The sequence below is a fragment of the Pseudomonas sp. SR18 genome, assembly GCF_023701505.1.
GTDB classification, from domain to species: domain Bacteria; phylum Pseudomonadota; class Gammaproteobacteria; order Pseudomonadales; family Pseudomonadaceae; genus Aquipseudomonas; species Aquipseudomonas cyclaminis.
In genome coordinates, this window is sequence record NZ_JAMQAU010000007.1 from 1 (window position 1) to 51,159 (window position 51,159).

General features: G+C 57.8%; 73 protein-coding genes and 1 tRNA gene (1 of these 74 only partly in view). 51 read left to right on the plus strand and 23 right to left on the minus strand.

What is annotated here, in order from left to right; translation table 11 throughout:
• Positions 1-365 (plus strand): hypothetical protein (locus NDJ82_RS12135; RefSeq protein WP_250925543.1); only part of this gene is annotated, 365 nt, incomplete at its 5' end.
• Here NDJ82_RS12135 and NDJ82_RS12140 read toward each other — a convergent pair.
• The 6 genes from NDJ82_RS12140 to NDJ82_RS12165 all read right to left on the minus strand — a co-directional run bounded on the left by NDJ82_RS12140 (position 358) and on the right by NDJ82_RS12165 (position 3,865).
• Positions 358-690: a hypothetical protein gene (locus NDJ82_RS12140; RefSeq protein WP_250925544.1), complete on the minus strand. Its 333-nt coding sequence runs from the start codon at positions 688-690 to the stop codon at positions 358-360. The two genes, NDJ82_RS12135 and NDJ82_RS12140, sit on opposite strands and share 8 nt — an antisense overlap.
• A gap of 69 nt (positions 691-759) precedes the next feature.
• Positions 760-1,230, minus strand: coding sequence for a hypothetical protein (locus tag NDJ82_RS12145; RefSeq protein ID WP_250925545.1), 471 nt, complete (start codon positions 1,228-1,230; stop codon positions 760-762).
• Positions 1,227-1,469 (minus strand): hypothetical protein, encoded by a 243-nt coding sequence (locus NDJ82_RS12150; protein ID WP_250925546.1) that lies wholly within the window; start codon positions 1,467-1,469, stop codon positions 1,227-1,229. Before NDJ82_RS12150 ends, NDJ82_RS12145 begins: the two co-directional genes overlap by 4 nt.
• A gap of 7 nt (positions 1,470-1,476) precedes the next feature.
• Positions 1,477-2,040, minus strand: coding sequence for a siphovirus Gp157 family protein (locus NDJ82_RS12155; protein ID WP_191948089.1), 564 nt, complete (start codon positions 2,038-2,040; stop codon positions 1,477-1,479).
• Positions 2,037-2,774 (minus strand): hypothetical protein, encoded by a 738-nt coding sequence (locus NDJ82_RS12160; protein ID WP_250925547.1) that lies wholly within the window; start codon positions 2,772-2,774, stop codon positions 2,037-2,039. Before NDJ82_RS12160 ends, NDJ82_RS12155 begins: the two co-directional genes overlap by 4 nt.
• Positions 2,771-3,865: a hypothetical protein gene (locus NDJ82_RS12165; RefSeq protein WP_250925548.1), complete on the minus strand. Its 1,095-nt coding sequence runs from the start codon at positions 3,863-3,865 to the stop codon at positions 2,771-2,773. Before NDJ82_RS12165 ends, NDJ82_RS12160 begins: the two co-directional genes overlap by 4 nt.
• Positions 3,866-3,957: 92 nt before the next feature.
• Here NDJ82_RS12165 and NDJ82_RS12170 point away from each other — a divergent pair, with 92 nt between their 5' ends.
• Positions 3,958-4,308, plus strand: a complete 351-nt coding sequence (locus NDJ82_RS12170; RefSeq protein ID WP_250925549.1) for a hypothetical protein — start codon at positions 3,958-3,960, stop codon at positions 4,306-4,308.
• Here NDJ82_RS12170 and NDJ82_RS12175 read toward each other — a convergent pair.
• From NDJ82_RS12175 to NDJ82_RS12185, 3 genes are read right to left on the minus strand one after another with little or no spacing between them, the layout of a single operon-like run.
• The gene (locus NDJ82_RS12175; protein ID WP_250925550.1) at positions 4,302-4,490 is read right to left on the minus strand and encodes a hypothetical protein; all 189 of its coding nucleotides are present in this window, start codon (positions 4,488-4,490) and stop codon (positions 4,302-4,304) included. The two genes, NDJ82_RS12170 and NDJ82_RS12175, sit on opposite strands and share 7 nt — an antisense overlap.
• Positions 4,487-4,678: a hypothetical protein gene (locus NDJ82_RS12180; RefSeq protein WP_250925551.1), complete on the minus strand. Its 192-nt coding sequence runs from the start codon at positions 4,676-4,678 to the stop codon at positions 4,487-4,489. Before NDJ82_RS12180 ends, NDJ82_RS12175 begins: the two co-directional genes overlap by 4 nt.
• Positions 4,675-5,112, minus strand: coding sequence for a hypothetical protein (locus NDJ82_RS12185; protein WP_284738595.1), 438 nt, complete (start codon positions 5,110-5,112; stop codon positions 4,675-4,677). Before NDJ82_RS12185 ends, NDJ82_RS12180 begins: the two co-directional genes overlap by 4 nt.
• A 224-nt stretch (positions 5,113-5,336) precedes the next feature.
• Between NDJ82_RS12185 and NDJ82_RS12190 the strand changes: the two genes are divergently transcribed.
• Positions 5,337-5,600 (plus strand): hypothetical protein, encoded by a 264-nt coding sequence (locus tag NDJ82_RS12190; protein ID WP_250925553.1) that lies wholly within the window; start codon positions 5,337-5,339, stop codon positions 5,598-5,600.
• A 58-nt stretch (positions 5,601-5,658) separates the two neighbouring features.
• On the opposite strand, the gene NDJ82_RS12195 is transcribed toward NDJ82_RS12190, so the two are convergent.
• The 4 genes from NDJ82_RS12195 to NDJ82_RS12210 form a co-directional block, all read right to left on the minus strand.
• Positions 5,659-6,420 carry a DNA methyltransferase family protein gene (locus tag NDJ82_RS12195; protein ID WP_250925554.1) on the minus strand — a complete coding sequence of 254 codons (762 nt, stop codon included), beginning with the start codon at positions 6,418-6,420 and terminating at the stop codon, positions 5,659-5,661.
• Positions 6,421-6,879: 459 nt separating this feature from the next.
• A complete protein-coding gene (locus NDJ82_RS12200; protein WP_250925555.1) occupies positions 6,880-7,767 on the minus strand; it encodes a hypothetical protein in 888 nt (295 codons plus the stop codon).
• Between the two features lie 3 nt (positions 7,768-7,770).
• Complete coding sequence (locus NDJ82_RS12205) at positions 7,771-8,562, minus strand: HipA family kinase (protein ID WP_250925556.1); 792 nt, start codon at positions 8,560-8,562, stop codon at positions 7,771-7,773.
• Positions 8,534-9,124, minus strand: coding sequence for a helix-turn-helix domain-containing protein (locus tag NDJ82_RS12210; protein ID WP_250925557.1), 591 nt, complete (start codon positions 9,122-9,124; stop codon positions 8,534-8,536). Before NDJ82_RS12210 ends, NDJ82_RS12205 begins: the two co-directional genes overlap by 29 nt.
• Positions 9,125-9,230: 106 nt before the next feature.
• On the opposite strand from NDJ82_RS12210, the gene NDJ82_RS12215 reads away from it, so the two are divergent.
• The 11 genes from NDJ82_RS12215 (at position 9,231) to NDJ82_RS12265 (ending at position 15,453) form a co-directional block, all read left to right on the plus strand.
• Entirely contained in the window at positions 9,231-9,434 is a 204-nt protein-coding gene (locus NDJ82_RS12215) for a transcriptional regulator (RefSeq protein ID WP_082152922.1), read from the plus strand.
• Between the two features lie 118 nt (positions 9,435-9,552).
• Entirely contained in the window at positions 9,553-10,020 is a 468-nt protein-coding gene (locus NDJ82_RS12220) for a YmfL family putative regulatory protein (protein ID WP_048365773.1), read from the plus strand.
• 61 nt (positions 10,021-10,081) lie between these two features.
• Positions 10,082-10,903, plus strand: coding sequence for a Rha family transcriptional regulator (locus NDJ82_RS12225; RefSeq protein ID WP_250925558.1), 822 nt, complete (start codon positions 10,082-10,084; stop codon positions 10,901-10,903).
• Positions 10,903-11,853 carry a DnaT-like ssDNA-binding domain-containing protein gene (locus NDJ82_RS12230; protein WP_250925559.1) on the plus strand — a complete coding sequence of 317 codons (951 nt, stop codon included), beginning with the start codon at positions 10,903-10,905 and terminating at the stop codon, positions 11,851-11,853. Before NDJ82_RS12225 ends, NDJ82_RS12230 begins: the two co-directional genes overlap by 1 nt.
• Positions 11,834-12,616, plus strand: coding sequence for an ATP-binding protein (locus tag NDJ82_RS12235; RefSeq protein WP_250925560.1), 783 nt, complete (start codon positions 11,834-11,836; stop codon positions 12,614-12,616). The genes NDJ82_RS12230 and NDJ82_RS12235 overlap by 20 nt, the downstream gene beginning before the upstream one ends.
• A 1-nt stretch (position 12,617) precedes the next feature.
• The gene (locus NDJ82_RS12240) at positions 12,618-12,797 is read left to right on the plus strand and encodes a hypothetical protein (protein WP_250925561.1); all 180 of its coding nucleotides are present in this window, start codon (positions 12,618-12,620) and stop codon (positions 12,795-12,797) included.
• Positions 12,794-13,426, plus strand: coding sequence for a hypothetical protein (locus NDJ82_RS12245; protein ID WP_250925562.1), 633 nt, complete (start codon positions 12,794-12,796; stop codon positions 13,424-13,426). The genes NDJ82_RS12240 and NDJ82_RS12245 overlap by 4 nt, the downstream gene beginning before the upstream one ends.
• Positions 13,423-13,635, plus strand: coding sequence for a hypothetical protein (locus NDJ82_RS12250; RefSeq protein ID WP_250925563.1), 213 nt, complete (start codon positions 13,423-13,425; stop codon positions 13,633-13,635). The genes NDJ82_RS12245 and NDJ82_RS12250 overlap by 4 nt, the downstream gene beginning before the upstream one ends.
• Complete coding sequence (locus tag NDJ82_RS12255) at positions 13,632-14,147, plus strand: hypothetical protein (protein ID WP_250925564.1); 516 nt, start codon at positions 13,632-13,634, stop codon at positions 14,145-14,147. The genes NDJ82_RS12250 and NDJ82_RS12255 overlap by 4 nt, the downstream gene beginning before the upstream one ends.
• A complete protein-coding gene (locus NDJ82_RS12260) occupies positions 14,144-14,779 on the plus strand; it encodes a recombination protein NinG (protein WP_250925565.1) in 636 nt (211 codons plus the stop codon). The genes NDJ82_RS12255 and NDJ82_RS12260 overlap by 4 nt, the downstream gene beginning before the upstream one ends.
• Complete coding sequence (locus tag NDJ82_RS12265; protein WP_250925566.1) at positions 14,776-15,453, plus strand: bacteriophage antitermination protein Q; 678 nt, start codon at positions 14,776-14,778, stop codon at positions 15,451-15,453. Before NDJ82_RS12260 ends, NDJ82_RS12265 begins: the two co-directional genes overlap by 4 nt.
• A gap of 650 nt (positions 15,454-16,103) precedes the next feature.
• Here NDJ82_RS12265 and NDJ82_RS27665 read toward each other — a convergent pair.
• Both NDJ82_RS27665 and NDJ82_RS12275 read right to left on the minus strand, forming a co-directional pair.
• A complete protein-coding gene (locus NDJ82_RS27665) occupies positions 16,104-16,892 on the minus strand; it encodes a type II toxin-antitoxin system HicB family antitoxin (RefSeq protein ID WP_502941238.1) in 789 nt (262 codons plus the stop codon).
• 37 nt (positions 16,893-16,929) lie between these two features.
• Positions 16,930-17,097: a type II toxin-antitoxin system HicA family toxin gene (locus tag NDJ82_RS12275; protein ID WP_250925567.1), complete on the minus strand. Its 168-nt coding sequence runs from the start codon at positions 17,095-17,097 to the stop codon at positions 16,930-16,932.
• A gap of 126 nt (positions 17,098-17,223) precedes the next feature.
• Between NDJ82_RS12275 and NDJ82_RS12280 the strand changes: the two genes are divergently transcribed.
• The 13 genes from NDJ82_RS12280 (at position 17,224) to NDJ82_RS12340 (ending at position 24,810) form a co-directional block, all read left to right on the plus strand.
• A complete protein-coding gene (locus NDJ82_RS12280; RefSeq protein ID WP_003175039.1) occupies positions 17,224-17,562 on the plus strand; it encodes a hypothetical protein in 339 nt (112 codons plus the stop codon).
• Positions 17,559-17,918, plus strand: coding sequence for a hypothetical protein (locus NDJ82_RS12285; RefSeq protein ID WP_250925568.1), 360 nt, complete (start codon positions 17,559-17,561; stop codon positions 17,916-17,918). Before NDJ82_RS12280 ends, NDJ82_RS12285 begins: the two co-directional genes overlap by 4 nt.
• 20 nt (positions 17,919-17,938) lie before the next feature.
• Complete coding sequence (locus NDJ82_RS12290) at positions 17,939-18,247, plus strand: hypothetical protein (protein ID WP_250925569.1); 309 nt, start codon at positions 17,939-17,941, stop codon at positions 18,245-18,247.
• 102 nt (positions 18,248-18,349) lie between these two features.
• The gene (locus NDJ82_RS12295; protein ID WP_250925570.1) at positions 18,350-18,580 is read left to right on the plus strand and encodes an Acb2/Tad1 domain-containing protein; all 231 of its coding nucleotides are present in this window, start codon (positions 18,350-18,352) and stop codon (positions 18,578-18,580) included.
• Positions 18,580-18,771, plus strand: coding sequence for a hypothetical protein (locus tag NDJ82_RS12300; protein WP_250925571.1), 192 nt, complete (start codon positions 18,580-18,582; stop codon positions 18,769-18,771). The genes NDJ82_RS12295 and NDJ82_RS12300 overlap by 1 nt, the downstream gene beginning before the upstream one ends.
• Positions 18,768-19,022: a hypothetical protein gene (locus NDJ82_RS12305; RefSeq protein WP_068931899.1), complete on the plus strand. Its 255-nt coding sequence runs from the start codon at positions 18,768-18,770 to the stop codon at positions 19,020-19,022. Before NDJ82_RS12300 ends, NDJ82_RS12305 begins: the two co-directional genes overlap by 4 nt.
• Positions 19,023-19,131: 109 nt before the next feature.
• Positions 19,132-19,596 carry a hypothetical protein gene (locus NDJ82_RS12310; RefSeq protein WP_068931898.1) on the plus strand — a complete coding sequence of 155 codons (465 nt, stop codon included), beginning with the start codon at positions 19,132-19,134 and terminating at the stop codon, positions 19,594-19,596.
• A 54-nt stretch (positions 19,597-19,650) separates the two neighbouring features.
• Positions 19,651-20,274 carry a putative metallopeptidase gene (locus NDJ82_RS12315; RefSeq protein WP_250925572.1) on the plus strand — a complete coding sequence of 208 codons (624 nt, stop codon included), beginning with the start codon at positions 19,651-19,653 and terminating at the stop codon, positions 20,272-20,274.
• Between the two features lie 31 nt (positions 20,275-20,305).
• Positions 20,306-20,767 carry a DUF2280 domain-containing protein gene (locus tag NDJ82_RS12320; RefSeq protein WP_250925573.1) on the plus strand — a complete coding sequence of 154 codons (462 nt, stop codon included), beginning with the start codon at positions 20,306-20,308 and terminating at the stop codon, positions 20,765-20,767.
• Entirely contained in the window at positions 20,754-22,052 is a 1,299-nt protein-coding gene (locus NDJ82_RS12325; protein ID WP_250925675.1) for a terminase large subunit domain-containing protein, read from the plus strand. Before NDJ82_RS12320 ends, NDJ82_RS12325 begins: the two co-directional genes overlap by 14 nt.
• Positions 22,053-22,057: 5 nt before the next feature.
• The gene (locus NDJ82_RS12330) at positions 22,058-23,452 is read left to right on the plus strand and encodes a DUF4055 domain-containing protein (RefSeq protein WP_250925574.1); all 1,395 of its coding nucleotides are present in this window, start codon (positions 22,058-22,060) and stop codon (positions 23,450-23,452) included.
• Complete coding sequence (locus tag NDJ82_RS12335) at positions 23,453-24,565, plus strand: hypothetical protein (protein ID WP_250925575.1); 1,113 nt, start codon at positions 23,453-23,455, stop codon at positions 24,563-24,565.
• Positions 24,562-24,810 (plus strand): hypothetical protein, encoded by a 249-nt coding sequence (locus NDJ82_RS12340; protein ID WP_250925576.1) that lies wholly within the window; start codon positions 24,562-24,564, stop codon positions 24,808-24,810. Before NDJ82_RS12335 ends, NDJ82_RS12340 begins: the two co-directional genes overlap by 4 nt.
• A gap of 10 nt (positions 24,811-24,820) precedes the next feature.
• Here the strand turns inward: NDJ82_RS12340 and NDJ82_RS12345 are convergent, their stop codons facing one another.
• Complete coding sequence (locus NDJ82_RS12345; RefSeq protein WP_216091642.1) at positions 24,821-25,426, minus strand: hypothetical protein; 606 nt, start codon at positions 25,424-25,426, stop codon at positions 24,821-24,823.
• Between the two features lie 161 nt (positions 25,427-25,587).
• Between NDJ82_RS12345 and NDJ82_RS12350 the strand changes: the two genes are divergently transcribed.
• From NDJ82_RS12350 to NDJ82_RS12415, 14 genes are all read left to right on the plus strand, one after another.
• Positions 25,588-26,376, plus strand: a complete 789-nt coding sequence (locus NDJ82_RS12350) for a DUF6651 domain-containing protein (RefSeq protein WP_250925577.1) — start codon at positions 25,588-25,590, stop codon at positions 26,374-26,376.
• A 75-nt stretch (positions 26,377-26,451) separates the two neighbouring features.
• Positions 26,452-27,600 carry a major capsid protein gene (locus tag NDJ82_RS12355; protein ID WP_250925578.1) on the plus strand — a complete coding sequence of 383 codons (1,149 nt, stop codon included), beginning with the start codon at positions 26,452-26,454 and terminating at the stop codon, positions 27,598-27,600.
• Positions 27,601-27,657: 57 nt separating this feature from the next.
• Positions 27,658-27,993, plus strand: a complete 336-nt coding sequence (locus NDJ82_RS12360) for a hypothetical protein (protein WP_250925579.1) — start codon at positions 27,658-27,660, stop codon at positions 27,991-27,993.
• A gap of 1 nt (position 27,994) precedes the next feature.
• Positions 27,995-28,489 (plus strand): DnaT-like ssDNA-binding protein, encoded by a 495-nt coding sequence (locus NDJ82_RS12365; protein WP_250925580.1) that lies wholly within the window; start codon positions 27,995-27,997, stop codon positions 28,487-28,489.
• Positions 28,489-28,878 carry a hypothetical protein gene (locus NDJ82_RS12370; RefSeq protein ID WP_250925581.1) on the plus strand — a complete coding sequence of 130 codons (390 nt, stop codon included), beginning with the start codon at positions 28,489-28,491 and terminating at the stop codon, positions 28,876-28,878. Before NDJ82_RS12365 ends, NDJ82_RS12370 begins: the two co-directional genes overlap by 1 nt.
• A complete protein-coding gene (locus NDJ82_RS12375; protein ID WP_250925582.1) occupies positions 28,875-29,510 on the plus strand; it encodes a hypothetical protein in 636 nt (211 codons plus the stop codon). The genes NDJ82_RS12370 and NDJ82_RS12375 overlap by 4 nt, the downstream gene beginning before the upstream one ends.
• Positions 29,507-29,926, plus strand: a complete 420-nt coding sequence (locus NDJ82_RS12380) for a phage tail terminator-like protein (RefSeq protein WP_250925583.1) — start codon at positions 29,507-29,509, stop codon at positions 29,924-29,926. Before NDJ82_RS12375 ends, NDJ82_RS12380 begins: the two co-directional genes overlap by 4 nt.
• Positions 29,927-29,997: 71 nt before the next feature.
• Positions 29,998-30,654: a phage tail protein gene (locus NDJ82_RS12385; RefSeq protein ID WP_250925584.1), complete on the plus strand. Its 657-nt coding sequence runs from the start codon at positions 29,998-30,000 to the stop codon at positions 30,652-30,654.
• Between the two features lie 3 nt (positions 30,655-30,657).
• Positions 30,658-31,038 carry a phage tail assembly chaperone gene (locus NDJ82_RS12390; protein WP_250925585.1) on the plus strand — a complete coding sequence of 127 codons (381 nt, stop codon included), beginning with the start codon at positions 30,658-30,660 and terminating at the stop codon, positions 31,036-31,038.
• Between the two features lie 47 nt (positions 31,039-31,085).
• Positions 31,086-31,355 carry a DUF1799 domain-containing protein gene (locus NDJ82_RS12395; RefSeq protein ID WP_124524550.1) on the plus strand — a complete coding sequence of 90 codons (270 nt, stop codon included), beginning with the start codon at positions 31,086-31,088 and terminating at the stop codon, positions 31,353-31,355.
• Positions 31,352-34,702 carry a phage tail tape measure protein gene (locus tag NDJ82_RS12400; protein ID WP_250925586.1) on the plus strand — a complete coding sequence of 1,117 codons (3,351 nt, stop codon included), beginning with the start codon at positions 31,352-31,354 and terminating at the stop codon, positions 34,700-34,702. Before NDJ82_RS12395 ends, NDJ82_RS12400 begins: the two co-directional genes overlap by 4 nt.
• On the plus strand, positions 34,702-35,040 hold the full coding sequence (locus NDJ82_RS12405) for a phage tail protein (RefSeq protein WP_250925587.1): 339 nt from the start codon (positions 34,702-34,704) through the stop codon (positions 35,038-35,040). Before NDJ82_RS12400 ends, NDJ82_RS12405 begins: the two co-directional genes overlap by 1 nt.
• 11 nt (positions 35,041-35,051) lie before the next feature.
• The gene (locus NDJ82_RS12410) at positions 35,052-35,804 is read left to right on the plus strand and encodes a phage minor tail protein L (RefSeq protein WP_250925588.1); all 753 of its coding nucleotides are present in this window, start codon (positions 35,052-35,054) and stop codon (positions 35,802-35,804) included.
• Positions 35,805-35,806: 2 nt separating this feature from the next.
• Positions 35,807-36,580: a C40 family peptidase gene (locus NDJ82_RS12415; protein ID WP_250925589.1), complete on the plus strand. Its 774-nt coding sequence runs from the start codon at positions 35,807-35,809 to the stop codon at positions 36,578-36,580.
• Here NDJ82_RS12415 and NDJ82_RS12420 read toward each other — a convergent pair.
• Together NDJ82_RS12420 and NDJ82_RS12425 are read right to left on the minus strand one after the other, a co-directional pair.
• Complete coding sequence (locus NDJ82_RS12420) at positions 36,556-37,155, minus strand: hypothetical protein (RefSeq protein WP_250925590.1); 600 nt, start codon at positions 37,153-37,155, stop codon at positions 36,556-36,558. The genes NDJ82_RS12415 and NDJ82_RS12420 overlap by 25 nt on opposite strands.
• Before the next feature lie 83 nt (positions 37,156-37,238).
• Positions 37,239-37,799, minus strand: coding sequence for a fasciclin domain-containing protein (locus NDJ82_RS12425; RefSeq protein WP_250925591.1), 561 nt, complete (start codon positions 37,797-37,799; stop codon positions 37,239-37,241).
• A gap of 282 nt (positions 37,800-38,081) precedes the next feature.
• Here NDJ82_RS12425 and NDJ82_RS12430 point away from each other — a divergent pair, with 282 nt between their 5' ends.
• The 9 genes from NDJ82_RS12430 to NDJ82_RS12470 all read left to right on the plus strand — a co-directional run bounded on the left by NDJ82_RS12430 (position 38,082) and on the right by NDJ82_RS12470 (position 48,254).
• Positions 38,082-38,933 carry a hypothetical protein gene (locus NDJ82_RS12430; protein WP_250925592.1) on the plus strand — a complete coding sequence of 284 codons (852 nt, stop codon included), beginning with the start codon at positions 38,082-38,084 and terminating at the stop codon, positions 38,931-38,933.
• Positions 38,934-39,072: 139 nt separating this feature from the next.
• Entirely contained in the window at positions 39,073-39,561 is a 489-nt protein-coding gene (locus NDJ82_RS12435) for a hypothetical protein (protein ID WP_250925593.1), read from the plus strand.
• Between the two features lie 185 nt (positions 39,562-39,746).
• Entirely contained in the window at positions 39,747-40,169 is a 423-nt protein-coding gene (locus NDJ82_RS12440; protein ID WP_122560937.1) for a hypothetical protein, read from the plus strand.
• A gap of 55 nt (positions 40,170-40,224) precedes the next feature.
• Positions 40,225-40,818, plus strand: coding sequence for a tail assembly protein (locus tag NDJ82_RS12445; RefSeq protein ID WP_250925594.1), 594 nt, complete (start codon positions 40,225-40,227; stop codon positions 40,816-40,818).
• 59 nt (positions 40,819-40,877) lie between these two features.
• Positions 40,878-44,447: a TipJ family phage tail tip protein gene (locus tag NDJ82_RS12450; RefSeq protein WP_250925595.1), complete on the plus strand. Its 3,570-nt coding sequence runs from the start codon at positions 40,878-40,880 to the stop codon at positions 44,445-44,447.
• 1,055 nt (positions 44,448-45,502) lie between these two features.
• Complete coding sequence (locus tag NDJ82_RS12455) at positions 45,503-46,861, plus strand: pyocin knob domain-containing protein (RefSeq protein ID WP_250925596.1); 1,359 nt, start codon at positions 45,503-45,505, stop codon at positions 46,859-46,861.
• A 1-nt stretch (position 46,862) separates the two neighbouring features.
• On the plus strand, positions 46,863-47,258 hold the full coding sequence (locus tag NDJ82_RS12460; protein ID WP_191948136.1) for a hypothetical protein: 396 nt from the start codon (positions 46,863-46,865) through the stop codon (positions 47,256-47,258).
• A gap of 58 nt (positions 47,259-47,316) precedes the next feature.
• Positions 47,317-47,742 (plus strand): cell wall hydrolase, encoded by a 426-nt coding sequence (locus NDJ82_RS12465; RefSeq protein WP_191948137.1) that lies wholly within the window; start codon positions 47,317-47,319, stop codon positions 47,740-47,742.
• Entirely contained in the window at positions 47,742-48,254 is a 513-nt protein-coding gene (locus NDJ82_RS12470; RefSeq protein WP_250925597.1) for a lysis system i-spanin subunit Rz, read from the plus strand. Before NDJ82_RS12465 ends, NDJ82_RS12470 begins: the two co-directional genes overlap by 1 nt.
• Here NDJ82_RS12470 and NDJ82_RS12475 read toward each other — a convergent pair.
• The 4 genes from NDJ82_RS12475 to NDJ82_RS12490 form a co-directional block, all read right to left on the minus strand.
• Positions 48,244-48,927, minus strand: coding sequence for an SOS response-associated peptidase family protein (locus tag NDJ82_RS12475; RefSeq protein WP_250925598.1), 684 nt, complete (start codon positions 48,925-48,927; stop codon positions 48,244-48,246). The genes NDJ82_RS12470 and NDJ82_RS12475 overlap by 11 nt on opposite strands.
• A gap of 28 nt (positions 48,928-48,955) precedes the next feature.
• Positions 48,956-49,318, minus strand: a complete 363-nt coding sequence (locus tag NDJ82_RS12480) for a hypothetical protein (protein ID WP_250925599.1) — start codon at positions 49,316-49,318, stop codon at positions 48,956-48,958.
• An 81-nt stretch (positions 49,319-49,399) separates the two neighbouring features.
• Positions 49,400-49,609: a hypothetical protein gene (locus NDJ82_RS12485; RefSeq protein WP_250925600.1), complete on the minus strand. Its 210-nt coding sequence runs from the start codon at positions 49,607-49,609 to the stop codon at positions 49,400-49,402.
• Between the two features lie 166 nt (positions 49,610-49,775).
• Positions 49,776-49,862, minus strand: a tRNA-Leu gene (locus NDJ82_RS12490).
• A 325-nt stretch (positions 49,863-50,187) separates the two neighbouring features.
• Between NDJ82_RS12490 and NDJ82_RS12495 the strand changes: the two genes are divergently transcribed.
• A complete protein-coding gene (locus tag NDJ82_RS12495) occupies positions 50,188-50,646 on the plus strand; it encodes a GFA family protein (protein WP_250925601.1) in 459 nt (152 codons plus the stop codon).
• Positions 50,647-50,648: 2 nt separating this feature from the next.
• Here the strand turns inward: NDJ82_RS12495 and NDJ82_RS12500 are convergent, their stop codons facing one another.
• Positions 50,649-51,159: the 3' portion of a DinB family protein gene (locus tag NDJ82_RS12500; protein ID WP_250925602.1), read on the minus strand. It continues 17 nt past the right edge of the window; 511 of the gene's 528 nt are visible here — the last part of the coding sequence; the start codon falls outside the window, past its right edge; it ends in the stop codon at positions 50,649-50,651.

Below are 51,159 nucleotides of genomic sequence, written 5' to 3' on the forward strand. Positions count from 1 at the left end.
ATTACGAGCACAAAAGTGCGGAAGGAAAATCAAGCTCCCAAATCGCTACGATCCAACAGTTCGACAAATCATTAACAATATTTAAGATCGACGACGATCAAACCCTTTATTGGTTGAGCCGCCAGAGTGAGTACCGACTGGGTGCAGGAAGGCATAAGATTCAAGTTCGTAAGTTTATTACCGCGCAACAGCAAACTGCTCCGATTGAAATGACTGTTGATCTGGTGGGCGGCCGTACCTATGGACTTTACGGAATATCATCGTTGACATGGTGGAGGTATGAAATTCGTGACGTTGAGACTGGGCAGCCAGCTGATGTCGCAGACCCTGTTGTCAATGCAACACCTCCTGCACCGCTTAAATAGTTGGCCCGATAACCTCGTCGCCGGGGTCTTTCCTAATGGCGAGCAGGCTTTTATTTCGGAATTCCCGCGCCACACTTTCTGTAGGTTCGAAAACGTGGCGCGGCGGATTCAGCAGCGGCTGGCACTTTGCGGAACCCATCGCATGCAGGTGATGAATCATCAGCGTCATCGCCTCGCCCTGCTCAGTAATGCCTGACCACTCCATCAGGTCGGCCAGGGCCTGCCGGGTGCCTGGGCGGACACGAAGCCTAAGCTCTTCCTCCGCAACTGCCACTCGCTTCCTGGCAGACTTGGCCGAGCGTTCTTTCTGGGGTACTGCTGCCATGGCCTACCTCTTCTATTCCGCTGGCCGGCAGTGCGAGCCAGGTTTGACGTTTGCGTTGCTGTACGCGGGCTATGCGGCGCATGAGTCGACCTTCACCTGGTGCCAAGCGCCGACGGCTTCGAAGATCCGCGCGGCGTGCGCCTCGTCCAGCGACATCGCTTCAGGAATGGCGATCCAGCCCGAAGCCACCATCTGGCTTTGATTGGCCTCGTCGCGCAGCTTCTTGTAGCAATGCTCGATTACGTCCTCCAGGTGATCGGAGAGGTAAACGCCATCGGGCGCCACCTCCACCGACTTGCTGTAGCGGTCGCCGCGGGCGTCGATGCAAAGCGCGCTCAGGTAGATCGTCCAGCGGTGGGGGATACCGCAAACGGCTTGGCCGATCTTCCCGGGCGCGATGTTCTTCAGCGACTTGTAATTAATCATGCCCTGTCGGCCGCTGGGGTCGATATTTACGACGGCGACGTGGTTGGAGGCCAGCAGCGAGCGGCACGACCGGGCGATGCGTGCCTGCAGGCTATGCGGCTTGCGCTTGCTCATAATGCCTCCGCTAGTTTGCGCAGCGCCTCACGCTCGGCCCGAGTGATGGGCGGCTTGCGGCGCTTGAGGATGGTGTCGGGGTCGATCTTGGTGGAGCGCTTCGCCGGCGGCGGGTTGATCGCCGGGCTTTCGCCCAGGTAAATCGTTCCGCCGGCCGCTAGGAACTGCGCCGTGCGCACCGATATTGAGTCGGCGTGCAGACGCTGCTGTTCAACCAGGTTGAGGTGGTTGCTGATCATGATTACCTCACTTGATGCGGATTGAACTGTCGCCGCGCTCTAGGTGAGCCCATTTCGGCTCTTCGATCAGCTCATGCTCGGCATCTTCGCCGGCGGACATGCGCTTACGGACCGCCTCGTTATGCTCGCGGATCTCCTTGAGCTTGGAGGCAATGGCTTTTTTGTCCGGAGCAATGCTCGACTTCACAGTGGTCAACTCGTCCGGCACGGCGTCTTCGTTGTCGACGATCACCCGTTCGCTTCCCATCGCCAGGGTAATGGTGAAGAGCGGACGCTTGATCGACTTGATATTGGCGGCTTCCATGTTGCGGCGCAGGTAGTCGCTGATCTGTGCCACGCTGTTGGACTTGATCCGCTTGAGTTCGGCCAAGCGTTCGATTTCGTTTTCGATGGCGGTCACGTCGCTTTCGATATTGCGACGCAACATAACGATGTTGTCGGCCTTGATGTTGAAGTCGCCTTGAACCTCGTCCATGGCGTGCTGCAAGGCCTCTTTCAGGCCTTCATCGTCGGTGTCGGCCATGGCTTGGAGTTCGGCGAGTTTGCCGGTGAGTGCGTAGAGCTGGGTCATGCTGCTGCCTCCGTGCCTTTCTCAAGGCTGGCTTTGCGTTCTTCGAATGCGCGAGTGATACGTGCGATGAACGCGGGCTCATTGCGGCGAGTGGCTTCGCGGATGTATTTCACGTTCAAGGTTTTGAGTTCGTAAACAGTGACGGCCTTTCCGATGGTCTCAACCGCCGAGGCGAGCCAGTCCACTCGCTCCTGCTTTTGGCGCAGGATTTCGGCGTCCTTGTCATCAGCGCTCGCAATGGCCTCTTCACCTTTGAGCTGTTCAACGTAGCCGGCGTCGTCGAACATGCCCAAGAACACGTCAGCGCTGAAACCGAGCATCGACAGGGACTTCTTGATGGCGTCGGTCAGCGACTTTTTCGGCGCTTCTCCGTCGGTGGTTGTGCCATAGGTGGATTTGTAGAGGTAGCGGGTACACCCGTACTGCTCGATCTCGCCGCGCTTACCATCCAGCTCAAACCAGAAGCTGATCTTGATGGTGTGGTTGAGTTCTCGACCTAGCACGATGCGCTTGTCGCCTTCGCCACTGACCATTTCAGAGCCTTCGTCGAAGCGCTCTTCGGTAACTTTCCAACCGAACCCAATGCCGACAGGGCCGAAGATCTCGGTGGCCTTCATGATCATCGCCGTTCCGTTGAGGCTGGTGATGTTTTGCCCACCGACCTTTGCCGCTTTCGTATGGCTGGTGTCGGTCTTGCTGACCTGGTCCCAAATCCGCATATTCGTGGACATCATTTATTCCTCCAGCCGCTTGCGCGCTTGACCAACTCCTTGAAGGAAGCCGCCGGCAGCCTGCTCATGTATTTTTTGTTGTCGCGGTACCACTCTTCCAAAGCCGCCTTAGGCGTCTGAATGGCTACGACGTGGGCGACCTGCTGCTTGTACGAGGTCGAGTTGGCGATTTGCGAGTAGTACGCGCCGCGTACCACCACGGTATTGGTCATGCCTTGCTTGACCAGGTTGTTCAGCTCTTCCTGGGATTGCACGGCGATGGCGCCTGGGTGCTTCTTCTGGAAGAGCCTGTAGCAGGCTTCTTTCACCAACTCGGTGCTGCCGTACTCGACATATTCAACGTCGGGAATGCCCGCTTCGATCTTCTCTGCGACCTCGTCCAGGCGTCCGGTGTCGATCCAGGCGTTTTTGGATACCTGTTTCAAATCCCAGCCGCTAACCGTCTGGCGGTCACGCTCAAGCTGCAGGTATTCGGGGAGGATGTCGTAGCCGTAGGTCAGGTCGGTATCGCAAACGAAAAGGGTGCCGACGTAGAGCTTTCCAGGCCGGGAGGGCAGGATGTGGCCGTACTTGGTGCCGATTACATCGCTCATCGAGGGCTGCATGCGCAGGCACATGCTACGAATTTCGGCTTCGTCATCCTCGGTGAGGCCCGAGACGACGAATTCAACACCCTGATTCTGGCGGTGCGCCGGTGTTTCGTTGATGCACAGCACCTCCGCATCGAACTGGTCGCTGTGTCGAAACTCAGGTACCCACTGCTTGTTGCCGTTCCAGACCTTCACGTCGTAGCCGTGGCGGGTAAGTACCAGCAGGGCAATCTTGTAGCCCTCGCCAAAACTGCCGATGGCGTCTGACCGATCTGCCTTGGATGTGCTGCCCAGCACCAGGGTGCTGGCCTCCAGCCTTGCAAAGCGGCTGGTGATGAACAGTTGGCCGTCAGCGAAGGCGTATTCGAAAGGTGACTCACTATCCAGGGCGTTCTGGACCAGCTCCCGGATGGCCTCTTTCAGGCCCCAATGGCGAACGTAATCGCGGGACAGGGGAAGTTCGTAGGACTTGGAACGGATGCGATCTGCAATTGCTGCGAGCATGACTATCTCCCGCGCCATCCTTGCGGGGCGCTTTTCATGATTTAGGCGGGTGTGAGATATTCCCTCAATTACCGATGTAATGAGGTCAGGGAATGGCTAAGGCGAAGATCGTGAAAGCCCCGATACCACGGTGTGGTTTCTACGGAGCGACCATCAAAAACACGCGTCTTGATCAACGATCGACACTTGAAGAGACGATGATTAATCTTGCTACGGCTCTGGGCATGCCTCTGATATATAAGGCATTAACTGGACGGGATAGCTATATTTATGAGCCTCAAGGAAAAGGCTATTACTATTCCTACCAGAGCGCCTCGAATACGATTCTTGAGCTTTCAAGGGACGTCGCCCTAAAAGCGGCCGCTGATCGCAAAAAGGCTGCGTCAGATCGCAAGGCTGCCAGGGATGCTCAAAACGCGGCGAAAGCTGGTGACGATCACTGATCCTGCTTTCGGTATCGCAGCACCTGCAGGACGCGACCGCCGTAACCAGGTTCTGCGTACTGCTCAACCGGCGCGCCGAAGAAGCCGCGGCGTTCGGCCAGGCTGTAGGCTTCACGCAGGTTGTGAGCGCTGATGTCTTCGAGCTGCTCGTCGACCAGTGATTTAACCGGTGCTGTTGTCACGCTGCCTCCTTGCGCTGCTGGCAGATCTTGAGCAGGCGCTTGCAGTAGTGGTTGAATTCTTCGATGGAGATCACGCTGCCGGTGAGCATATTGGTGATCATCCGCTGGACTACGATCTGGGCGCTTGGCTCGATGCCAGGATGCTCCAGGGCTTCAAGCGCTTCGTCGATGAGGATGTGCGGGCTCATAGTTCGCTCTCCACGTCGTCTTCCGCCTCTTCCCGCTCTGCTGTAGCCGCGTCGGCTGCGTAGGGCTTCAGGAGGTCCATGGCGATCCGTTCAGCGGCTTCGATGGGGCGTTGTTCACCCATCAGCTCAGCGGCGTGGCCGCGTGAATCCGCCTGGCTACCCAGGATCGAAGACAGGAACAGCCGGGCAAGTGAGTCGCGCTCGTCCAGGCCGTCGATTTGGCGCTGGTTCAGGTGGCCTTGCAGGTAAGTGCAGAACCGGTCAAACGTCACTACCTGCGGCTGACCGTAGCGGCGCTTCCACTTGATGTCCATCCCGCACACCAGCTGCTCGGCCGAGTGTTCCAGCCACTCCTGCTCCGCGCTCGCCTCGCTGACCTCTGGAGGCAACTGAGCGTCGTAACGCTCCTGGCAAATCTTCAATGCTGCGTTCATCGTCGCCTCCAAGGTGGCGGGTTGTTCACCTGTATTCGTCAACACTCATGCCTCCCGCTGGTTGCCGATGGGCGCGGGGGAGGAGTGCTGACGGGTATAGGCGGGGAAGCGCTTATCGATTGTTGAATCGATAGAGGCTTGATTTTTTGGGGGGGGGTGAAGAAACTCACGCTAGACAGGTTGATAGCTAAGTGACATCTTCCATTTTTGAACAGGAGATGGTCATGGGTTTTAAAACTCAGAAGGGAAAATTTGTTGAACTGCCGGAAGGCTTCACAGCCTCGGTTCATAGCCAGAAAGGTAAGCGGATCGAGATTAAGGCTTCAGGCCTTTACATAAACTGGGATTACAATACCGTCTGGGTTAACTACGCCGGAGATGATTCGCAGAAGTCATACACGACTTTTGAGCTCCCATCTGACGGTACGTTTTTAAGGGATCTAGCTGCTCAATTGATTGAGTTGGCTGAAGAAGTAGATCCTGAGTAAAGACCCCATAAGTTCAGTAGTTTTGTCCGGCCCCTCCGAACGTTGAAGGGGCTGGTTGTCAGGCTGTAGCTGGGATCACCACCAATACGGTATTGACCATCGTTCCGGCTTGCTTGAATGAGGCTTCTGGCAGGGTTTCGATACTGCCGCCGCGCTGCTCCACAATCCCGCGAAAGTCTCGGGTCAGAGCGTCATCGCGGAAGGTCACACCGGAAGGCATGATCGCCACCAATCGGCCACCGGGCTTCAGGAACTTGAGGGCATGGACAACGTGATGAATGTCACTGCGTTTCTTGTCGAACGGCGGATTCATCAGCACCCGGTCGTAGATGGGCTTTGGCTCAACCTGTAGGAAGTCGCCAGGCTCAGAAACACCCGACAGCGGCAGCCTCAGTTCAATCAACGCTTTATGGTTGTCCGGCAGTAGTTCGTGCATGTCGACCATGACGCCTACCGCTGCTGAGTTGGCGGCCACCGCTAGGGCGCCGCGACCCGCACTTGGCTCCAGCACCATCATCCCGTCGCCAATCATTGCGAGATCCGCAGCCTGCTTTGCAACGTGCGGCGGTGTGGGGAAGAAGCCGAAATCCTGCGGAACAGTAACCTCGCCGGTCATCAGGATGTTTTCGATTGCGTCGGCAGCGTTACCGGCGAACAAGTGGGCTTTTGCCTTGGTGTTCCACTTGCCGCCGGCGGCCTTGAGCGTCTTGTCGAGGCGCTGGTACAGGGTCTTATCGAGCTGGCCGCCGGTGATGAACAGCTTGTTGTCTTCGGTGCGCGAGGCGCTGAGCAGCGCCATTACTTCGTTGTCGACTTTCATTTGTGACTCCCGGTTGTTTTCCCAATGCACCCGACCGAGCTGCAGTTGGGTGCATCAGTGAAAACTTCCGCCGTGACCCGCTACTGGCGTCGGTCACCGGGTTGAATCAAATGTCACTCCAGCCGCGGGCCTTTCGGCTTGTTCTCCCGCTGGATAACTGTTCTTGGCGCTTTACGCTGCACGCCCGGGTCAGTTGCCAACCCTCTGAACCGTTTAGGCCGGTTCATCGCTGCCTTTGAATCTGAGCCGGCGGTGATCCGGCAAGGGGTGTCGCTAAAGAGCGGCGGGCTGTGAGGCCCTGACGAGTCCCTGTTGGGTGACTCGATGGATTCAATCTACAACCCAAAATTGTAATCTGCAACTCTAAATTGTAATTATGGACGATGAAAATTGTAGCCCCTTAGGAATCAGGGGCTTATAGGTGCTCTTAGATGGGGGGAGCGTTACGGGGAGGCCTGACTAGGCAGCACGCTCGTAATCAATGATGGCAGCGGCTGCCTCTTCGGCGCCGTAAAAAATGTGTGGCTCAATGCCGTCTTCAAGACTCTGGCGCTGGAGATCCTCAAGACTTTGCTCGTATTCTGCTATAAGCGAGGGATCAAACCTGTCTAGCTCCTTTGGCGTCCAGATGAATAGGGTGCATTTATTCTGCGGGGCGTCGGCGACCTTATGCTTAACGAAATGCAGATCCCATAGTCGGCTCTTGGCGCCGTCTACGTGGCGGCTTATTTGCTTCGACGGTTTTATCTTGGCCAGGCTGGCTGCCATGCGATTACCAGCAAAGAACAGGCTGCCACGCGATCCCTGAATTGCTTGGGTATGCAAAGGCAAGTTAAAGCGATCCCTCAGGCGGGGGAGAATGCCCAGCACTCGATCCTGTATGTCAGATCGTAGCTGGCCAAGATTTGCCTCGTAGGCAACCGGATCGTCAGACTCTTCGTCCTCTTCCATCAGAGCCGAGGCATGAACGGTGGAAAGGCTTGAGGTAAGGCTGGATGCTTGTTGGAGGATATGGGTCATGTTGTTGCCCAACCCCCTGCGGGTCTTGCCGATGACTACTCCGTGAATGCCGCATGAGAACTGCCCTCCGAAGCCGCCTTCGGCAAACTCCAGGGCGCGGGACAACGCAAGCCCCATCATTCGTTGCATGCCTACCGCCGAGCTGCCATATAGGCATTTCAAGGCCTTCTCACTAATAGTGAGGCAGCCGTTGACCTCGTCGCCAGAAGCTGCGACCACTGCAATAGTTAGACGCTCGCCGGACTGAACGATGGGCTCCAGGTAAACAGGGGCCCAATCCGCCTCATACTCAGGAAAGCTGGGGAATTCAGAGAGATCTGGGAGCATCCTTTAGACCGCCATGGTTTTCTGTTTGAAGCCGAGAGCCCCATCCATTAGAGCACTCATATGTTTTACGCGTGACTCGAGGAAGTCCACCACTTTGTCGACATGGGCCTGGTCGACTTGGCAGTAATGCGGCTGACTCGCCGCAGCATGGCTCCTGAAGTTAGCAGTATATGCTGGCGCAGATCGATCTTTCAGCTTTTTGGACGCCTGGTGTCTTTCAAACTCAGACACCTCTCCGATGACCATCCCCAGAAGATGGTTCCGGATATTTTCGCTCGCTTGGAGGCTTGGTGCTGATAGCGCCTCCTCGTGGTCGATCAGCCAAATAGCTCCATCGCCACCTATAAGGAGGTTGCGCAAATTCCTGTCGGTGTTAGCGAGGAGTTCGTCGAAGACAATGGCGGCATGCAGGTGTGACCACTTATTGAGTAAGTGTGAGACCTTGTCGAAATTGATCACGCGGCTCATAGGCACCGCATTGGTGTCCACGCTAGCCAATACGATGCACTTACCCTGTCCTCGCCCAACGTCTTTTCCGCGGGCAACCGCAAGAGCAGTTAGGGGAATAGGTAGGCCAAAATATCTTCCGATGCTCGCGCTCATGGTTTCGGCGAACAATCGCTCGGCAGGCAATACCTTTATGTATGCATGAAGGTCTCTACGGTAGCCTTTCAGCCCGCTGATGGTGCCGTAGAAAAGTGGGTGCTGACCCTTTACGTCTGGGTCAATAACAGCCTCGCCCTGGAGATAAAGGGCGAGTGGAATGTCAATCGGTTCCGGTTTTGCGTTTTGCATGTGTAGGGCCGCTTTCCTTGGCTACTGACTTCTTAAGGCCATGACCGATCATCTTCACCATATCTCCCGAATCACCGCCAGCGTCTGCATTTTTAAACGCGGATTCTGCGAGTGCATCCAATTCATCAGGAAGATTTGGCACGTTTTCCCCCGAGGAAACGTTTCTTTCAATCATGACCTTTGCCATGGCTGTAAGAAGTGACACATCACTCTCTCCGAGCTCCCCTTTCTGAAGCGCTCGGGACACTACATCACGGAGGATTTTTTCCACTCCGCCGGACGAGCTGATCCTCAGGTTTTTGGCCGCAGCGCCTTTGATTTCGGAGCCCGTCAGAGGAGTGAAGTGTGGAGTGCTAAATGAGCCCGATTCGCCCATCAAGTGGGAGATTGAAACCTTCAGCGCGCCTGCAATTCCTTCAAGTTTCTTCGGGCGGGGAACATTTTTGTCTGCCTCCCAAGCCTGGACGGACTGAGGCTTAACTCCCAATAGACGAGCGAGTTCCGACTGGTTCAGCCCGACAGCCTCTCGCGCAGCAGCGATTCTTTTTCCGATTGTGCTCATAGAGACACTTTACAACTAGTCGTTGTAACCAGCATTGCAATTCTCAGTTGTAGTTTTCGGGCAAAGGTTGTAACTTTGCGTTGTAAGTCAAATTTTAGAGGTGCCTATGAACCAGAACGCAGCCGTGCGTGCAGCTGAAGCAGCAGGAAGCCAGTCCGCCCTTGCTCGCGTTCTTGGCTGTACGCCTCAAAACGTTCAGAAGTGGTGCGCAACAGGTCGCATCCCAGCTGAGCGCGTTATTCCAGTAGAGCAAGCCACCGGCATTCCACGCCATGAGCTTCGTCCAGATATTTACCCGATCGCCGCTTAACGCATTTCTTACGCCCTTAAAAAGTCCGGAATTTTGCTCATGCCAGATATGAGCGCCCCATGCCCATTCCAGCGACGAAGCAATCTTGACCGCAAACGACCCAAGGAAAAACTAGGACATGAAAACGCCCGTACTAGAGACCCGCCGCCAAGTAATGGCAGCCGTGTCCAACGCTTTCCCTGGTGGGATGGATTGCGCAGCTGCTCGCCTTGGCATCAAGGACAAGCGCCTGGAGAACCAGATCTATGAAACCGCCGGGTGCAAGCCGCTGAGCGATGCCGAGATCTTCGTGCTGGAAAGCGAAACGAAGACCGAGCACCTGCCGGACTACATCTGCGCGATGTACGGCGGCGTGTTCGTGAAGATCCCGGAAGCCGGGGAGTTGGACAACGTCGATCTGTATCAGCGCTCGCTGGCTGCATCCGCACAGCGTGGTGCGCTTGACCAGATGGTGGCTTCCGCCCTGGAAGACGGCGAAATCGATTCGAACGAAGCAAAGAAGATCCGGGCCCTGCACGCCAAGTACATGTCGGCGAGCCTTGAGGCTATCGGGGCGGTAATTGAGTTGCACAAAGCCCGCGCATAAATCGCAGGCACAAAAAAGCCAGGTTCGTGGCCTGGCTCATTGCTACATCAGCGAGGTGATCATGAATACACAATCCATCCCCGTCAATACCCCCAACAATCTCGCGCCACGTTTTTCGCAATCGCAAAACGTGGCGCGGACAATGTCGTCTCGGGAAATCGCCGAATTGACCGGCAAGCAACATCAGCACGTTAAGCGCGACGTGGAAAAGATGCTTGGCGAACTCGAAGAAGATGCGTCCAGTTTTGGACGGATCTATTTGGACACAATGAACCGCCAGCAGACGGAGTATTTGCTCGACCGGGAGCATACCGACTGCCTTCTCACCGGCTACAGCGCGGCAATGCGCATGGCCGTTATCAAGCGCTGGCGAGAACTGGAAGGTGGCCGTGTCATTGCAACCCTCCCTGACTTCTCAAATCCGGCAGCGGCTGCCCGCGCATGGGCGGACGAGGTAGAGCAGAAGCAGGCGACTGAACAGGCTCGCCTTCAGTTGAGCGTTGAGGTGCAGGCTCAGGCAACCAAGATCCATTCCTTGGAGAACTTATTCAAGGAAGGCATGACCCACACCCAGTTCTGCAAGGGCCTCAATGGGGTCAACGTCATGCAGGTGGGCAAGTATCTGGAAGCTCGCAGCTGGCTCTACAACGAGAGCAAGTCCGGCCTACGTCACCGTGTTGGCTCCTATGCGCGCGACAAGTACATGACCGAGCACCAGCACGAAGTCACCCCACACGGCAAAGACCCCTTCATCTCCTACACGCCTGTTCTGCTGAAGAAGGGCGCTGCACGCATGTACGACCTTTACCTGGCCGGCGAGCTGCCTATGAAGAAGACCTGGGACGGCCTATTCACCCACGACAAAGCACTGAGGGCTGCGTAATGGCCAGAGCACGTAACATCAAGCCCGGCCTGTTCAGCAACGAGCTGCTGGTCGAGCTTCCAGCATTTGACCGCCTGGCCTTCATTGGTCTGTGGTGCCTGGCAGATCGGGAGGGGCGCCTTGAGGATCGCGTGAAGCGAATCAAGATCGAACTGTTCCCGTGCGATGACTACAACGTGGAAGAAGGCCTGGCACGCCTTGCTGCTGCTGGGTTCATTTTTCGCTACCAGGTGGCAGGATTTTCGGTCATTGAAATCATCAATTTCCAAAAGCACCAGAGCCCGCACGGCTCGGAAAAGGACAGCACACTCCCAGACATTAACGGTTACCTCACTGTTTACGAACGGAAAAAGAACGTTGTAGTCGCAGGCTCTCAACGTAAGGTTCTTGTGGGTGAACAGTCTTTTAACGTTAAAGAACCGTTAGAGCCTGTTAACCCACCGTTCGATAACGCCCTGATTCCTGATTGTGGAATCCTGATTCCTGATTCCGGAATCATTGATTCTCTGAATCAAGATCAACACCACTCTCTCAACGCGGGTGAAGAAATTCCGGGCTCAAGCTTCGAAGGCTTCGATGATCTCGAAGACCTTCCCCCGGAAGAGGCCGAGCCACCTGTTGACCCAAAGACCCCTGTCGAGATGACGCTGGATTGGATGCCTGACGCCAATCTGCTGAAGACGTATTGCGTGCACTTCGGCGTCTCGACTGAGCTGTTCACCAAGGACGCTGTGGCCCCGTTCACCGCTCATCACGAAACAGCAGGCCTCCTGCAAACTCAATCCAAATGGGTGTCGCTACTGGTCAAATGGGTGAGGGACGACAAGAACCGAGCGAGCAATATCCGCCCATTCCCAAAACCCCAAGCCATTGCAAGGCACACCCTGACCGAGAGCCGCGATTACAAAGCAGGCACCAAGGAGAACGCCAATGGCACGTTCCGTCTCTGACCTCGGCCCGCACTTGGACCGTAAATTCGGCGTCATTGGCCGCCAGCCGGCGAGCTGTGGCACCCACGGTGAATACTCGGCGGTGATGCTCAGGGGCGGCGGCGTTTCTGGTTGCCCGATCTGCGCGAGTGACAAGCGCGACATGGAAGAACTTGAGCGCAAGCGCTTTCAGTTCCGGACGCTGCAGCACGACGCCGCCATGATTCCCAAGCGTTTCGCAAACAAGTCCTTCGCCAGCTTTGTGGCGTCGTCGCCGGCACAGCAAGTCGCTCTGGACGCCTGCATGGAGTACGTCGACAACTTCTCGAAACACAAGCAGGAAGGGCGCTGCATGTTACTCCTGGGCAAGGTCGGTACCGGCAAGACACACCTGGCCACATCCGCAGCGAGCGCACTGATTAACGAGTACCTGGTCAAGGCGATCTACCGCACTGTCGGCTCCGTCATCAGCGATATCAAGGCGACCTTCAGCGACAAGTCTGGCGAAACCGAAGCCCACATCATGCGTGAGCTGATCGGCGCTGACCTTCTGGTACTGGACGAAGTAGGTGCCACCAAGCAAAGCGAGTTCGAGCTGGCCACGCTGTTCAGCATCATCAACGGCCGGTATGAGCAGGGGCGCCCGATGATCATCGTCAGCAACCTCTCGCCCGCCGAGCTGAACGATGCCCTGGGCGTGCGCTGTGTCGACCGCATCCGCGAGAACGGCTGCATTGGTGTGGCGTTTGAGTGGGAATCGCAGCGCGGCAAGGAAGGGTTTTGACATGAGTGAACAAAAAAGTTTTGAGCCTGACTTCGCAGCCGAAAGCGAGAAATTCCAAAAGCACGCCATCGGTGCGGGATTCAGCCTTGAGAAGCTGGCAGGTGGTTTTTACGTGGATCAGAAAACCCAGCACGCATGGGCGGAGTGGATTCGCCTTGTAGCCAGGGAGCAACGGACATGACCGACTACATCGAATTGATGCGGCTGGCCGAGGCTGCTAAAGAAGATCCGAATTCGCCATACCTCCCTTGCCCGGTGGCATTCATGAATGCCGCCACTCCAAGTGTGGTTCTGGCCCTGATCGCCGAGAACGAGCGGCTGAAGAAGTTGCGGAGCACGACCGAACGTGATCTTGCGCAAGAGCTTGAGGTTTGGCGTAACGGGCCTTCTTGCTGGAGCTACGGCGACACCGGTGATGTGCATGACATCGTCGGCGAATGGCGCGGCCAATGCGACTGCAATGTAGCCAAGTTGATTGACGCTGCCAGCGAGCTCGACCAACTCAAGGTCAAGAACGAGACGCTGAAGTCCGATATTCAATCCTGGCGCCTCAGCATCGAGGCTGAGCGCAACGTGCATGAATTGTCGCTGAAGGGCGTTCAGGATGAGCTTGATCGCCTGAAGGGGCCGGGCTTCGCCGAAGAACTGGCGGCGCTGCGCAAGAATGCTGCGCGGTATCAGTGGCTGCGCGAGGCTCGTAGCGGCTACATCGAGGTCGTGGAGTGGATCGGCCCGCACGCGACAGGGATGATCGGCGAAGACTTGGACGCACTGCTCGACGGCGCCATGGGCAAGGGAGAGAAGTCATGACTCGCACCCAGGTCGCATTTTTTGTCTGTTCGCTTTATGCGGTGATCGGCGTCTTTGTCGGCGGCGGCATGCGCCCCATGCTGATGCTTGCGGTTATCACGTGCGGCCCGCTGGCACTGCACTATCTGACCAATCCTGGCGGTGCCCAAACAGCACCAGGATCATCCGAAACACGCGAAGCAGAAGGCTTGGATGGTGGTGCCCAATGACCAAGCCAGCCAAACCTCGCCCAATGCCTGTGTACCTGGTGCTGCGCCGCCTGGTCGATCCTGCTACCGGCAAGGAGGTAGCCGCGTTCGTGCCGTCCTCCGACGCTGACCGGTCGATCCTGCGCGAGCGGGAATTCAAGATGAACGCGAAGATCCGCGCCGACCTCAAGCAGCCGCGCAACCCACGGTTCAACGGTTTGGTCCACGGCCTGGGCCGGGTGCTGAGCCAGAACATCGAACGGTTCTCCGGCAAGCAGTCCCACGATGCCATCAAGGCCTTGCAGCTGGAGTCAGGCGTGTACTGCGACGAGGAAGCATTCGACATACCCGGCCTGGGCCAGCTCACCCGCAAGACGCCCCGCAGCCTTTCGTACGACTCAATGGGCGAAGAGGTCTTCCAAGATTTCTGGCGCCAGTGCTGCGCGTACCTGGTGCTGCACGACTGGCCGACGCTCACGGAAGAGCGCCTGACCGAAATGGCAGAGTTCGAAGCATTCAAGGAGGCCGCATGAAGCGCACTCCACTGCAACGGAAAACTCCGCTCCAATCCGGTCCACCACGGCGTAAACGCTGCCCCGAGTGCAGGGTGATGTTCACGAAATCGCGCGAATCGCTGGTGGTCTGCGGAGAGATCGAGTGCGCCATTGCTCACGGCAAGTCAGAGAAGGGCCGGGCGATCGCCGGAAAGGCCCTGGCCGAAGTAGGGCGCCGCGACATAAAGGTCCGGAAGGAGAAGCTGAAGAGCAGGGCGGAGCACCTACGGGAGGCCCAGGCCGCCGTGAACGAGTACGTGCGCCTGCGTGACGCTCAACTACCGTGCATCAGCTGCGACTCAACGCCGAACGACAACGACCTCATGACCGGTAGCCGCTGGGACGCCGGGCATTACCGCTCCGTCGGCGCCTGTCCGGAGCTGCGCTTCGAGCCGCTGAACATCCACCGCCAATGCGTGAAGTGCAACCGCAACCTATCCGGCAACGCGGTGGAGTACCGCATTCGCCTTGTGCAGCGCATCGGCGCCGAGAAGGTCGCCTGGCTGGAAGGTCTGCACGCTGCCTGCAAGTACACCGTGGAAGAGATCAAGGCCATCAAGGCCAAATACCGGGCAATGACCAGAGAACTAAAAAAAGGGGAAGCCGCATGAAGCTGATCAACGCAAGACAGGTATGGGCCGAAGCACAACACGAATCGAACGCGTCGATCAGCGCTGTGGCAATCGACAAGGCTCAATCGGCGCCGATCAAGAAGGGCCAGCGCATGCGCCGCGCCGAGGCCGTGTTCGCTGCTCTGGGGGATGACAAGGAAGAGCGCATCCAGGTTGTGCGCCAGAAGATCAGCATCAGCGAGACGCGCGGGACGCCCCTTGGCCGTTCCACTGCCCGCGCCGCACACCTGGCTACCATCGGCAAAGTACTGCGCGCCATCGACACGCTTCCGTTCCAGGTGCAGCAGTTCGGGCACTATCTCTATCATCCAGCGATGAACATGCGGCACCTGCTGAATGCTGTGCTGCTGATCACCGCAAAGGCCGCGCTGCCAGACCTGACATCCGCTAAGCGCGTGAAGGCGCAGTACCTGGTTACCCTGGCCCTGCAATCGTACAAGGGGGAGGTCGCCGGATCGGCAGAGTGGGGCCCGGCGCGGGTGGCCGCCGAGATGAACACGTTCTTCGGTGTCACCATCGACCCGAAGAACTGGACTCGTGACTGGCTCGACCTGTGGGAATCCCTGAAAGAAGTGATAAAGGAAGTGGATATCCAGGCTCAACAGCCACTTTGGCAGGTGATCCACGCGGAAAAAGATCAAGAGGCGGCATAATCATATTGACATGACGGGGTTTTGCGCGTACTTTTCCCATAATGCACAAGTAACGCGAAACGCACACGAAACCCTGAACCCGGCCAAACGCCGGGTTTTTATTGTGTATCATCAAAGGCTCCTGATATTTGTATGTGCATGGAGCTCAAAAATGATAATTGCTTTAAGTCAGGCGGTTCTTAAAGTTGTAACCGCCCTACCTAAATTTGACGTTACGACTACCACTACTACTGAAGGCGGTAAGAGTTTGCTTTGGCTAATCATCCAAGTGAAGCCGGGTCAGGTAAACAGTCGGGGAGAGGATCTTCCAGATCCCTCTTACTATTGCCGTACAGACGTGCCTCTATACACTAGCGGCGTCGAAGACTCTGATGTGGATAACGCAGTTGTGCATCTGAAGAGTCTCATTAGGAATAATGATCATTCTAACGGCTGGACGAATCTGATTTAACCCATAGACCTCAGCCGTCAAGCCCTGCTTTAGAGCGGGGTTCTTATACTGACAGCTTCAGCTCTATCTCAGGTGGTCCTCGGGAAGGTCTGGACGTCGATAGCTGGTTAGTGCACGGTTGGGGTCATCACCGGCAGTCCGTGAGGACATGCAGTACCTTGCATATGTAAGTGTGGTGTGACCCCGATGATCCATTGAGTCAGGCTTTTTTAGGTAGCCCTAACAAGTTTCGATAAGCAGCTTCGTCTAACTCGTAAAGCTCAGCAGCGGTAAGCTCCAGCCATCTATCGTCCGGTTTCATTCCGCTTGGCATCGCCGAGTAGTTGAAGAGAATTCCCGCGTCGGCTTTTCTTGCTCGGGAGGAGAAAGAGGGGAACGCCCAGTATCTGAAATGATCCTTTATTACCTGTACGAGAGAAGTGCGTAGCGCTTCAGGCGTTACCTCAGATGCAAGGGTATTCAGAACAATATCATTCGCTTCTTCGGTTGTGATTCGTGGATCGTAATGCGCCCACATGCGAAGTTTGTCGAAGTCACGACCATGCCTGTGAGGCGCGTAGAAGAATCGCATTGATTGATATGGTGCCGGTGCTGACAGTCCGAGATGCTTCAGAGCATCCTCCACCTGTTCGATTTTCGATGTGTGCAAGAAATCGACTAGTCGGTCACCTTGAACCTGGTGGACACCGAGTAGGCGGCGGAGATCAGCTTTGCGCATTCCGCGTTCCATCATTGCATTCCACAGTGTGATTTTTGCCACCGTTACTGCCGGCAATCGGACGACATACTCTCCTGGCTCTGGTAGGGACGCAGTAGGTATGGCTTTGCGCTCATCAACATAAATTGAAAGTGTTGTCTCTATAGCGTCCAACGCTTCCGAAAGAGCATGAGCCTGATTTTCGCCGAAGCTATTCAGCTGCGGGAGATCCCGACAGAAGACAGCAATTCCAGTTGTGTCTTGTTCAAATCTAATCGCGTAGTCGTGCATGGTCACTCCTCTCAGAGGTTATGAGTTCAATTCAGATTTAGTGAGGGGGCTCTTTGAGTCCCAGTTGTTTAATGATCGCCTTGCGGGTCGGTTCTGGCATTTCCTTGCCGCCGTGATCCGCGAAGGTGGTCTTGTTACTGTTTAGGGCGGTGACTTTAAAGTGGCTTCCTATGCCTAATTCGAAAGTCACCCCGTGGGCCTTCAACCATCATCTGAGCTCGCTGAACTTCATCACCCCCCTCGTTGTTTGGATGAGCCAATTCTACAACACATTTGTTTTAATACAACAAATATGTGTTACTTTTTTAAGCATGCCACCGGAGTCGAGCGCATGGAGTATTTACAGCGCCTGCTCGACAAGATCGACAGGTTCGAATTGCTAATTGCGGGCCTCATTGGGGCCGTTGTTGCCAGCTGGTGGCACAAGGATGACTTGTCCGACTGGCGCGCCTGGATGGTGTTCTTGGTCACCGGCGTTGCCTGCTCTCTGTACCTGACGAGCATGGTGAGCGCCTACCTGAATGTCACTGAGCCCAAGATCGTCGCCGGGATTGGTTTTCTCCTCGGCACGTTCGGCGGCTCGCTTCTGGCAGCAATCAATCGAGCCATCAAAGCCGCTGACCTCTGGGCGCTTATCCGCCAGCGGTTCGGGGGAGGCAATCCACCATGAATCTTGAACTGATCAACTCCATCGCCTGCGGCCTTGTCGCGCTGTGGGCAGCCTGGTGCGTATTGAGCGGGAAGGTTAGGGACGGCATCCTCGGGAAGCTGATCTACTCGACGATCGCCATTACCGGTTTTGTCGTGATGGTGCGTAGCCAGAACATCTTCTTCGGCCCGACCACTGCTGGGCTGACACTGCATGTTGCGCTGGCCATGGCCGGTGCCCGCCACATCTTCATGGTCACGTACTGGCAGCGGGTGAAGGTCTGGCTGTGCCGGACGCTGAACTGCGAGCACTGCCTGCGGGACCCGCGTTTCAGTGCACAGCCTGGACAGGTCGACTGCCACCGGAGGAAGCGCTGATCCGCATCACGTACTCAAATGTGTCCGTTTCATGGCGCGAAAAAGCCGCAAGGCGTTTTGTTTGGTTGATATGCTTGCAGGCCATCAATCGCGAGCTTGTAAAAATGGCAGTAACAATCAATTTTCTGGTAGGCGCAGACGTTCCGGCGCGCCTAAAAAAGCTTGGCCATAAGATCGTATGGGTCGTCGAGGTGAATGGTTTGATCAAGCATTTCACGAACGATGAGGAAGCATTTGCGCACATGAAGATCCTTCTTGATATTCAAGTTAGAAAAGCGCTGAATCCGCCAAACCCAAGAGCTACTGAATCTCTGGAGTTTAATTCGTGACCGTGTCAGTTCCCGCCATTCTGTAAGTGTTTTGCCTGAGTTTCAAGAAGCCCGCCAAGTTGCGGGCTTTTTCATTTCGATAACCGAGAAAGGCGCAATTCTATGGACAACCAGCACAAGAAAATCACCGGCTACCGTGACCTGAGTCAGGCCGAGATTGACGGCATGAACTCCATCAAGGCCCTTGAGGCTGACACCGGCGAGTTGTTCAAACAGATCGGCCAGATTGAAGGTGTTGACCAGCGGCTGTTGGCGCTGGCCAAGACTAACCTGCAGCAGGGCTTTATGTGGTTCGTGCGATCCATCGCAAAGCCAGCCGACCCATTCATCTGATGAACAACGTAACCCGCCTGCGGCACGTGCTGCCAATGAGCCCGGACATCAACGCTGCTGTGAACGCTATCGACAAGGCCATTGCAGATGCCGTGGATGCCGCTAAGGAAGCCGGGCTGCCCCAGGGTTTGATCGTTGGATTGCTGCACGGCCATGCTCACGCACAGACACATCAGATGGTGACGCAATGACCGTCAAGGTCCTTGAGTTTAAGCGGGAAGACTGGCGCGATGCAGCCAAGACCCTGCGCAAGATCGCCGACGACCTCGATGCCGGTGAGCATCCTGAGTGCACTGTGGGCGCCTTGACGCTGATCGGCGCGAAGGGAGAGGTGACCGTGTTCGGCCTCGGGCCCAAGTGCGATGACCTGCAATGTCTGGGCGCCATGCGCTTGGGAGAGCAGAAGCTGATTGATGTGCTGCTGGACATCGGGGAAGGGTAGGTGTGCCGCGGGCAAGTATCCGATCGCCTAAACATTTGCCTCTTTGGATGATAGTGAATTAATTGAATGTGGTGGCATACTGCCTGCTCAAATAGAACAGGAGGTTCACATGGATTTATTATCAGTCACCCCGGATCAAGTTGACGCCTTACACAATCTGAAGTTCGACGGCGAACGGATCAAAGAGCACGCCAAGAAATTTATCGCTAGGCTTTCGGCTGTTTGCCAAGAGGAGACAGTAAGGGAGCGCTGGGGAGTCAGTTTCATGGTCCAACCGGACGGAACCACGGTGGAGCTTGAGACGCCTTTTGGTGACGCGAAGGCTCAGCTTAGCCTTCTGGTCAACGGTGAGTCAGTAGAAGGCGTATGGGGCGTTCGCCGCAAAGGCTTCAACGAAGAGGGCGAGCCTGTATTTTTGCGAGTAGCTTCGTTCCGGGTGTCGAAGAGTGGAACGATCTATCTTGGTGAGACGGACGAGCGGCCAATCAGTTCTCGTACGCAATTTGTAGCCGGTGAAGATTTGTCGGCTTATCAAGTGATGGGCGCAATCATCTATCTTCTTGGCGCCCACTAAGAAGGTTGTGCCATATAGCCTCGCCTAGTGCGGGGCTTTTTATTGGGAGAGGAAATGGACAGGCCGTACCCTCCATCGTCACTGCTTGAGCTGTCCGACCTTTCCGATTTCGGAATCCGCCTGACGCCAGCACCCGAGGTATGGGAGTGGCTTCAAGCCGAGGTTCTCGCCGACACTGGCAGCATTCACAACGAAGACCATGCCCACTTACTGGATGCAGACATCCGGGTCATGTGGGCATCGTCGAGCTTCGAGAAGCAGGGCAGGACAGTGCTTGGCCAGGCCGAGCAGGTAGCGTTCCGAGCTGGTGGCTGGCAGAAAGCCCGGATGGAGCAACAGATGCGTGATTGGTTCGGCGATGTGCCGGACTTCATCATTACTCTGGCTGCTGACTACTGCGCCGAGTGCAGCGACACCGACTTCTGTGCCGTGGTGGAGCATGAGCTGTATCACCTGGCTCACGCGACCGACAAGTACGGTCAACCAGCATTCACCCAAGACGGTGCACCGAAGATCAAGCTGCAGGGCCACGACGTGGAAGAGTTTGTCGGTGTGGTCCGCCGCTATGGTGCAAGCCCTGACGTTCAAGCGTTGGTGGATGCTGCAAACAGTCCTGCTGAGGTGGGGAAATTGAACATTGCGAGGGCCTGCGGAACCTGTCTGCTCAGATCGGCCTGACCCCTGACAGACCTAAGACGGAATTTACCCTATGGCAGCCCTGAGCAATGAGGTGAAAGGCTTCATGGTTCAGGCCTTGGCGTGCTTCGATACTCCGTCGCAGGTTGCAGCAGCTGTCCGAGAAGAATTCGGAATTGAGGTGACCCGCCAGCAGTGCGAGGCCCAAGACCCTACCAAACGCGCCGGGCGAGACCTGGCAAAGAAGTGGGTGACCCTGTTTCACGACACTCGCAAGCGATTCCGAGAAGAGACCGCCGAGATCCCGATCGCCAACCGCGCTTTCCGCCTCCGTGCCATGAACCGTTTCGTGGAGAGGGCCGAGTCGATGAAGAACATCGGCCTGGCCATGCAGATCCTCGAACAGGCGGCGAAAGAAACGGGCGATATGTTCGTCAACCGCTCCAAGAAGGAAGAAGCAGGCGATGAGCCTGTTATCCCGACCCGCATCCAGGTCGATGTGGTGGATGCGAGGAAGCCGAATGCCGAGCCTTAACGTTCCGCAGGCTCAGTTCCTCACGCTGCCTCACAAATTCCGCGCGTTCGTTGCAGGCTTCGGCTCAGGCAAGACCTGGGTGGGCTGTTCGGCACTGAGCAAGCACTTCATGGAGTGGCCCGGCGTCAACGCTGGCTACTTTGCACCGACTTACCCGCAGATCCGGGATATCTTCTATCCGACGATGGATGAGGTGGCCTACGACTGGGGGCTGAAGACCAAGATCAACCAGGCGAACCACGAAGTTCATATCTACAGCGGCCGGCAGTATCGCGGCACTGTGATTTGCCGATCGATGGAGAAGCCGCAGACCATCGTCGGCTTCAAGATCGGCCAGGCCTTGGTCGATGAGCTGGACGTGATGAGCTTGCTGAAGGCTCAGCAGGCTTGGCGCAAGATCATTGCCCGGATGCGTTACAACTTGCCGGGGCTCAAGAACGGGGTGGACGTAACCACAACCCCTGAGGGCTTCAAGTTCGTCTACCAGCAGTTCGTGAAACAGCTGCGTGATAAGCCCGCGCTCAATGACATGTACGGCCTGGTGCAGGCCAGCACGTTCGACAACGAACTGAACCTGCCGGATGACTACATCTCATCCCTGATGGAGTCATACCCGCCGCAATTGATTCAGGCCTATCTCCGTGGGCAGTTCGTCAACCTGACGTCTGGAACGATCTACACGGCCTACGACCGCAAGCTGAACGGGTGCTTCGACACCGTGCAGTCCGGCGAGCCTCTGTTCATTGGCATGGACTTCAACGTCGGCAAGATGGCGGCGATCACCCACGTCAAGCGCGACCAAGGTTTGCCCAGGGCCGTGGATGAGTTGGTCGACGGCTACGACACGCCCGACATGATTCGCCGGATCAAAGAACGCTACTGGCAGCACGACGGCAACGACTTCAAGAAGACCTGCGAAATCAGGATCTACCCGGACGCCTCGGGCGATTCGCGCAAGTCCGTGAACGCCAGCATCACCGACTTGGCCATGCTCAAGCAGGCCGGGTTCGCGGTCATCGCCCCAGCGGCGAACCCGCCGGTGAAGGACCGAATCAACGCAATGAACGCCGTCTTCTGCAATGCGCATGGCGAGCGCCGCTACCTGATCAACCCGTTCACCTGCCCAACCTACGCCGACGGCCTGGAGCAGCAGGTGTGGGGCACGAACGGGGAGCCAGACAAAACCGCCGGTATCGATCACGCGAACGACGCAGGCGGCTACTTCATCCATCGCGAGTACCCGATCGTTAAGCGGACTGCTTTCACCAACTCCCTGAGAATGTGACCCCCATGAGCAATGACCCAAGCAAAACGCTACCGGCAGTAGACGCCATGCGCGAAGACTGGGCTCTTGTTGACGCGCTGATGGGCGGAACGAAGGCGATGCAACTCGCGGGCAAGCTCTACTTGCCGAAGTGGCCAAAGGAAGATGACGACGCCTACAAGGAGCGCCTGTCGCTCTCCACGCTGCTCCCTGCATTCAGCGAGACGGTCCAGAACATGAAGGGCAGGGTGTTCGCCGAGAACATTGTGCTTGGCGAGGATGTGCCCGACTCGATCAAGGCCTACGTGCAGAACTTCGACCGCCAGGGCAACAACCTCCAGGTCTGGGCTCAGCAGCTGTTCACGGTCGGGCTTTCCCACGGACTTTGCCATGTGCTGGTTGATTACCCGAAGACGAAGGACGAGCAAGGCAACTCTGTCGTACGCACTGCTGCGGACGAGAAGGCCGCCGGCGTTCGTCCGTATGCGGTGATGATTCACCCGCAACAGGTGATTGGCTGGCTCACCGAAGAAAAGGGCGGCGAATGCTCGCTGTCCCAGTTCTGGTATGCAGAGGTGGTTGAAGAGCGCGCTGGCGAGTTCGGCGTGACCATCATCCCGCAAATCAGGGTGTTGATCCCAGGCGGCTGGCGGCTGTACCGCAAGGCAGAAGACGAAAAAGGGAAGAAGGAGTGGACCAAGTTTGATGAGGGGGCGAGCACGTTCTCGGTCATTCCACTGGCTACGTACTACACCAAACGCACGGGCTTCATGACCGCGACGCCGCCGCTGCTGGAGTTGGCGCACCTCAACAAGAAGCACTGGCAGTCCCAAAGCGATCAGGACAACATCCTGCACGTCGCTCGGGTGCCGATGCTGATGATCTCCGGTATCGACGACGACGCTTTTGAACTCAAGGTCGGGACCAGTTCCGCTACCAAGCTGCCCACCGGCGGCGACATGAAGTGGGTGGAACACACCGGCACCGCCATTGAGGCTGGACGCAAGTCGCTGGAAGACCTTGAGGATCAGATGCGCATCGCGGGTGCCAAGCTGCTTCAGAAGGACAAACAGTCCACGAAGACGGCGACCCAGGCTGAGGAAGAGGCGGCTCAGGAGATGAGCCCCTTGCAAACCATGGCTGGCCAACTGGAAGACACGCTTGACCAGGTGCTTCAGTATTTCGCGCTCTGGAAGAGCGAGAAGGAAGGTGGCCACGTGAAGGTGAATGGCAACTTTGACGTGGACTTTGCGCCGGAAACAACCCTTCCACTGCTGCTCAATATGGCAACCCAAGGCCGGCTCTCCGACGAAACCCTGTTCAATGAGTACAAGCGCCGCGGCGTGGTCTCGGATGACATTGAGTGGGAGATCGAGAAGCAGAAGATCGCCGACCAGGGGCCAGCGCTCGGAGCTCTCTAAATGGCAACGGTCAACGAGATCCTTCAGGACGAGCATATCGCTCACGCGGTATCGCTGGAGAAGTACAAACTTGGCGTGGTGCGGCGCATCATTGCTCAGTTGAATCGGTCGGATGCCAGCCTATCCGCAGCGCTGACCGAGGCCCTTGAGCGCATGCCCGCCGAATCGTTCACCGTTGAGCGCCTTGAACTGCTATTGGACGAGGTGAGGGCAGTAAACGCCCAAGCCTACGACCAGGTGTTCACTGCGCTTGAGGCTGACCTGCAGGAGCTTGCGGGCTACGAGGTCAACTGGCAGCAAACACTGTTTCAGCAGGCGCTGCCGGAGCCCGTGCTCGTGCGCTTTCCGCTGGTGAGCATCAGTTCTGAGCAGGCCTATGCCGCCGCGATGTCTCGGCCGTTCCAGGGACGCCTGTTGCGCGACTGGGGCAAGCAGGTTGGCGCTGAACGTATGGTCAAGGTGCGCAATGCGATCCGATCCGGCTACCTGGAAGGCAAAACCACCGACCAAATCATCCGCAGCATTCGCGGCACCAGGGCGGCCGGCTATGCCGATGGCTTCCTTGAGCGGCCCCGTAAAGACTTGGCAGCAGTCGTGCAAACGGCCGTGAGCCACACAGCGGCCACGGCACGAGAACAGTTCAACGTGGCAAACAGCGAGATCCTGAAGGCCGAAGATTGGCTCAGCACTCTGGATACGAAGACCTCCACCGATTGCATCATCCGGGACAAGCTTTCGTATGAGGTCGGCACGCACAAGCCGATAGGGCACAAGGTGCCGTGGTTGCAAGGTCCGGGGAGGATTCACTTTTGCTGTCGCAGCACCTCAACGCCGCGAACCAAGTCATGGCGAGAGCTTGGTATTCCCATTGATGAGATGACACCAGGTCAGCGGGCAAGCATGGACGGCCAGGTGCCGGGGGATACGACTTACGGAACATGGCTCGACCGACAGTCGGACGCGCGCAAGGCGCAGGTGCTCGGGCCGATTCGGTACCAGCTTTACAAGGACGGCAGGAGCCTTGAGGATTTTTACTCGCCAACTGGTGAGTGGCTGACCCTGGAGCAGATCAAGCAGCATGACGCGCAGGCATTCGCTAAGATGGCTGCATGACCGACAAGCCCAAGCTTCATCTCATTCAAGGCACGCCAGCCCCGGATACTCCGGCGGAACAGGTGCGCAAGCGCGTACGTGCGATGCCCAAGCCGGCAACGATGGTCCAGTGCCATCGCTGCGGCGGTCGCGAGGTGATCGAAACGAAGATCGGTGTGCTGATGAAGAATGGCAAGCCGACTGGCGGGACGAGGACGCTGATTTGTGTGGGGTGCTTGCTGCGCGGCGATAGAGTCGTTCTTTAGTACGCCTGACTCAGCAATTGAATACCGGTGCGTAGCGCTCTTCACGTTTCTTGAAGTGGATAGGCGCCATCGGCACTTTTTCACCGTTCACGAAAATATCCGGAAAGGTGACGGTGAAGTCGTCCATATCACCTTTCCCTAAAGGCGTTCCCTTGAAGCCGGAGTGGAAGATTTTCCTCGGATCAAAACCAGTTTTCAGTTGTTCAACGCTGACCTGATAGGACTGGCCTGTAACCAGTTGCACGGTGACCATCGGCGATGCGGCGCTCACCCAAAGGTCGGGCGGGGTCTCTTTGAAGGCCGCTCTGCGTTGTTCCGGAGTGTGCAGGTCACGCAGGTAAGGCGGCTTGTAGAGGCGGCCAAACAAGCGAAGCTCAGTTTCGGTTGATCGGATATTTCCCGGCAGGCTGGATGTCCCCGGCGGCGCTGCATAAACCAAAACATGAACCCAGTCGAGTTCTTCAGAAAGCGGCGCATAGCTCATCGCAGTTTTCGGCCCAGGACATGTGCGTTCGAGAAGGGCGTTTTGGCCCACCGCTGATTCGGGATGGAGATAGGGGCCTGTACTGCACCCCGTCAGCAGTAATAACAGTGCCCACAATGTGTGTTTTCTCATAGGGTCAACTCCATTTGCTAAGCGATAAAACACGCATTTAAGCACTTCTAACCATAAGCCTTGGCATCCGCTAGGGCTTTTTTTTGGGCGCGATTCCGGATGGATAGCGCCGCATCGGGCCGGATGGCCCACCAGATGGGCGGATGCCCGGAGACGAACCGATGAAACTGAAACTCGACGAACAAGGCCATGTGGTTGTGCAGGATGGCAAGCCGGTCTACACGCATGACGATGGGAAGGACGTAGCGTTTGACGCGCCGTCGGCCGTATCCAAAATCACCGCGCTGAACGCCGAAGCCAAAGGGCATCGCGAAGCCAAAGAAACCGCCGAGGCTCGCGCCAAGGCATTCGAAGGCATCGAAGACCCGGAAAAAGCCCGCGCGGCACTGGCAACTGTCGCCAACCTCGACGCCGGGCAGTTGGTCCAGGCCGGAAAGGTGGATGAGATCAAGCAAGCTGCCATCGCGGCCACCGAGGAGAAGTTCAAGGCCCAGGTGTCCACGCTCACCGAGCAGATCAAGACCGTCACCACGGAGCGCGACACCACCACCGGCATTCTCTACCAGGAGAAGATCGGCGGCGCCTTCGGCCGTTCCAAGTTCGTCACCGACAAAATTGCTGTTCCGCCCGACATGCTGCAAAACACCTTCGGCAAGGCTTTCAAGGTCGAGGAAGGCAAGGTCGTGGCTTATGGCGACGATGGCAACAAGATCTACAGCCGCGCCCGCCCTGGTGAGCTGGCTGACTTCGACGAGGCGCTGGAAGCTCTGGTCGAGCGCTACCCGTACCGCGACAACATCCTCAAGGGTTCCGGTGCCAGCGGTGGCGGGGCTACGAACAACGGCGGCAAGGGTGGTGACAAGAAGACCCTTCCGCGAGCCGCATTTGATGCGCTTGATCCTGCCGCCAAGGCTGATCACGCACGCAATGGCGGCTTGGTAACTGACTGACCAAAGCCGCCGGGGTTTGCCCGGCAAGTAATCAATGCCCGCCACTGAGCGGGCTTTTTTGTGGAGAAAGCCAAAATGGCGAACACCCTTAACGGCCTGGTGCCGGCTCTGTACGAAGCGCTCGATGTGATCTCTCGCGAGATGACAGGCTTCATCCCGGCGGTTTCCCGTGACTCGTCCGTTGCCCGCGCGGCAATCGGCCAGGACGTGCTAGTGCCAATCACCAGTGAAGCGGCTGCGGCTGACAACACTCCTGGCGTGACCGCGCCGGACTCGGGCGATGCCATCGTCGATAACGTCGCGGTGGCCATCACCAAGAGCAAGCACGTTCCGGTACGCTGGAATGGTGAGCAGACCAAAGGCCTGCAAAACGCCGGCACCTTCTCGTCCATCCAAGCTGACCGCTTCTATCAGGCGATGCGCACGCTGGTGAATGAAGTAGAGAAGGATCTGTGGTTCGAAGCATACCGTAACGCTTCGCGCGCCTACGGCACCGCCGGCACCACGCCATTTGGCACCGCGGCTGACCTGTCCGACTTCGCTGGCGTGCTGGGCATCCTGGAGCAGAACGGCGCGCCCACCAACGACCTGCAGTTGGTTCTGGGTCACTCTGCCATCGGCAACATGCGCGGCAAGCAATCTGGCCTGTTCAAGGTCAACGAGGCGGGTTCCAGCGACATGCTGCGTAACGGCATGACCGACCGCATCATGAACATGGCGATCCGTCATTCCCACCAGGTGGGTCGACACGTCAAAGGTACCGGCGCCGCTTACGTCACCAACGGTTCCACGGCTATCGGTGCGACCAGCGTCGCTCTGGCGACCGGTGCCGGTACGGTTCTGGCTGGTGACATCGCGACCTTCGCGGCTGATGGCGACAACAAGTACGTCGTCGGCGCCGGTATTGCGGCCCCGGGCACCATCACGCTGAACAAGCCTGGCTCGCAGATCGTCATCCCGACCGGCAACGCGCTGACCCTGGGCAACTCGTACACCGCGAACGTGGCGTTTGCCCGTTCTGCGATCGTACTGGCAACTCGCGCCCCGGCAATGCCGGAGGGCGGCGACTCGGCCGACGACGTCATCACCATCACTGACCCGCTGACCGGTCTGTCGTTTGAGATCGCGGTCTACCGCCAGTTCCTGCAAACGGCCTACCACGTCCGTCTGGCCTGGGGCTGCCGCGCAATCAAGGATGAGCACATCAGCCTGTTGGTCGGCTAACTCAACCACAACGACAACCAGGGGCTTCGGCCCCTGCGTTGTTTCTGGAGAATGACAATGGCTGGACTGACGAAAGAACAGAAGGCAGCAAAGGCGCTGCTGGCCAAGGCTATCGAACTCAGTGGCTTGAGCGCGGAAGCGTTCGAGGCCCTGGGCGAGCAGGAGCGTGCCGACTGGAGCAAAAGCGCGCAGGACGCGATTGATCTGGCGGTGGCAGACGCGCAGCGCCTTGCGGATGAAGCTGCAGCGGCGAAGCCGAAAGGTAAGCCTGCGGTGGAAGAAGATGAGCCGGATTACACCGGCCTGGTAAAGGTTGAACAGGGCGGCGAGCAGTTGCATGTTCACCCGTCCTGTCTGGACGACCACAAGCGACTCGGCTGGAAAGAGGTCTGATATGGCTCTGGTGATCGAGAACGGCAAGGTGGTGCCAGGCGCCGATAGCTTCGCAACGGCCGCCGAACTGGTCATCTATGCCAAGAACTTCGGCAAGACAATCCCCGTTGATGAAGTGGCGCAGGAATCCCTGCTACGCCGTGCCGCCCTGCAAATGGATGCGATGCCATGGAAGGGCAAGGCTGTGAACCGTGATCAGGCGCTGGCCTGGCCTCGGGCCGAGGTCAAGCGTCAGGGCTGGGTGTTGCGTTTCGACGAGATCCCGCCGCAGATCAAGGCAGGCCAAATGGCCTTGGCCGCCGAGATCCATGCCGACGACCTGATCGCACCCGAAACCAAAACGGGAGCCGTTGTTTCCGAAACGGTTGGGCCGATCAGCACCACGTTTGCAGTCGCCAGCAAGTCGGTGAGCAAACCGGCGGCAACCCGGCAGTCGTATGCCCAGTTCGCGGGGCTGCTGGAGTCCTCAAGTCAGGTCAACCTGGTACGCAGCTGATGGCAGATATCTATGATCGGGCAAAAGCAAGTGCGGCAAGAATGCTCGCCCCGCGATCCAGGGGCGGCAAGGGGCTTGAGCTTTCGCTAATTCGGGTCACTACCGGCGAGTACGACCCCGAGGTCGGCGGGAGCCCGGTACTCACGGAGCAATTAGACGGTTCAGGGCTTCGCCAAAATTATCGCCAACAAGACATCGACGGCTCTCTGATCAAGCAGGGCGACGTCAAGATCCTGATTTCCCCGGTGTTGCTGGATGGCGTAGACACGCCCCAGCCGGTGACGCTGGACAAGATCGCGTTCGACGGCGACACCTACACGGTGCAGCACGTTGACCCATGGGATTACGCCGGCATCGCCGTCGGCTTCAGTGTGCAGGCCAGAAAATGAGCTTCAGCCTGGACATCAGGGAATTCGCCGAAAAGACCAAGGGGAACATCGAGGAAATCGTTAAAAAGGTCTCGATTGACCTGCTGAGCTCCGTCGTCGATCGCTCCCCGGTGGGCAACCCTGAGTTGTGGGCAGCGAACATTGAACACCGCGCAGCCAATACCCGCGCCGCAGATGACTATGACTTCAAGGTGGCGGCGCGCAATACGGTCATCAACCTCACCGACAGCAACTTCACCAAGTCCGGCAAGCTCAAGCGCAACGTGAAGTACGCCAAACCCCTGACAAAGACTGAACGCGACCAGAACTTCAATGTGAACGGTTTGGTAGCCGGCAAGGATTATGTCGGCGGGCGCTTCAGGGGGAATTGGCAGGTTTCGTTTGAGGTTGGCGCCACCGGCATTCTGGACCTTGTCGATCCAACGGGTTCTGCCGCCAAAGCCATTGGCAAAGGTGTTCTTGAGCATTACCAAATCGGCGTCGGCAAAATCTGGATCATGAACAACCTCCCATACGGCCCACGGCTTGAGTACGAAGGCTGGTCCAACCAGGCCCCGGCCGGAATGGTGCAGATCACCGTGACGGAGTTTCAGATGTACATCAACAAAGCTGTCTCGGAGCTTTCAACATGAGTGACCGGATTATCCGAAGTCTGTTCGAAGCGCGTTTGAAGGCCTGGGCTGATGCGCGCGCACCCAAACTGGTGATCGCATACGAGGGCTCGACATTCACGCCGCCGGCCGGTGGGGCTACCTATCTGAGGGCGTACCTGATGCCCGGGAATACCGACAGCGAGGACTTGGCCGGCAAACACGTCTCCTATCGGGGCGTATTTCAGGTCAGTGTGGTTACCGCATCGGGTTCGGGCACTGGTGCCGCTGGCGCGATTGCCGAAGAGGTCGCACAGCTATACCCGAACAACCTGCCGCTGACGAAAGCGGACTTCACGGTTTACGTCCGCTCGCCCATGGCCACGGCCGCATCCATCCAGGGCGAGACCACGAGTACCTTGCCTCTGTCGTTTCAGTATCGAGCCGACACGTTCTAATCCGCCCGTTGGGCAACCCCCGAAACCCGCCGCTGTGCGGGTTTTGTCATTTCTGAAAAGAGGAAACACCCATGGCCGGCATCCAAATGCCCAACGGCGCCACCCTTGAGATTGCATCGACTTACGGCGTTGAAATCCCGTTCACTGCGCTGACCAATGCCAATCCGGCAATCGCAACTGCTGCAGCACATGGCCTGGCCGAGGGCGATGTAATCGCCGTCAATTCCGGTTGGACTCGACTCGACGGTCGCGGTGTCCGTGTGGGGGTAATTGCCAGCGGCACGTTCGCCCTGGCAGGCGTGAACACCACCAACGCTCAGCAGTACCCAGCGGGCTCCGGTATCGGCTCTGTGCGCGAGGTGACTGCCTTCACCGAGATCTCGCAGGTCACCGAAATGAACTCGGCCGGTGGTGATCAGCAGTTCCTGACCTTTGGCTTCGTGGCCGACGACAATGACCGCCAGATGCCGACCACCAAGAACCCGATCACGCTGACTTACACCGTCGCTGACGATCCATCCAAGCCCTATGTGGCTGTCTGCGAGGCTGCGGACGACGACAAGCAGCCTCGCTTGCTCCGCCTGAACCTCCCGGGTGGTAGCAGCATTATCTACAACGGTTACGTGTCGATCACCGCGACGCCGACCATGTCGCGCAACAACCTGATGACCCGTGTTATCAGCGTTGCCCTGACTGGCCTACCAACTCGCTACGCGGCCACGGTGTAACCCATGGCCAAGTTCAAGCTGATCCAGAAACCTACGTTCAAGGCGACCGTACTGATCCAGCGGGCCGGCTACAACGCCGAAAAGGTCGAGTTCGAGTTCCAGTACCTGGACCGTACAGCACTTGCCGAGCTGTACACCGGTTGGAATGAGCGCCACAACGAGCTGAGTAAGCAGGTCGGTGACATGGACCTCAAGGCGTTCACTGCCGCTCAGATCGCCTTGCAAGCCGATCAGTTGATGGACGTGGTCGTCGGTTGGGACATCGAGGAAAAGTTCACGCCTGAAAACGTGCGCATCCTCGTCAACTCGATCAACTCGGCGCCCAAGGCGGTGCTGAGCGCGTACGCCGATGCCTTCAGCGAGGCCCGCCTGGGAAACTCCTAAGCGCCTCCCGCGCGCTGTATGAACCCGGGCCGTCAGATGCAGACCTGATGGCCTTCGGTTTGTCTCGCCAGGACATCCCCGACAAGGAAGTCGGCATCTGGCCCGACAACTGGGACGCCTTCAAGGTCTTCGAGGCCATGAGCACCCAGTGGCGCACAGGCGCGTGCGGCGCAACAGGCATGGACTACAGCGTTCTCTCCGGCGTGATTCGGATGTGCGGCGTGCCGATCAGCCAGCGACAAACCCTTTTCAGCGACTTCCGGCGGATGGAGGCTGAAGCCCTGCAGGTGATGGCGGAACAGAGAGAAACCAAATGAGCACGAACTTCGCCACCCTGGGCATTGCGGTTGAGTCCTCGCAGGCCGCAAAGGCTGCTGACGATCTGGATAAGCTGGTCGATTCGGCGAAAGGTGCCCAGAAGGCCATCGATGACCTTGGCAAAACCGGTGAGGGCCTGGCCAACACCGGCAAGAAGGTTTCCCAGGCCGAAACGGACGTTGCTCAAAGCATCGACAAGTCCACTGCTGCCAGGGATCGGCAGGCAGGGGCAAGCCGCAAGGCGGCCGACAGTGCAGTAGCGGAAATCAGCGTCATCAGCCAGCTCGACAAGGCGATGACGGGCAACATCGACAGCATTGAATCGCTGGTGCAAGCCGAGGGCTTGCTGGAGCGCGCTCGCAAGGGCGGCCTGGTCACGATCGAGGAACAAGCGAAGTACCAGGATCAACTGGGCAAGGCCTACGACAAGATCGAGAAGGCCGAAGCCAAGGAGCTGGCCCAGAAACAGAAACTGATCGAGGCGGAAAATCGTCAGATTGAGGCGCTGAAACGCACGGTCAATGGGATTGATCCCGTCACCGCCAAGCTGGCGAAGCTGGAAGCTCAGGAGAAGGCGCTCAACGACCTGCATAAAACCGGTCAGATCGACGCCGAGCGTTACAACGAGGCGCTGGCGAAGATCGGAAAGGACCGGGCTGGCCTGACTGAAGCCGCTGGGGCGTTCGACAAGCTCAAACTGGGCACGCGCCAGGCGCAAGAAAACGTGATGCAGCTCGTCAACGCCATCCAGGCGGGCGATCTGGGCAGCGGGGCGCGGGCCATTGCACAACTGGGTGCCGGCGCCGGTGAGTCGGCGAAGAGCCTTGCAGGGATGCTGATTCCGGCCGGACTCTTGGTCGCTGTGATTGGCTCGCTGGGCTACGCCTACTTCGACGCGATGAAGCAGGCACGCGAGTTCAACGCTGCAATCAATGGCGGCACGAACGGTGCGGGGCAGACCATTGCCAGCCTGAAGGACATGGCTGACGGTGCCGGCCGCGTTACCGGGAACTTGACCGGCGCGCGGGAGGCGGTTGTGTCGTTGGCGTCTGGCGCAGCCACCAGCGGAACGCAGATGCGCAATCTGGCCGAAGCTGCTGCGGCGGTCAGCGAGGTCACGGGGCAGGGCGCGGGCGAGTTGGCCAAGTCCTTTGCCTCCGCTGGCGAAACTGCAACGGAGGCTGCCGGAAAGATCAGCAGCCAGTATGGATTGCTCACTCTTGAGCAGTACCAGGTGATCAAGGGGCTCGATGACCAAGGCGAAAGCCAGCGTGCTTTGGATGTTCTCAGCGAGGACCTGAACCAGGCTGCGCTCACGCGCTTGAAGGCCTATCGCGAATCGCTGTCCGACGTCGAGCGTGACTGGGACAACATCAAGACTGCCATCAAGGGCGCGTATGCCGAGGTTCGGTCGGAGATCTTCCCCGACCTGGCCAAGCAGATCGAGATCACTCAGCGCGTGCTGGATACGCGGAAGGGTGGTGGTGTAGCCGGTGCGATTTCCAATGGCTTGAGCTCGCTCAACACTGCGCTCGGGCTGGGCACTGGCGAACACGACGACTCCACCGAGGCGCTGGAGAAGAAGCTGGCCGGCCTGAAGTCGAGACTTGCCGCAAGCACCGCCCAGACGGCTGCGACTGGTGAGGCTACAGACGCCAACCAGAAGGCGATTGAGGCACAGAAGGCGCTCGACGCGCAGCTCGACAACATCAACCCACTGAACAAGCGCAAGGCCGCGCAGGACAAGCTCAACCTTCAGTTCAAAACGCTGTACGAGAACGCGGAGAAAACAGGGCAGAAGTCGCCTCTGCTGGACGGCGTCAGCTATGACGGCAGCAACTTCTCTGGCGGCGCCTACGACACGCTGAAGAAGGGGCTTGATGCCAAGAACAAAGACCCAAAGGCTGCCGGCACCCAGGTTGATCTCACAAGCTTCAACGACGCCAAGAACAACCTTGCGGCCATCGCAGCCGATTACAAAAACTACCAGAAGGAGCTGGAAGCGGCGCAGAAGGCGGGCCTGATCTCCGAGGCCGACTACCTGGTGCGTCGCCAGGCGCTGATCGGCAACGAACGTGACCAGGTAACGGCCGCGTACGAGTCTGAGATTGCCGCGCTGGAAACCGCCAAGGGCAAGAAGACCACGTCGGCCGCGCAAAGCATCCAACTGGACCAGAAGATCGCCGACGCACGCGCAGGCATGGTCAAGGCGCAGAAGGATGCCGACAGCCAGCTTGAAGTACTGGCAACGAACGAAACGGGGCGCATCGCCAAGCAGGAGCGGGCAATCAGTTCCTATGTGCAGGCATTGGGGCAGCAACAGCGAGCCCTGGAGCTTGCCGGGCAGCGTGCCGTATTGGGCGTGGGCCAAGGTGACCGCCAGAGCGCATTGAGCGGTCAGCTGAACAGCCAGCAAGACCGGTTTGCTCAGCAGTCGCTTGAGCTGGAAAACCAGCGCTCCGACCCGTCGCGCAACATGTCGGAGGAAGAGTTTAAGCGGAAGTCGCAGGCTCTCGCAGACGCGAACAAGGCGGCGACGGACCAGATCCGGCAGAACTACGCGGATGTGGAGAATGCCCAGGGCGATTGGACGAAGGGCGCAACGGCGGCATGGGAAAACTACTTGGATTCGGCAAAGGATATCGCCGGCCAGACCAAGAGCCTGTTCGGCAATGCCTTTAGCTCCATGGAGGACTCCATCGTCAACTTCGCCATGACTGGTAAGGCGTCGTTTTCGGACTTCGCCAAATCGATCCTGGCCGACATGGCGCGCATTGCTACCCGCCAAGCCAGCTCAGCACTGCTGGGCAGTTTGGTGGGGGCGGCTGCAAGCTACTTGGGCGGCAGCGCAGCGGGCGGTGGGAATGGTATGGCGGCCGGTTCTGTCGGTGCGACCTCTTCGAACTTGGGCGCGTCCTCGGCCGGCTACTCCAGCACCTACTTTCCACAGGCTTTGGGCGGCGCATGGTCGAGCGGTGTGCAGATGTTTGCAGACGGCGGTGCGTTCACGAACTCCATCGTCAGCAAGCCCACGGCGTTTGGCATGGCCAACGGCAAGACCGGCGTTATGGGTGAAGCTGGTGAGGAGGCGATCATGCCCCTGACCCGGACGTCGAGCGGCAAGCTTGGGGTCATGTCCATGGGCGGCGGTGGGGCTGGCGGAACGCAGATCAATGTCGAGGTACACATCGACGGTGACGGAAATGCATCGTCAACGGCTGACGCACCAGGCTACAACCTCTTCGGCAAGGAGCTGGCGACGTTCGTAGAGCAGAAGTACCAGGAACTGCGGAGCAGGGACATGCGCCAGGGCGGCGTCATCAACAACGCAATTAAGGGGCGATGATGGCTATCGAAAGATTCACCTGGGCGACGGAGAAAGGCGCGGAGGGCGATATTGCCCAGCGCGTCCGCTCCAAGAAGTTCGGCGGCGGGTACGAACAGTCGGTCGAGGATGGCCCGAACAACCGGTCGCAATCCTGGCCGGTGACCTTTACCGGCCTGAAGCCGCACATCAAGGACATCATGACATTCCTTGATCGACACAAAGGGGCGAAGGGCTTCCTCTGGGATCCGCCCCTGGGTGAGCTTGGTCTCTACAAGTGCAACGGCTACAAGCCGGTTCACCGTGGCGGCCAGGTCTATGCCATCACCGCGACTTTCGAACAAACCTTTCACCCTTGAGATAACAGCCCATGGCACTGATCACGGACATCCAGAAACTGGAGCCCGGTGGCGAGATTCGCCTGTTCGAAATTGACGGTACCGAATACGGCGCCGATTACCTGCGCTTCCACGGTCACGCCATACCGCACACGCCAGAAGAGCTACTGCTATACGAGCACTCGGAAAATGAGCTGCCGGCCAAGTCAATTTGGTGGCAGGGCGAGGAGTACGCCGCCTGGCCGGTTCAGATTGAGGGGATCTCTTCGAGCAGCGATGGCACCGCTTCACGACCTACCTTCGCCGCCGGCAACGTCAACGGGCGCGTCACAGCCTTGTGCCTGGCCTTCGAGGACATGCTGAAGTTCAAGCTGACTGTTCGCGAAACCCTGGCGCAGTACCTGGATGCGGCCAACTTCCCTGACGGTAATCCAACTGCTGACCCGACTCAGGAGGCGCTGGAGATCTGGTACATCGACCAGAAGACCAGCGAGGATGGAGAAGCGGTGGTCTGGGAGCTTTCGTCCCCGGGCGAGATCGACAACCACGGGCTACCCGGTCGGCAGATGACGACTTTCTGCCACTGGGCCATGACCAATGGTTACCGGGGGCCGGACTGCGGCTACACCGGCGCGGCCATGTTCGACGACGAGGACAACCCCACGGATGACCCGGCACTTGACCAGTGCAAGGGCTGTCTGTCGTCCTGCAAGCTGCGCTTCGGCGAAAACGAAGAACTCAGTTTCGGTGGATTCCCTGCCGTCAGCTTGATCGCGAGGAGCTGACCATGCGTAAGCACATCATTGCGGCCATCCAGGCGCACGCGGCGGCCCAGTATCCGAAAGAGTGTTGCGGCCTGGTGCTTGCCATCGGTCGCAAGCAGAAGTATTTCCCATGCCGAAACATCGCGACCGAGCCGAACGAAGAGTTCCGGCTCCATCCCGAGGACTACGCTGCGGCGGAAGACATGGGCGAAGTGATCGGCATCGTGCACTCGCACCCGGACGCCACCAGCAGGCCGTCACCGCATGACTTGGCCATGTGCGAAGCCACGGCCTTGCCCTGGCACATTTTGTCGTGGCCGGAGGGGGATTTAAGGACGATCACACCTACGGGTAGCACGCCGCTGCTCAAGCGCCCGTTCGTACACGGCGCCTGGGACTGCTGGCAGGTCTGCGCCGACTGGTATCTGCGTGAGTGGGGTCTGGAATTCGAAGCCTTTCAGCGCACTGATGGCTGGTGGGAGAGCGCGGAGAACGCCAGCCTGTACGAGGCGAACTACGAGGCCGCCGGCTTTGTGCGCGTCGACCGACCGCAGCGTGGCGACATGATCGTTATGCAGGTTGGACGCACTATTCACCCGAACCATGCCGGGATCTACCTGGGCACTGATCCGGCATTACCTGGCGAAGAGTCGGGCGCGTTTGGCCCTGGCCCGTTCCTGCTGCACCACCTATACGGCAGGCCGTCCGAGATCATTGTCTTCGGCGGACCTTGGCATGACCGAACATGCCTGATTCTGAGGCATCGTGACGCTCAGGCCAAACCGCCAAGCGAGTAGATGGAGAACCCGGACCTAGTCAAGTGAACAACCTCTACTGACCCGCCAATGTAGACACGACCTTTGCTTTTCCGGTCCTCTTGCCGTGCCTGCGCGCGCATTATGTCTGCCGAACATGAGGGGAACGTGTGCCAGTCTATACCTGCTTTATCCATAAGCTCTGGCTTCACGCCAAGGCCATAATCTAGACGCTCGGATTTGAAGTCCGATCCTGAACGGTAAGCGAATCCATGGACTTTTCCAGAATCGTCGGAAATCCCGAAGTGATAGATTGTTGCAGACTGGTCGTGGAGGGCGGGGATATGGCGATTCAGCTCGCTCCAGAGGGCTTGAAGCTCTTGGGGCGCATGAGCATCGACCGCATCTACATCGAGGGCAAAACCCTGGTTATTCACAAGTCCGATCCATCGACTGAAAAAAAGGGCCGATCCAGTAGCGGCAATGATAAGTCGCATGTGAGGTATCGCGATGGCTTTGCTCGCGTAGCCTGGGGGCGTGTCGACGGAATAATGTAAAAGCGTATCTGTAACTACGATCGCTTCATTGGCATCTGTGTAAAACAGTAGCGATGACATACTTCTTCCTTGAATTGATGGCGATCGGCTATATACGTGCTTAAACACCCGGCGAACTGCACGCCTGCCGGGTTCAAAAGCGTCTAAGGCATCAAGACTGAGTCTATGACGTGGATCACGCCGTTGGACTGCATAACGTCTGCGATGCTGATACTGGCCTTACCGCCTTTAGCATCTACAACCCAAAGCTTGCCGTCGTGTAGCTTGATATTCAGCGACTCACCCTGAACTGTTTTCAACACAACGGTGCCGCCGTGCTTTTTGGCGTCGGCCATTAGCTGTGCTGATGTGTGATTGCCAGCAACCACATGGTAGGTAAGAATTTTAGTCAGGTCGGCTTTATGCTCAGGCTTGACCAGAGTATCTACGGTGCCTGTTGGCAGCTTAGCAAAGGCTTCGTTTGTCGGAGCGAATACGGTGAAAGGACCTTTGCTGTTGAGCGTATCGACCAATCCGGCAGCCTTGACTGCAGCTACCAGCGTCGTGTGGTCCTTCGAATTGACCGCGTTCTCGACAATGGTTTTGCTTGGGTACATCGCTGCACCTCCGACCATCACTGTATTGGCGGCAAAGCTGAGCGTTGCAGTGACGGAGAGGATCGCGAAGCAGGCTGCTGCAACAAGTTTTTTGTAAAAAGCGTGCATGATGTATCTCCTTGGCTCTTATGCCCTCCGAGTGAGGGTATTGAATCTACGAGCCGACGATCGAAGTGGATGCACCTTTTCGTAAAATAACTTTTAGGCGCAGTACCTTCCTGTTCAAACCTATCGGTTGCCTCCATTGGCATTCCATCCACGCTGGATGCCTGGACAGGTCGATTTCCTCCCAGATAGATTCGATGTGCTGATGCGTATCACCGCCTGGCTAATTTCGAGATTGCCCACTATTCTCGGTGAAAATGGCATATCGCCATCGCGGAGGCGGTCATGAGAGCTAGCTTGGTATTGACAGGTACGTTTTTGCTATCAGCTTGCACAACTGATCGAATGACCGACCCAGCGATCGTGACTTCGGTTAACGAAAAGTCAGCATTTACGGCTCTGACAACAACAGCCGATCGCCGGATATTTATAATAAATAACTCCACCAATCGGACGTGTGGTGAGCCGCCCGCGGGAGTAGCTGAGAACATAAGTGCTAGCTTGAGCAATTCACTTTCTGTTGCGTTAAAAACGCAGGCTGGTGATCCCTCGGCAAGAAATTCTTTTGCTGAAAGTGCGGCAAAAACAGTTGCCAACGTGTCACAGAAAACTCAGGGATTGATGCTGTACGAAGCAATGTCTTCTGGCTTATGCATGGCATATGCAAATGACGATAAAATGACGCCCCTTCAATATGCTGCGGAGCTTCAAGCAGCAGGAAAGCTGGCGGTAGAGTTAATCAAGCTTGAGCTTAAGGAAAGTTCCGGAAAGATTGGGCCTGATCAAAAAACCCTAGAGCCTAACCCTGTCCCTTCTGCTTCATTAACCTCTTCGGATGCGTCATCAGTAGCGGCAGCCGCTGCAGGAGCCAGCGCAGTCGCACTTGCTACGAACAGCGCTGAGGCCGGCAAGGAAACAGGGATTGCGATTGCCGACTCTATCCCTGTCGGAGCTACGACGGCACAGCAAGCTAGCATCGTAAAAAAACTGACCAACCAGGCAGTTACTCAAGTGATGAGAGATTCTGCAAAAGGCAAAGAAGCTGCAACTGAAGCAGTAACCAACTTCTCGCAATCCACGGCAGGCTCCAGTGCTTCAAGGAACCTCACGAACGCTTTGGATAACGTAAAAAAATGAGCGGCTGAGTTTGACGCCGCTCAGCATAAAATTTGTGCGTTCTTCGAGGTTTTGCTCGATTTAAGCCCAGCCCCGCGCTGGGCTTTTTGCATCTGCCTCGCTCGGTGCTAAAGTCCCGCCAAACCAAAGAGGGAACGACATGCGGATTTATGGACGGGACGTCCCAACCCCGGAGGATATTTGGCAGCTTTACAGCCAGATCATCCAGTCCCCAGATCTCTGGGCGGCCGGAGAATTCAAGGATGCGGCGGTCAATGTTGGCCTTCGTAAGATCGCTCCTCGGCAGGGTTACTTCAGCTTTTCCGGCAAGAATTATATGACTGGCCACGCCATTATCGTCGATGATTTCATTGAGGAGATTCGGCTGTTCATCGGGAGCGAACCGAAAGACCTCACCGAGATGCTCTACAAAGAGGATCGCGGTAAGATCCCTCAGCTCGCATCGGAATACTCCGTTCTTTTCAGGCAGAAACTCGGGGAGCCGAGAATTGCGCACGATAATGACATCTTTGAATACAACGACCATCGGGTTCGTGTGTTATCGAGCGGTTGCGTCTGGGTCGTAATCTCCAACCTGTCAGTCATCCGGCAATTGCCAAATGATTGGTGGCGACGCCCCGCAACATAATCACTTCCTAAGTGTCTACTAGGCGATCCGTCTAACGGGTTGGATGGGCTGTTATGCAAGAACCTGCGGTATCCGTCCAACCAATGAACCCTTCGCATAGCATGGCCTTGGAAGACCTGCCGGCGTTGGGCTTTGTGTGTCTTATTCCGGGTGCTACAGTCTTGCCAAACCAACGAGGGAACTACATGCGGATTTTGATAGCGGCGGTAGCGGTGGCGATGCTGGCGGGATGCGCCTCATCGGCGATCTCGGTGCGGGATGCGAAGCCGGTTCCGTCGGACGAGGTTTATGCCTTCCAGACTAAACCAGCTGGCGAGAGCGGAAAAATCACCGTGGTGCGCGACTCCGGCGCGGTCGGTTCTGGCTGCGACATCGTTGTTTATGTCGACGGGCGCAGGGCTGCAAAAATCGGAACTGGTCAGCGGGCCACATTCTACCTTCCGCCGGGGTCGCCCAATCTCGGCGCAGGCCTGGCTGGCTCTGGCTTGTGCGCGGGCGCTGCAATTCGCACCATCGCAGCAACGGTGCAGCCAGGCAAGGAAAGCCTGTACCGTATCAGCGGCGACATGGCCGGGTTCTACATAGGGCCTTATGTCGATTACAACTGAATCAAGAAAACCTTGAAGCCGCCTCCGGGCGGTTTTTTATTGCCCGGAGAAAATGATGCAGGCATCAGCGATCAACTACCAACCCATGACGACGATTCGCCTGCACGGACAACTCCGACAGTTCGGCAAGTCGTTCCGGCTTTCCGTAAAGTCTCCCGCAGAGGCGATCAAAGCTCTATGCGTTCAGATTCCTGGCTTTGAACGCTTCCTTTCGAATGCGAAATCACGCGGGCTTGAGTTCGCTGTCTTTCGTGATAAGCGGAACATCGGTGAGAAAGAGCTGAATTACAACGGAGCGGGGGATATACGCATTGCACCGGTGGTTGTGGGTAGCAAGCGCGGCGGAATCCTCCAAACCATTGTCGGCGCCATCCTTATCGTGGTCGGGGTGATCTTCTCCGCTACACCTTTCGGCACCCCCCTCATAGGCGCCGGTATCGGTCTCGTCGCTGGCGGCGTTATCCAGATGCTCAGCCCTCAAGCCAGCGGACTCAAGACCAGCGCTGCGCCCGAAAACACCCCCGGTTACGCCTTCGGTAGCGCCAAAAACACCACGGCATCCGGAAACCCGGTCCCGCTCTGCTACGGAAAGCGCCGGGTTGGCGGCGCGATCATCAGTGCCGCGATCTATGCCGAAGATCAGATGTAGCGAATACCTGAAACACCGCTGCCGCCCATGAGGCGGTTTTTTATTGCCTGGAGGAAAGCATGGGCGCAGTTCGCAAAATCGACATCCATGGTGCCAAGGGCGGCGAAGAGAAACCAAAAACGCCAACGGAAGCTCCTGACAGCCTGCGCTCGGTCGCTATCGCTAAGATGCTGATCGCCATCGGGGAGGGCGAGTTCGAGGGCACCCCCACCGCGCGCGACATCTTCCTCGACAACACTCCGCTGCAAGATCCTCAAGGCAATATGAACTTCCCGAACGTGAAGTGGGAGTGGCGCACCGGGGCGGTGGATCAGGCCTATATCCAGGGCATCCCCTCGATCGAGAACGAAACCACCATCAGTACCGAACTGCGCAGCGGCACACCGTGGGTTCGGGCGATCACCAATACCCAGCTTTCGGCCGTGCGCGTGCGTTTCGCCTGGCCGGCGCTCCAGTCTGTGGATGCCAGCGGCAACATCAACGGTTATCGGATCGAGTACAAAGTTGAGCTGGCCACCGACGGCGGCGCCTACCAGCAGGTACTTAGCGAAGCGGTCGACGGCAAAACCACCAGCCTTTACGAGCGCACCCGCCGTATCGATTTGCCCAGGGCCACCACCGGCTGGCTGATGCGTATTACCCGGGTGACCATCAACCAGAACAACAACAAAATCTCCGACACGATGCAGATCGCCGGCTTCACCGAGGTGATCGACGCGAAGATCCGCTACCCAAATACTGCGCTGCTATACATCGAGTTTTCAGCCGAACAGTTCCGCAGCATCCCGGCGGTAACGGTCGAGACAAAGCTGAAGAAGATGCAGGTGCCGAGCAATTATGACCCTGTGTCTCGTACCTACTCGGGCGTTTGGGACGGAACATTCAAGCAGGCCTGGACCGATAACGCGGTTTGGATGACCTACGACATCACCACCGCAGACCGCTTCGGCCTTGGCCGTCGCATCAAGCCGTGGATGGTGGACAAGTGGGAGCTCTACCGCATCTCGCAGTACTGCGACCAACTGGTGCCGGACGGGAAGGGTGGCCAGGAACCGCGCTTCATCTGCAACCTGAACCTGCAAAGCAAGGCTGACGCCTGGTCGCTGCTGCGCGACATCTCTACGATTTACCGGGGCATGACTTATTGGGCCCAGGGCCAGGTGTTCACGCTTGCGGATATGCCGCGTGCTACCGACTTCGACTTCGCCTATACCCGGGCGAACGTCATTGACGGCAAGTTCACTTACTCGAGCGCATCGGAGCGCACCCGCTACACCAGGGCGCTGATCAGCTACGACAACCCACTGAACAACTTCGACACCGACGTCACAGCTGTAACCGATGCCAAGCTGCAGCGGCGCTACGGCGACAACCCGCTGGAGATCAGTGCCATCGGCTGCACCCGCGAATCCGAGGCCCAGCGCCGCGGTAAGTGGGCGCTTCTGACCAACTCAAAAGATCGGGCCGTCACCTTCAAGGTCGGCTTGGACGGGCGTATTCCGCTGCCTGGCTACGTGATCCCGATCGCTGACGAACTGCTTGCAGGCCGGCCGGTGGGCGGGCGCATCTCGGCAGTGAATGGCAAAGTCATCACCCTGGACCGCGACACCCAGGCCAAGCCCGGCGACCGACTGATCCTCAACCTGCCTGACGGCAAGTGCGAGGGCCGCACCGTGCAGCTTGTCAGCGGCCGGCAGGTCACTGTGACCCTGGCCTACTCCGTCTCGCCTGAGCGCGAGTTGGTGTGGGCGCTGGATGCTGACGACCTGGCCATCCCGCTTTATCGCGTGGTCAGCGTGGCGCGGCCAGAGCCTGGCGTGTTTGAAATCTCGGCCGTTCAGTACGACTCGAGCAAGTTCGATTACATCGACACCGGCGCCCGGCTTGAAGAGCGGCCAATCAGCGTTGTGCCGATCACCGTGGTTCCGGCGCCGGCCAGCGTCACGCTGACGTCGAGCTATGCCGTGAACCAGGGTATCGCGATCAGCACCATGAACATCTCCTGGCCCGCCGTGAGTGGCGCGGTCGCCTATGACGTGGAGTGGCGCAAGGACAGCGGCAACTGGATCAAGGTGCAGCGCACAGGCTCGACCAGTGTTGACGTCACGGGTATCTACTCAGGCGCTTATGTGGCCCGGGTACGCTCGGTGAGCGCCTTCGAGATCTCTTCGATCTGGAAGAGCTCCAATCTGACCAACCTGGAAGGGAAGGTTGGCTTGCCTCCGGCGGTGGCGTTCCTGACCACCACTAGTGAGCTGTTCGGCATCAGCATCAAGTGGGGTTTCCCGCCAGGTGCAGAGGACACCCAGCGCACCGAGCTGTGGTATGGACCGGCCAATGACCTGTCGGTGGCCACCAAGCTTGCCGACCTGGCGCATCCCCAGGCCGATTACCGCATGCAGTCGCTGTTGGCCGGCGCAACCCTGTTCTTCTGGGCGCGCCTGGTGGACCGCACCGGCAACGTAGGCCCGTTCTATCCGGTGGGCAACGGCGTCATTGGCCAGGCCAGCTCGGATGCTGCGCCGGTGCTGGAGTTGATCGCGGGCCAGGTTGGCCGCACGGAGCTTGGCCAGGACATCAACGACGAGATCGACAAGATCCCAGGCCTTCAGGCACAGCTCGATGCTCTTGATGGCCTGAAGGCCTACGACCCTCAGGCCGTGTATCTGGAGGGTGACTTGGTGGTCGTCGGCAAGCGCATCTATCAGGCCCTTGGCCCGGTGCCTGTCGATACCCCACCACCTAATGTGGCCTTCTGGTCTGACGTTGGCCAAGCTGTAGTCACGGCCAACGGCCTGGCACGCCAGGTTGAGATCAACACGACCAGCATCACCGAGTTGGACGGTGTGGTAACGGCGAACGCGTCGAGCCTTCAGGCATTGCAGTCTGCCTATCGGGATGACACGGGGGAGGGCGATCTCAATGATGCGCTCCAGGGCTACAACGCCTCTGCGAGTTTCGCGCAGGAAGTGAAGACTCGCGCCTCGCAGAACGAGGCCATGGTTCAGCGCCAGACCGAACTCACCGCATCGGTGGGCGATGTCGCTGGCACTGTGACCGATCTGGAAAGCGTCGTGGTCACGGACCGCGAGGCGACAGCCCAGGCGATCCAGCAGCTGCACACCGATGTCGAGGGGAACACGTCCGACATTCAGACGCAGTCCCAGATCGTTAGTGACATCAGCGGCAAGGTGAACCTGTCTTGGTCGGTGAAGATGCAATATAACTCCGCGACCGGGCAGTACATCACCGCCGGGGTGGCGCTAGGCATTGAGAACGGCCCTGCGGGTTTGCAAAGCCAGTTTCTGGTCAGCGCGGACCGGTTCGCCATCGTCAACACTATTGCCGGCGGCGCGATCTCGGTTCCGTTTGCGGTGCAGGGCGGGCAGGTATTCATGAACTCGGCCTTCATCCAAGACGGCTCGATCACGAACGCCAAAATCGGCAACTACATTGCATCCAACAACTATGTTGCAGGCGTTTCCGGTTGGAAGTTGTTCTTCGACGGTACCTTCGAAATCAACAGCGCTTTCGGTGGCCAGGCTCGGCAGGTAATCAATAGCGCGGGCGGTAAGGTGTTCGACGAGAACGGAATCAAGCGCTACCAGTGGGGAGACCTTTCTGCATGAGCTACGGAGTAAGAGCGTGGGGGCCGACCGGCCTCCTTGAGCTTGATGAAAACTCGTTTACTGTGCGGATCGCTTACTCGGAAATTGTGCAGGCCGGTGTTCCGGCACCAGGGCGAACCCGCTATATATCAATTCCAGGTGTTAACCCCGCCACACACTCCGCCGTATGCGTTCCGGTTGCTGCTTACGACACATCCGCACAGAGCCACTATGCGATTCAATACACCCCGGTCGTTGTAGTGGATGGAGTGGTCATATACTTTGGCAACCCCTCAACTTCCACAGGGCCCCTCGGTCTTTCACCTCAAAGACTATTAGTAATGAGGTATCGCTAATGACATTTGGTGTAACTTTCACAAACGACAATAATGTCGTCACACTTGATTCCGAATTTGCGAGGCTTGTGATTCTTGAAAAAGGAACCTGGAGCTCGTCCAGTTCAGGCGCATATGTACCGTTTTCGAAAGCAATTACAACCGATGAGCCGCCATTGGTCTTTGTAAGGCCGGCCTTATCCGTAATGCTATGTTTTTGTGTGGTTAGAGGTTCGGCGGGGGCATGGACAGGATTCTCTTTTTCGGGGATTACGGGTCAGCCCAGCTCTGGAAATTGGTTTGCCGCCGCGTTTAAATCAGAACCAACTGCAAAGTTTGGATTTCGGATATGGGATGGGTCTTCGAAACTTCTATTTGACAGTGGGACTCCATGCGCGCAATTCACCAGAACGATTACTGGCTGGTCATATCTCGGCTCATCCACAACTGACCAGGGAACTTCCCGTCTTAGTTGGACGGCTCCTTCAAGTCTTACAAGTGGCGATTTTATGTTGCTCAATAACATCGCTATGGACGTTGCGGGGAGCACGTCCCGGCAGGGAAACTTATACGCGGTATGGGAGTACCATAACGACAGGCTTGTGATTCAGGCTGTTGGGGTTGACCTGCAAACCTCTCTGTTTATCCCTGTAGTTTTTGCGAAACCCATTTCCTGATTACCTGTTTTATCAATATTTATAAGGCCGCCATGTGCGGTTTTTTTGTTGCCTGGAGAAAAGTATGGGCTGGTACAAGACGGGCACGGTTTCTGTAACAGCTGGAAGTAATGCTGTTCTAGGTGCCGCTACATCCTTCATCGCGAATGCGCGGGTGGGTGATGGCTTCCGTGGTCCTGACGGAAAATGGTACGAAGTGACGAACATCGCCAGCGACACGGCGTTGTCGATCTCTCCGAATTACCAGGGAGTAACGGCCTCGGGTGGCACGTACTCTTTGGCGCCGCTTCAGGGATACCTCAAGGATTCGGCTGATCAGTTGCGCGCCGCGACCAAAGTCATCGGAGCCACCGCGACGGATATGACTGCGCAAGTCGCCTTGGCTCAAACGGCGGCTGCCTCTGCGAGCGCCTCCAAGGATGCGGTAACAACGCTGGAGGCATCGGCGACCCAGAGCAAGAATGCTGCTGCGTCGTCGGCGACTACAGCGTCTAGCGCCAAAGATCAGGCAGTGCAGAGTGCGAGCGAGGCCTTGGCCAGCAAGAACGCATCTAAAACGAGTGAAACAAATGCGGGTAACTCTGCAACAAGGGCGGAGGCGGCAGCCGCCTCGGCTGCGAACAAGGCATCGGCTGGCGCTAATAGTGATATCACCTCCCTCAGCGGGTTGACGACTGCGCTTTCCGTGGCGTACGGCGGCACAGGCGGTAAAACGCCGGCTGCCGCACAAACAGCTCTTGGCTTAGTAAAGGCTGCCGCAACCAGTTCAACGGCCGGGGAGGTTCTACAAGTTGGGCACGCTGGGTGGAACGGAGGTGTCGCGATCCTCATGGGCGCCGGCACCGACTGCAATACCATTCAGCGGTCTGGCTTATATGCCCTTAATGCAACGTATACAAACGGGCCGCCTAACTTTTCAGCAGGGCCGATCTACATACGGGTATCCGTGCATGGTGCGGCGGCATACTTGACCCAGGAGGCCTTCGGCATCACCAGCAACCTCAGGGCGATTCGGTGCATGGTTGGCAGTGCATGGGGCGCCTGGAGTCCAGAGGGTTCCTTCTCAAGTTTGGTCGGGTCTCCAACTGATAATGCCAATCTGGCTACTGCCCTGAATTCAAAAATCAGCCTTGTATCTAGTGGCGGAACTGCTACCAACGGCTGGGCCAAATATTCAGACAATGTCACCGAGCAATGGGGGACTGTGAGCGTGAGTAACGATCAAGCTGGAGTCGTGTTTTCGTTCAACACACCTTTCACGACCTCGATTCGATGCTTCTTAACAACAACCGCATTGAGCGGGCGCGGCAGTGCGGCCGAAGCAAACAACACGGCGATCCCGATAAGCTTGACTCAGTTCAGGATTGCTTCGGGGCACGCTAATACGCCGATCAATGTGACTTGGTACGCGAAAGGAATTTGATATGTACTTCGATCCCGAGACGATGACTTTTCAATCTGAAGATCAAGAAGGCTTTGTTCTTCTGACGGATGAAGAGTATTGCCGCTTACTTGATGGTCGCGGGGAGGGCAACAGCATTGTGCTGGATGATTCTGGCGTGCCGACTCTGGAGCCGATCCCTCTGCCAACAGAAGATGATTTGCGGGCCGTTGCTGAGAGCGCCTGGCGCATCACCGAACTTCCTGTTGTTGCTCGCCAGTTGGAGGCCATCGAAGAGGCTGATGCGGATGTGCCGCCGGCGGATCTTTTGCCTGGCACCCGAAAGCAGTGGTTGAAGTACCGAGGTCAGGTCAGCAACTGGACCGACACCAACGCTGAATTCCCCGACATTACCAAGCGCCCAATTCGACCTGCCTGATAAGTCACCGAACACCGTCACCCGCCTTGAGCGGGTTTTATTTTGCCTGGAGAAAAGTATGACCACTTCCGAAAGAGACCGCGACATCCTGGCGCGCACGCTGTGGGGCGAGGCCCGCGGGGAAGGCTTGGAGGGGCAGATTGCCGTGGCCTGGACGATCCGTAACCGCGTGATCGACGGCAAGGCCACGTCTTGGTGGGGGGAGGGCTACGCCGGCGTGTGCCTGAAGCCGTGGCAGTTCAGCTGCTGGAACCAGAACGACCCGAACTACGCCTACCTCAGCGGCGTGAAGCCGATCCCGGCGGCGCAGTTCACCCAGGCACAGCGCGCTGCGGACCAAGTGATGTCTGGCTCGGTACCGGACCCAACCGGCGGTGCCACGCACTACTACGCAACCACGATGCCCAAGGCACCGGCCTGGGCGGCGAAGGCCAAGCAGACGCTGCGACTCGGTCACCACGTCTTCTTCAAGGATGTGCCGTGATGACGCCTTTGCAGAAGCTGCTCGGGCTGGCGCTGCTGATCCTGGGGCTGATGGCCAGCGCCGCCGGCGTCACCTGGCAGGTTCAAGAGTGGCGGATGGGCAAGAAGCTCGCCGAGCAGGCCGGCTTATATAAGGATGACCTGTCGTTGATAGGTGCCGCCGCCGCCAAGCAGGCCCGAGACGAAACCGAGAAACGCCTGACCCTGGAGCAAACGCTCGCCGGTCAAGACCAACAACACACCAAGGAATTATCCGATGCCCAGCGTAACCAGGCTCTGCTACGTGATCAGCTTGCTACTGCTGATGTCCGGCTGTCAGTCCTCATCGAGGACTCAGCCAGTGGCTGCAACGTGCCTACCACCCCCGGCACCGTCGGCGTGGTTCATGCAGCCCGTCGAGCCCAACTTGACCCAGCGCATTCTCAAAGAATTATCCGCGTCACCGATGATGGGGATAACGCCATAATCGCGCTGCGTGCTTGTCAGGCGTACGTCAGGGCTCTTACTCGCTGATCGGTTGAATCAGCTCGGGCCCCTTATTGCGCACGTTGCCCACAGCCGTATCGACCCTGAACCACTCGAACACCTCAGACGGTTCACCCTGGTGAAGCACCATCTGCTCGGCTCGCTCCTTGGGCGTGGCTGGGTCCAACCATTCCCGCGCCAAGTCCGGGGTCAGCACCACAGGGCGCCGGTCGTGAATGTCCACCATTCCCCCGGCGCTGTCGGCGGTGATGATCACGAAGCCATCATGCTCGCCCGGGCCTTCATCAGCATCCGGTAGCTGGCCGATGGCGGCACAGAATATGGGTGCACGATCCCGCCGGCGGATGAGGTAGGGCTGCTTCTTGGTCCCGCCTTCATCTACCCACTCAAACCAGTTGTCGATGGGAGTAATGGCACGATGTGGCCATATCGACCGGAAGAACGGTCCGTGGGCCACTTTCTCCACGCGGGCATTGATCGGCGCGGCGCGGTCTTTTGCCCAGTGCGGGCGCCAGCCCCAGCGAACTGGATCGGCGTGGAGCAAGTCGCCCTGCAGGTGCAGAAGTGCAACCGCAGTTGAGGGCGCCACGTTGTAACGCTCAATCGGCTGATCACCCACGGAGTTCGCCAGCGCATTGGGCATGCTCAGCGCTGCAACGAAGTCGTGGATTCCTCGGTACTGCGTCAATCTTCCGCACATAGTTTGTACCTCCCCGCACCAACCCAGCCTAGCTCCCGCTCGTAGTTTTAGCCTCGCGAATCTGACTAAGAAGTTCCTGGTTCTCCCTGAATAGGTGATCGCGCTGCTCGGCCACGGTCAGAAGGCCGTTTATCTTCCTGTCCATTTCCGAGTTTTCGCGGTTGAGCCTGGAAACCTCCGAGCGCGCTTTATTGAGCGCGTCCTCGGCGGATGTCTTGCCAGTGGCTAGGTCATCGCTTAACTGAATCAGGCCTGCGATATTGCGCCGCGCCTTGTTCAGCGCCGATTGGGTCTGGTTGAGCTCGTCTTCCAGCAGCGCGCACTGATGCTTGTACATTTCCAGGGGTGTAGGGCAGCCAAGCCACGCCGAGGTGTCTTCGTCGATGTTCATGGGGGGTCGATCCAAATGCTGTATGTACGTACAGTAATCGAGGATCCATGGTTACGCGATTCAAGGCGACGAGCTGTAGTGTTACTCCGGTGACATCAGCACGGCCAGCGTGAGTTTTATGAACTCTTCGTTCTCGTCGATGGTGTGCAGCGCGCCCCGGATGTTCTCGGCGACATCTGCTGACCCACGCTGCTCCACCCAGTTCGATAGCTCCATGATGGAGGCTTCCAGGGCAAGCTGGTTTTCGTAGAGCTTGGAAAGCAGGGAAGGGAGCAGATCTGAGTTGGGCATTGGCGTTCCTCTGGTTGAGTGAACAGCGTAGCAGTCGGTGTTCTTCGGGGAGTTTGTGTTCGGTCGGCAGGACGCCGGGGATGGGAATTGCGGAGCAGGTTCTGAAATTGCGGAGCAGAAAAGATAAGGGCCTGCCCAGGTTTCCCCGGCAAGCCCTTGATATCCTTGGTGCCCGAACCCGGAATCGAACCGGGACGCCCTTACGAGCGGGGGATTTTAAGTCCCATGCGTCTACCAGTTTCGCCATTCGGGCGGTAGCGCGATGCAGCAGGGTTGGGAATATATAGATCCAGGCGCGTATGCGCAAGGCCGCAAAGCAGCTTTGTTGTGCGCGGGCCAGGGTGAAAAAGCTCGAAAGATCAGTGATCTACGGAGGCTTTAAGAGAAAATCCAGAGGATTCCCACGGCTTGGGAACAAGACTCATACCAAACAGCCGTAGCGATATGCCACCTTGGCAGCCCGTCAATGCATCGGTTGACGCGCCGTATCCGCAAACGTTCGTTTATGGCGCCAACCTGTTCAAGGCCAAACCTGGACGCTACCCTGCCACTCCCCTAATCATAAAAAGGAATGAGTGATGAGTGTCCAGACTCTGCCCCAGGAAGGCAGTTGCCGCTGTAGTCGTGTGCGTTTCAGTGTGAGTGAGGCGCCTGTGATCACCATGGCCTGCCATTGCACGGGGTGTCAGAAAATGACCTCCAGCGCGTTCTCCCTCAGTGCGTTGTTCCCGGCCAGCGCCTTCACCGTGACCCAGGGCTGCCCGGTGACCGGTGGCCTGCACGGGGCGGACCGTCATTATATGTGCCCACATTGCATGAGCTGGCTGTTTACTCGCCCCCATGGCATTGATGAGTTCGTCAATGTGCGTGCGACCTTGCTGGATAACGCCAGCGGGTATGTGCCGTTTATGGAAACCTGGACCAGCGAAAAACTGCCCTGGGCCACGACCCCGGCGGTCGAAAGCTTTGCGCAACTGCCTGAACCCCAGGACTTCCCGCGTTTGATGCAGGCCTACGCCGTGTTCAGTGCCCGTTGACGTCAATCGATCAATGCCAGCAGGTCCGTGTCGCCGACATCCACCCCGGCTTGAGTCAGCAGGGTCGTCGCCTGGCCCCGATGGTGGGTCTGATGGTTGAAGAAGTGCAGCAGCAGGCTGGCAAACGGCTTGTCGGCGGCAACGCCACGCATGTTGTGGTAGTGCAGGCGTAGGTCGAGGTCGGGCTCGCGCAACAGGTTGGCCCAGTCGATGATCAGTTGGTCCAGCCAGGTGCGGCGCGCCGCCAGTGCGCTCAGGTCGGCGAAGGCCAGGTGCTTGAGATCGACAGGCATGGCAATGGCCGCCAAGGGGGCCAGCGCGGTAGAGCCTGCAGGCTGTTGGGCGAAGCGCTTGAGCCAGACCGTATCACCCAGCACCAGGTGGTTGAGCGTGCCCAGGATCGAGCCGAAAAAAGCCTGGCGATCCGCGCGTAACTGCGCATCTGAAAGCTTGGCGGCGGCCTCATAGACCTTGCGGTTCATCCACTGGTTGTAGGTCGCCATCAGTGCGATC

What these genes read in the sequence shown, in the direction of transcription:
- NDJ82_RS12140 (WP_250925544.1), bottom strand. Translation starts at nt 690, where the DNA reads ATGGCAGCAGTACCCCAGAAAGAACGCTCGGCCAAGTCTGCCAGGAAG.
- NDJ82_RS12145 (WP_250925545.1), bottom strand. Translation starts at nt 1,230, where the DNA reads ATGAGCAAGCGCAAGCCGCATAGCCTGCAGGCACGCATCGCCCGGTCG.
- NDJ82_RS12150 (WP_250925546.1), bottom strand. Translation starts at nt 1,469, where the DNA reads ATGATCAGCAACCACCTCAACCTGGTTGAACAGCAGCGTCTGCACGCC.
- NDJ82_RS12155 (WP_191948089.1), bottom strand. Translation starts at nt 2,040, where the DNA reads ATGACCCAGCTCTACGCACTCACCGGCAAACTCGCCGAACTCCAAGCC.
- NDJ82_RS12160 (WP_250925547.1), bottom strand. Translation starts at nt 2,774, where the DNA reads ATGATGTCCACGAATATGCGGATTTGGGACCAGGTCAGCAAGACCGAC.
- NDJ82_RS12165 (WP_250925548.1), bottom strand. Translation starts at nt 3,865, where the DNA reads ATGCTCGCAGCAATTGCAGATCGCATCCGTTCCAAGTCCTACGAACTT.
- NDJ82_RS12170 (WP_250925549.1), top strand. Translation starts at nt 3,958, where the DNA reads ATGGCTAAGGCGAAGATCGTGAAAGCCCCGATACCACGGTGTGGTTTC.
- NDJ82_RS12180 (WP_250925551.1), bottom strand. Translation starts at nt 4,678, where the DNA reads ATGAGCCCGCACATCCTCATCGACGAAGCGCTTGAAGCCCTGGAGCAT.
- NDJ82_RS12185 (WP_284738595.1), bottom strand. Translation starts at nt 5,112, where the DNA reads ATGAACGCAGCATTGAAGATTTGCCAGGAGCGTTACGACGCTCAGTTG.
- NDJ82_RS12190 (WP_250925553.1), top strand. Translation starts at nt 5,337, where the DNA reads ATGGGTTTTAAAACTCAGAAGGGAAAATTTGTTGAACTGCCGGAAGGC.
- NDJ82_RS12195 (WP_250925554.1), bottom strand. Translation starts at nt 6,420, where the DNA reads ATGAAAGTCGACAACGAAGTAATGGCGCTGCTCAGCGCCTCGCGCACC.
- NDJ82_RS12200 (WP_250925555.1), bottom strand. Translation starts at nt 7,767, where the DNA reads ATGCTCCCAGATCTCTCTGAATTCCCCAGCTTTCCTGAGTATGAGGCG.
- NDJ82_RS12205 (WP_250925556.1), bottom strand. Translation starts at nt 8,562, where the DNA reads ATGCAAAACGCAAAACCGGAACCGATTGACATTCCACTCGCCCTTTAT.
- NDJ82_RS12210 (WP_250925557.1), bottom strand. Translation starts at nt 9,124, where the DNA reads ATGAGCACAATCGGAAAAAGAATCGCTGCTGCGCGAGAGGCTGTCGGG.
- NDJ82_RS12215 (WP_082152922.1), top strand. Translation starts at nt 9,231, where the DNA reads ATGAACCAGAACGCAGCCGTGCGTGCAGCTGAAGCAGCAGGAAGCCAG.
- NDJ82_RS12220 (WP_048365773.1), top strand. Translation starts at nt 9,553, where the DNA reads ATGAAAACGCCCGTACTAGAGACCCGCCGCCAAGTAATGGCAGCCGTG.
- NDJ82_RS12225 (WP_250925558.1), top strand. Translation starts at nt 10,082, where the DNA reads ATGAATACACAATCCATCCCCGTCAATACCCCCAACAATCTCGCGCCA.
- NDJ82_RS12230 (WP_250925559.1), top strand. Translation starts at nt 10,903, where the DNA reads ATGGCCAGAGCACGTAACATCAAGCCCGGCCTGTTCAGCAACGAGCTG.
- NDJ82_RS12235 (WP_250925560.1), top strand. Translation starts at nt 11,834, where the DNA reads ATGGCACGTTCCGTCTCTGACCTCGGCCCGCACTTGGACCGTAAATTC.
- NDJ82_RS12240 (WP_250925561.1), top strand. Translation starts at nt 12,618, where the DNA reads ATGAGTGAACAAAAAAGTTTTGAGCCTGACTTCGCAGCCGAAAGCGAG.
- NDJ82_RS12245 (WP_250925562.1), top strand. Translation starts at nt 12,794, where the DNA reads ATGACCGACTACATCGAATTGATGCGGCTGGCCGAGGCTGCTAAAGAA.
- NDJ82_RS12250 (WP_250925563.1), top strand. Translation starts at nt 13,423, where the DNA reads ATGACTCGCACCCAGGTCGCATTTTTTGTCTGTTCGCTTTATGCGGTG.
- NDJ82_RS12255 (WP_250925564.1), top strand. Translation starts at nt 13,632, where the DNA reads ATGACCAAGCCAGCCAAACCTCGCCCAATGCCTGTGTACCTGGTGCTG.
- NDJ82_RS12260 (WP_250925565.1), top strand. Translation starts at nt 14,144, where the DNA reads ATGAAGCGCACTCCACTGCAACGGAAAACTCCGCTCCAATCCGGTCCA.
- NDJ82_RS12265 (WP_250925566.1), top strand. Translation starts at nt 14,776, where the DNA reads ATGAAGCTGATCAACGCAAGACAGGTATGGGCCGAAGCACAACACGAA.
- NDJ82_RS27665 (WP_502941238.1), bottom strand. Translation starts at nt 16,892, where the DNA reads ATGCACGACTACGCGATTAGATTTGAACAAGACACAACTGGAATTGCT.
- NDJ82_RS12280 (WP_003175039.1), top strand. Translation starts at nt 17,224, where the DNA reads ATGGAGTATTTACAGCGCCTGCTCGACAAGATCGACAGGTTCGAATTG.
- NDJ82_RS12285 (WP_250925568.1), top strand. Translation starts at nt 17,559, where the DNA reads ATGAATCTTGAACTGATCAACTCCATCGCCTGCGGCCTTGTCGCGCTG.
- NDJ82_RS12295 (WP_250925570.1), top strand. Translation starts at nt 18,350, where the DNA reads ATGGACAACCAGCACAAGAAAATCACCGGCTACCGTGACCTGAGTCAG.
- NDJ82_RS12300 (WP_250925571.1), top strand. Translation starts at nt 18,580, where the DNA reads ATGAACAACGTAACCCGCCTGCGGCACGTGCTGCCAATGAGCCCGGAC.
- NDJ82_RS12305 (WP_068931899.1), top strand. Translation starts at nt 18,768, where the DNA reads ATGACCGTCAAGGTCCTTGAGTTTAAGCGGGAAGACTGGCGCGATGCA.
- NDJ82_RS12310 (WP_068931898.1), top strand. Translation starts at nt 19,132, where the DNA reads ATGGATTTATTATCAGTCACCCCGGATCAAGTTGACGCCTTACACAAT.
- NDJ82_RS12315 (WP_250925572.1), top strand. Translation starts at nt 19,651, where the DNA reads ATGGACAGGCCGTACCCTCCATCGTCACTGCTTGAGCTGTCCGACCTT.
- NDJ82_RS12320 (WP_250925573.1), top strand. Translation starts at nt 20,306, where the DNA reads ATGGCAGCCCTGAGCAATGAGGTGAAAGGCTTCATGGTTCAGGCCTTG.
- NDJ82_RS12325 (WP_250925675.1), top strand. Translation starts at nt 20,754, where the DNA reads ATGCCGAGCCTTAACGTTCCGCAGGCTCAGTTCCTCACGCTGCCTCAC.
- NDJ82_RS12330 (WP_250925574.1), top strand. Translation starts at nt 22,058, where the DNA reads ATGAGCAATGACCCAAGCAAAACGCTACCGGCAGTAGACGCCATGCGC.
- NDJ82_RS12335 (WP_250925575.1), top strand. Translation starts at nt 23,453, where the DNA reads ATGGCAACGGTCAACGAGATCCTTCAGGACGAGCATATCGCTCACGCG.
- NDJ82_RS12340 (WP_250925576.1), top strand. Translation starts at nt 24,562, where the DNA reads ATGACCGACAAGCCCAAGCTTCATCTCATTCAAGGCACGCCAGCCCCG.
- NDJ82_RS12345 (WP_216091642.1), bottom strand. Translation starts at nt 25,426, where the DNA reads ATGAGAAAACACACATTGTGGGCACTGTTATTACTGCTGACGGGGTGC.
- NDJ82_RS12350 (WP_250925577.1), top strand. Translation starts at nt 25,588, where the DNA reads ATGAAACTGAAACTCGACGAACAAGGCCATGTGGTTGTGCAGGATGGC.
- NDJ82_RS12355 (WP_250925578.1), top strand. Translation starts at nt 26,452, where the DNA reads ATGGCGAACACCCTTAACGGCCTGGTGCCGGCTCTGTACGAAGCGCTC.
- NDJ82_RS12360 (WP_250925579.1), top strand. Translation starts at nt 27,658, where the DNA reads ATGGCTGGACTGACGAAAGAACAGAAGGCAGCAAAGGCGCTGCTGGCC.
- NDJ82_RS12365 (WP_250925580.1), top strand. Translation starts at nt 27,995, where the DNA reads ATGGCTCTGGTGATCGAGAACGGCAAGGTGGTGCCAGGCGCCGATAGC.
- NDJ82_RS12370 (WP_250925581.1), top strand. Translation starts at nt 28,489, where the DNA reads ATGGCAGATATCTATGATCGGGCAAAAGCAAGTGCGGCAAGAATGCTC.
- NDJ82_RS12375 (WP_250925582.1), top strand. Translation starts at nt 28,875, where the DNA reads ATGAGCTTCAGCCTGGACATCAGGGAATTCGCCGAAAAGACCAAGGGG.
- NDJ82_RS12380 (WP_250925583.1), top strand. Translation starts at nt 29,507, where the DNA reads ATGAGTGACCGGATTATCCGAAGTCTGTTCGAAGCGCGTTTGAAGGCC.
- NDJ82_RS12385 (WP_250925584.1), top strand. Translation starts at nt 29,998, where the DNA reads ATGGCCGGCATCCAAATGCCCAACGGCGCCACCCTTGAGATTGCATCG.
- NDJ82_RS12390 (WP_250925585.1), top strand. Translation starts at nt 30,658, where the DNA reads ATGGCCAAGTTCAAGCTGATCCAGAAACCTACGTTCAAGGCGACCGTA.
- NDJ82_RS12395 (WP_124524550.1), top strand. Translation starts at nt 31,086, where the DNA reads ATGGCCTTCGGTTTGTCTCGCCAGGACATCCCCGACAAGGAAGTCGGC.
- NDJ82_RS12400 (WP_250925586.1), top strand. Translation starts at nt 31,352, where the DNA reads ATGAGCACGAACTTCGCCACCCTGGGCATTGCGGTTGAGTCCTCGCAG.
- NDJ82_RS12405 (WP_250925587.1), top strand. Translation starts at nt 34,702, where the DNA reads ATGGCTATCGAAAGATTCACCTGGGCGACGGAGAAAGGCGCGGAGGGC.
- NDJ82_RS12410 (WP_250925588.1), top strand. Translation starts at nt 35,052, where the DNA reads ATGGCACTGATCACGGACATCCAGAAACTGGAGCCCGGTGGCGAGATT.
- NDJ82_RS12415 (WP_250925589.1), top strand. Translation starts at nt 35,807, where the DNA reads ATGCGTAAGCACATCATTGCGGCCATCCAGGCGCACGCGGCGGCCCAG.
- NDJ82_RS12420 (WP_250925590.1), bottom strand. Translation starts at nt 37,155, where the DNA reads ATGTCATCGCTACTGTTTTACACAGATGCCAATGAAGCGATCGTAGTT.
- NDJ82_RS12425 (WP_250925591.1), bottom strand. Translation starts at nt 37,799, where the DNA reads ATGCACGCTTTTTACAAAAAACTTGTTGCAGCAGCCTGCTTCGCGATC.
- NDJ82_RS12430 (WP_250925592.1), top strand. Translation starts at nt 38,082, where the DNA reads ATGAGAGCTAGCTTGGTATTGACAGGTACGTTTTTGCTATCAGCTTGC.
- NDJ82_RS12435 (WP_250925593.1), top strand. Translation starts at nt 39,073, where the DNA reads ATGCGGATTTATGGACGGGACGTCCCAACCCCGGAGGATATTTGGCAG.
- NDJ82_RS12440 (WP_122560937.1), top strand. Translation starts at nt 39,747, where the DNA reads ATGCGGATTTTGATAGCGGCGGTAGCGGTGGCGATGCTGGCGGGATGC.
- NDJ82_RS12445 (WP_250925594.1), top strand. Translation starts at nt 40,225, where the DNA reads ATGCAGGCATCAGCGATCAACTACCAACCCATGACGACGATTCGCCTG.
- NDJ82_RS12450 (WP_250925595.1), top strand. Translation starts at nt 40,878, where the DNA reads ATGGGCGCAGTTCGCAAAATCGACATCCATGGTGCCAAGGGCGGCGAA.
- NDJ82_RS12455 (WP_250925596.1), top strand. Translation starts at nt 45,503, where the DNA reads ATGGGCTGGTACAAGACGGGCACGGTTTCTGTAACAGCTGGAAGTAAT.
- NDJ82_RS12460 (WP_191948136.1), top strand. Translation starts at nt 46,863, where the DNA reads ATGTACTTCGATCCCGAGACGATGACTTTTCAATCTGAAGATCAAGAA.
- NDJ82_RS12465 (WP_191948137.1), top strand. Translation starts at nt 47,317, where the DNA reads ATGACCACTTCCGAAAGAGACCGCGACATCCTGGCGCGCACGCTGTGG.
- NDJ82_RS12470 (WP_250925597.1), top strand. Translation starts at nt 47,742, where the DNA reads ATGACGCCTTTGCAGAAGCTGCTCGGGCTGGCGCTGCTGATCCTGGGG.
- NDJ82_RS12475 (WP_250925598.1), bottom strand. Translation starts at nt 48,927, where the DNA reads ATGTGCGGAAGATTGACGCAGTACCGAGGAATCCACGACTTCGTTGCA.
- NDJ82_RS12480 (WP_250925599.1), bottom strand. Translation starts at nt 49,318, where the DNA reads ATGAACATCGACGAAGACACCTCGGCGTGGCTTGGCTGCCCTACACCC.
- NDJ82_RS12485 (WP_250925600.1), bottom strand. Translation starts at nt 49,609, where the DNA reads ATGCCCAACTCAGATCTGCTCCCTTCCCTGCTTTCCAAGCTCTACGAA.
- NDJ82_RS12495 (WP_250925601.1), top strand. Translation starts at nt 50,188, where the DNA reads ATGAGTGTCCAGACTCTGCCCCAGGAAGGCAGTTGCCGCTGTAGTCGT.